The organism is Salmonella sp. NW38 (genome assembly GCF_051807745.1).
Lineage (GTDB): Bacteria > Pseudomonadota > Gammaproteobacteria > Enterobacterales > Enterobacteriaceae > Salmonella > Salmonella enterica.
Genome location: NZ_JAMMTO010000008.1, coordinates 113,986 through 171,656, shown reverse-complemented (window position 1 = coordinate 171,656; position 57,671 = coordinate 113,986). Strand labels below are relative to the sequence as shown.

The 57,671-nt window shown below is 52.9% G+C and carries 51 protein-coding genes, 2 pseudogenes and 1 riboswitch (2 of these 54 only partly in view); of the genes and pseudogenes, 30 read left to right on the top strand and 23 right to left on the bottom strand.

The features are described from left to right. A protein-coding gene (locus NA624_RS15410) for a LysR substrate-binding domain-containing protein (RefSeq protein WP_000024665.1) crosses the window boundary here: on the bottom strand, positions 1–715 show its 5' portion. 194 nt of this gene lie to the left of the window's left edge; only the first 715 of its 909 coding nucleotides appear in the window; its start codon is at positions 713–715; its stop codon lies beyond the left edge, outside the window. A 125-nt stretch (positions 716–840) separates the two neighbouring features. On the opposite strand from NA624_RS15410, the gene mhbT reads away from it, so the two are divergent. The 6 genes from mhbT to dusC all read left to right on the top strand — a co-directional run bounded on the left by mhbT (position 841) and on the right by dusC (position 6,874). Beyond that, positions 841–2,199: a 3-hydroxybenzoate transporter MhbT gene (gene mhbT / locus NA624_RS15405; RefSeq protein WP_000194216.1), complete on the top strand. Its 1,359-nt coding sequence runs from the start codon at positions 841–843 to the stop codon at positions 2,197–2,199. Positions 2,200–2,210: 11 nt separating this feature from the next. Further along, positions 2,211–3,248 carry a gentisate 1,2-dioxygenase gene (gtdA, locus tag NA624_RS15400; RefSeq protein WP_001289851.1) on the top strand — a complete coding sequence of 346 codons (1,038 nt, stop codon included), beginning with the start codon at positions 2,211–2,213 and terminating at the stop codon, positions 3,246–3,248. Between the two features lie 15 nt (positions 3,249–3,263). Next, positions 3,264–3,965, top strand: a complete 702-nt coding sequence (locus NA624_RS15395; RefSeq protein WP_000170621.1) for a fumarylacetoacetate hydrolase family protein — start codon at positions 3,264–3,266, stop codon at positions 3,963–3,965. Positions 3,966–3,973: 8 nt separating this feature from the next. Then, the gene (gene maiA, locus NA624_RS15390) at positions 3,974–4,618 is read left to right on the top strand and encodes a maleylacetoacetate isomerase (RefSeq protein WP_000781183.1); all 645 of its coding nucleotides are present in this window, start codon (positions 3,974–3,976) and stop codon (positions 4,616–4,618) included. Positions 4,619–4,632: 14 nt separating this feature from the next. Further along, positions 4,633–5,826 (top strand): 3-hydroxybenzoate 6-monooxygenase, encoded by a 1,194-nt coding sequence (locus NA624_RS15385; RefSeq protein WP_000150099.1) that lies wholly within the window; start codon positions 4,633–4,635, stop codon positions 5,824–5,826. A 109-nt stretch (positions 5,827–5,935) separates the two neighbouring features. After that, entirely contained in the window at positions 5,936–6,874 is a 939-nt protein-coding gene (dusC, locus tag NA624_RS15380) for a tRNA dihydrouridine(16) synthase DusC (RefSeq protein ID WP_001264833.1), read from the top strand. 57 nt (positions 6,875–6,931) lie between these two features. On the opposite strand, the gene yohP is transcribed toward dusC, so the two are convergent. Next, positions 6,932–7,015 (bottom strand): small membrane protein YohP, encoded by an 84-nt coding sequence (yohP, locus tag NA624_RS15375; protein WP_000698460.1) that lies wholly within the window; start codon positions 7,013–7,015, stop codon positions 6,932–6,934. Between the two features lie 317 nt (positions 7,016–7,332). Between yohP and mdtQ the strand changes: the two genes are divergently transcribed. Then, entirely contained in the window at positions 7,333–8,769 is a 1,437-nt protein-coding gene (mdtQ, locus tag NA624_RS15370) for a multidrug resistance outer membrane protein MdtQ (protein WP_001081464.1), read from the top strand. 65 nt (positions 8,770–8,834) lie between these two features. Then, a complete protein-coding gene (locus NA624_RS15365) occupies positions 8,835–9,596 on the top strand; it encodes an SDR family oxidoreductase (RefSeq protein WP_000169608.1) in 762 nt (253 codons plus the stop codon). A 48-nt stretch (positions 9,597–9,644) separates the two neighbouring features. Here NA624_RS15365 and NA624_RS15360 read toward each other — a convergent pair whose 3' ends face one another. Further along, positions 9,645–10,214 carry a DedA family protein gene (locus NA624_RS15360; protein ID WP_001550002.1) on the bottom strand — a complete coding sequence of 190 codons (570 nt, stop codon included), beginning with the start codon at positions 10,212–10,214 and terminating at the stop codon, positions 9,645–9,647. Between the two features lie 158 nt (positions 10,215–10,372). On the opposite strand from NA624_RS15360, the gene NA624_RS15355 reads away from it, so the two are divergent. Together NA624_RS15355 and pbpG are read left to right on the top strand one after the other, a co-directional pair. Continuing rightward, a complete protein-coding gene (locus NA624_RS15355) occupies positions 10,373–10,960 on the top strand; it encodes a Yip1 family protein (protein ID WP_001017057.1) in 588 nt (195 codons plus the stop codon). A gap of 165 nt (positions 10,961–11,125) precedes the next feature. Further along, positions 11,126–12,073, top strand: a complete 948-nt coding sequence (pbpG, locus tag NA624_RS15350; RefSeq protein WP_000911555.1) for a D-alanyl-D-alanine endopeptidase — start codon at positions 11,126–11,128, stop codon at positions 12,071–12,073. A 58-nt stretch (positions 12,074–12,131) separates the two neighbouring features. On the opposite strand, the gene dld is transcribed toward pbpG, so the two are convergent. Next, a complete protein-coding gene (dld, locus tag NA624_RS15345; RefSeq protein ID WP_000095234.1) occupies positions 12,132–13,862 on the bottom strand; it encodes a D-lactate dehydrogenase in 1,731 nt (576 codons plus the stop codon). 266 nt (positions 13,863–14,128) lie between these two features. Here dld and bglX point away from each other — a divergent pair, with 266 nt between their 5' ends. From bglX to NA624_RS15320, 5 genes are all read left to right on the top strand, one after another. Continuing rightward, positions 14,129–16,426 (top strand): beta-glucosidase BglX, encoded by a 2,298-nt coding sequence (gene bglX, locus NA624_RS15340; RefSeq protein ID WP_000871554.1) that lies wholly within the window; start codon positions 14,129–14,131, stop codon positions 16,424–16,426. A gap of 180 nt (positions 16,427–16,606) precedes the next feature. Then, positions 16,607–17,524: a glycine betaine ABC transporter substrate-binding protein OsmF gene (osmF, locus tag NA624_RS15335; protein WP_000155876.1), complete on the top strand. Its 918-nt coding sequence runs from the start codon at positions 16,607–16,609 to the stop codon at positions 17,522–17,524. A gap of 3 nt (positions 17,525–17,527) precedes the next feature. Next, positions 17,528–18,697 (top strand): ABC transporter permease, encoded by a 1,170-nt coding sequence (locus tag NA624_RS15330; protein WP_001278110.1) that lies wholly within the window; start codon positions 17,528–17,530, stop codon positions 18,695–18,697. Continuing rightward, positions 18,690–19,637: an ABC transporter ATP-binding protein gene (locus tag NA624_RS15325; protein WP_000569166.1), complete on the top strand. Its 948-nt coding sequence runs from the start codon at positions 18,690–18,692 to the stop codon at positions 19,635–19,637. Before NA624_RS15330 ends, NA624_RS15325 begins: the two co-directional genes overlap by 8 nt. Continuing rightward, entirely contained in the window at positions 19,621–20,352 is a 732-nt protein-coding gene (locus NA624_RS15320) for an ABC transporter permease (RefSeq protein ID WP_000824854.1), read from the top strand. Before NA624_RS15325 ends, NA624_RS15320 begins: the two co-directional genes overlap by 17 nt. Here NA624_RS15320 and NA624_RS15315 read toward each other — a convergent pair. Continuing rightward, positions 20,333–20,440: a protein YohO gene (locus NA624_RS15315; protein WP_001261696.1), complete on the bottom strand. Its 108-nt coding sequence runs from the start codon at positions 20,438–20,440 to the stop codon at positions 20,333–20,335. The genes NA624_RS15320 and NA624_RS15315 overlap by 20 nt on opposite strands. A gap of 59 nt (positions 20,441–20,499) precedes the next feature. Further along, complete coding sequence (gene mlrA / locus NA624_RS15310; RefSeq protein ID WP_001240418.1) at positions 20,500–21,231, bottom strand: HTH-type transcriptional regulator MlrA; 732 nt, start codon at positions 21,229–21,231, stop codon at positions 20,500–20,502. A gap of 225 nt (positions 21,232–21,456) precedes the next feature. Between mlrA and NA624_RS15305 the strand changes: the two genes are divergently transcribed. From NA624_RS15305 to NA624_RS15295, 3 genes are read left to right on the top strand one after another with little or no spacing between them, the layout of a single operon-like run. Beyond that, entirely contained in the window at positions 21,457–23,142 is a 1,686-nt protein-coding gene (locus NA624_RS15305) for a sensor histidine kinase (RefSeq protein WP_000272849.1), read from the top strand. Further along, positions 23,139–23,858, top strand: a complete 720-nt coding sequence (gene btsR, locus NA624_RS15300; protein WP_000598637.1) for a two-component system response regulator BtsR — start codon at positions 23,139–23,141, stop codon at positions 23,856–23,858. Before NA624_RS15305 ends, btsR begins: the two co-directional genes overlap by 4 nt. Before the next feature lie 46 nt (positions 23,859–23,904). Beyond that, the gene (locus NA624_RS15295) at positions 23,905–24,372 is read left to right on the top strand and encodes a DUF1456 family protein (protein ID WP_000950413.1); all 468 of its coding nucleotides are present in this window, start codon (positions 23,905–23,907) and stop codon (positions 24,370–24,372) included. A 56-nt stretch (positions 24,373–24,428) separates the two neighbouring features. Here NA624_RS15295 and NA624_RS15290 read toward each other — a convergent pair whose 3' ends face one another. The 3 genes from NA624_RS15290 to metG form a co-directional block, all read right to left on the bottom strand. Continuing rightward, positions 24,429–24,959, bottom strand: a complete 531-nt coding sequence (locus NA624_RS15290; RefSeq protein WP_001221797.1) for a YehR family lipoprotein — start codon at positions 24,957–24,959, stop codon at positions 24,429–24,431. A 171-nt stretch (positions 24,960–25,130) separates the two neighbouring features. Next, positions 25,131–25,589: a YehR family lipoprotein gene (locus tag NA624_RS15285; RefSeq protein WP_000703136.1), complete on the bottom strand. Its 459-nt coding sequence runs from the start codon at positions 25,587–25,589 to the stop codon at positions 25,131–25,133. Positions 25,590–25,829: 240 nt separating this feature from the next. Next, positions 25,830–27,863: a methionine--tRNA ligase gene (metG, locus tag NA624_RS15280; RefSeq protein ID WP_000195325.1), complete on the bottom strand. Its 2,034-nt coding sequence runs from the start codon at positions 27,861–27,863 to the stop codon at positions 25,830–25,832. A 164-nt stretch (positions 27,864–28,027) separates the two neighbouring features. On the opposite strand from metG, the gene apbC reads away from it, so the two are divergent. The 6 genes and pseudogenes from apbC (at position 28,028) to NA624_RS15250 (ending at position 34,804) form a co-directional block, all read left to right on the top strand. Further along, a complete protein-coding gene (apbC, locus tag NA624_RS15275; protein ID WP_001005427.1) occupies positions 28,028–29,137 on the top strand; it encodes an iron-sulfur cluster carrier protein ApbC in 1,110 nt (369 codons plus the stop codon). A 277-nt stretch (positions 29,138–29,414) separates the two neighbouring features. Beyond that, positions 29,415–29,696: a YehE family protein gene (locus NA624_RS15270; protein WP_000760404.1), complete on the top strand. Its 282-nt coding sequence runs from the start codon at positions 29,415–29,417 to the stop codon at positions 29,694–29,696. 280 nt (positions 29,697–29,976) lie between these two features. Further along, positions 29,977–30,510 (top strand): fimbrial protein YehD, encoded by a 534-nt coding sequence (yehD, locus tag NA624_RS15265; protein WP_000830680.1) that lies wholly within the window; start codon positions 29,977–29,979, stop codon positions 30,508–30,510. 61 nt (positions 30,511–30,571) lie between these two features. Beyond that, complete coding sequence (locus NA624_RS15260) at positions 30,572–31,252, top strand: fimbrial assembly chaperone (RefSeq protein ID WP_000827110.1); 681 nt, start codon at positions 30,572–30,574, stop codon at positions 31,250–31,252. Between the two features lie 28 nt (positions 31,253–31,280). Next, a pseudogene (locus NA624_RS15255) lies at positions 31,281–33,766 on the top strand (fimbrial biogenesis outer membrane usher protein). Between the two features lie 15 nt (positions 33,767–33,781). Next, positions 33,782–34,804, top strand: coding sequence for a fimbrial protein (locus NA624_RS15250; RefSeq protein ID WP_000825907.1), 1,023 nt, complete (start codon positions 33,782–33,784; stop codon positions 34,802–34,804). Between the two features lie 43 nt (positions 34,805–34,847). On the opposite strand, the gene rcnB is transcribed toward NA624_RS15250, so the two are convergent. Further along, complete coding sequence (gene rcnB / locus NA624_RS15245) at positions 34,848–35,162, bottom strand: Ni(II)/Co(II) efflux transporter accessory subunit RcnB (protein WP_000837532.1); 315 nt, start codon at positions 35,160–35,162, stop codon at positions 34,848–34,850. A gap of 281 nt (positions 35,163–35,443) precedes the next feature. Beyond that, positions 35,444–35,540: riboswitch (TPP riboswitch) on the top strand. A gap of 31 nt (positions 35,541–35,571) precedes the next feature. On the opposite strand from rcnB, the gene thiM reads away from it, so the two are divergent. Genes thiM through NA624_RS15230 form a run of 3 tightly spaced genes read left to right on the top strand, consistent with a single transcriptional unit; the run spans position 35,572 to position 37,938 of the window. Then, positions 35,572–36,369 carry a hydroxyethylthiazole kinase gene (gene thiM, locus NA624_RS15240; RefSeq protein WP_001182171.1) on the top strand — a complete coding sequence of 266 codons (798 nt, stop codon included), beginning with the start codon at positions 35,572–35,574 and terminating at the stop codon, positions 36,367–36,369. Further along, positions 36,356–37,156, top strand: a complete 801-nt coding sequence (gene thiD / locus NA624_RS15235) for a bifunctional hydroxymethylpyrimidine kinase/phosphomethylpyrimidine kinase (RefSeq protein ID WP_000822248.1) — start codon at positions 36,356–36,358, stop codon at positions 37,154–37,156. The genes thiM and thiD overlap by 14 nt, the downstream gene beginning before the upstream one ends. A gap of 35 nt (positions 37,157–37,191) precedes the next feature. Beyond that, positions 37,192–37,938 carry a GntR family transcriptional regulator gene (locus NA624_RS15230; RefSeq protein WP_000434062.1) on the top strand — a complete coding sequence of 249 codons (747 nt, stop codon included), beginning with the start codon at positions 37,192–37,194 and terminating at the stop codon, positions 37,936–37,938. Here NA624_RS15230 and NA624_RS15225 read toward each other — a convergent pair. Genes NA624_RS15225 through NA624_RS15215 form a run of 3 tightly spaced genes read right to left on the bottom strand, consistent with a single transcriptional unit; the run spans position 37,912 to position 41,146 of the window. Then, positions 37,912–38,877 carry a PfkB family carbohydrate kinase gene (locus tag NA624_RS15225; RefSeq protein WP_001012661.1) on the bottom strand — a complete coding sequence of 322 codons (966 nt, stop codon included), beginning with the start codon at positions 38,875–38,877 and terminating at the stop codon, positions 37,912–37,914. The genes NA624_RS15230 and NA624_RS15225 overlap by 27 nt on opposite strands. Continuing rightward, complete coding sequence (locus tag NA624_RS15220; protein WP_000642803.1) at positions 38,874–39,878, bottom strand: ADP-ribosylglycohydrolase family protein; 1,005 nt, start codon at positions 39,876–39,878, stop codon at positions 38,874–38,876. The genes NA624_RS15225 and NA624_RS15220 overlap by 4 nt, the downstream gene beginning before the upstream one ends. After that, the gene (locus NA624_RS15215) at positions 39,875–41,146 is read right to left on the bottom strand and encodes a nucleoside permease (RefSeq protein WP_000858692.1); all 1,272 of its coding nucleotides are present in this window, start codon (positions 41,144–41,146) and stop codon (positions 39,875–39,877) included. Before NA624_RS15215 ends, NA624_RS15220 begins: the two co-directional genes overlap by 4 nt. Before the next feature lie 253 nt (positions 41,147–41,399). On the opposite strand from NA624_RS15215, the gene fbaB reads away from it, so the two are divergent. After that, on the top strand, positions 41,400–42,452 hold the full coding sequence (gene fbaB / locus NA624_RS15210; protein ID WP_000129586.1) for a class I fructose-bisphosphate aldolase: 1,053 nt from the start codon (positions 41,400–41,402) through the stop codon (positions 42,450–42,452). Between the two features lie 52 nt (positions 42,453–42,504). Here the strand turns inward: fbaB and yegS are convergent, their stop codons facing one another. Then, the gene (yegS, locus tag NA624_RS15205; RefSeq protein ID WP_001273393.1) at positions 42,505–43,404 is read right to left on the bottom strand and encodes a lipid kinase YegS; all 900 of its coding nucleotides are present in this window, start codon (positions 43,402–43,404) and stop codon (positions 42,505–42,507) included. A gap of 558 nt (positions 43,405–43,962) precedes the next feature. On the opposite strand from yegS, the gene steD reads away from it, so the two are divergent. Continuing rightward, complete coding sequence (gene steD / locus NA624_RS15200; RefSeq protein WP_001612048.1) at positions 43,963–44,298, top strand: type III secretion system effector SteD; 336 nt, start codon at positions 43,963–43,965, stop codon at positions 44,296–44,298. A gap of 121 nt (positions 44,299–44,419) precedes the next feature. After that, positions 44,420–44,836 carry a CesT family type III secretion system chaperone gene (locus tag NA624_RS15195; protein WP_001543023.1) on the top strand — a complete coding sequence of 139 codons (417 nt, stop codon included), beginning with the start codon at positions 44,420–44,422 and terminating at the stop codon, positions 44,834–44,836. Between the two features lie 9 nt (positions 44,837–44,845). Here the strand turns inward: NA624_RS15195 and NA624_RS15190 are convergent. The 9 genes and pseudogenes from NA624_RS15190 to mdtC all read right to left on the bottom strand — a co-directional run. After that, positions 44,846–45,025: pseudogene (locus NA624_RS15190) on the bottom strand (non-LEE encoded effector protein NleB); the annotation flags it as partial. 451 nt (positions 45,026–45,476) lie between these two features. Next, complete coding sequence (trhP, locus tag NA624_RS15185; RefSeq protein ID WP_001517981.1) at positions 45,477–46,838, bottom strand: prephenate-dependent tRNA uridine(34) hydroxylase TrhP; 1,362 nt, start codon at positions 46,836–46,838, stop codon at positions 45,477–45,479. A gap of 115 nt (positions 46,839–46,953) precedes the next feature. Further along, entirely contained in the window at positions 46,954–49,065 is a 2,112-nt protein-coding gene (locus NA624_RS15180; RefSeq protein WP_000434235.1) for a DUF4034 domain-containing protein, read from the bottom strand. Positions 49,066–49,075: 10 nt separating this feature from the next. Beyond that, positions 49,076–49,792: a DUF1266 domain-containing protein gene (locus NA624_RS15175; protein WP_000498582.1), complete on the bottom strand. Its 717-nt coding sequence runs from the start codon at positions 49,790–49,792 to the stop codon at positions 49,076–49,078. After that, complete coding sequence (locus tag NA624_RS15170) at positions 49,792–50,994, bottom strand: hypothetical protein (RefSeq protein WP_000141063.1); 1,203 nt, start codon at positions 50,992–50,994, stop codon at positions 49,792–49,794. The genes NA624_RS15175 and NA624_RS15170 overlap by 1 nt, the downstream gene beginning before the upstream one ends. Positions 50,995–51,262: 268 nt before the next feature. Then, complete coding sequence (gene baeR / locus NA624_RS15165; RefSeq protein WP_000137854.1) at positions 51,263–51,985, bottom strand: two-component system response regulator BaeR; 723 nt, start codon at positions 51,983–51,985, stop codon at positions 51,263–51,265. Further along, on the bottom strand, positions 51,982–53,385 hold the full coding sequence (gene baeS / locus NA624_RS15160) for a two-component system sensor histidine kinase BaeS (protein WP_000870083.1): 1,404 nt from the start codon (positions 53,383–53,385) through the stop codon (positions 51,982–51,984). The genes baeR and baeS overlap by 4 nt, the downstream gene beginning before the upstream one ends. Then, positions 53,385–54,797: an MFS transporter gene (locus NA624_RS15155; protein WP_000137821.1), complete on the bottom strand. Its 1,413-nt coding sequence runs from the start codon at positions 54,795–54,797 to the stop codon at positions 53,385–53,387. The genes baeS and NA624_RS15155 overlap by 1 nt, the downstream gene beginning before the upstream one ends. Next, on the bottom strand, positions 54,794–57,671 hold the 3' portion of the coding sequence (gene mdtC, locus NA624_RS15150) for a multidrug efflux RND transporter permease subunit MdtC (protein ID WP_001210091.1). It continues 203 nt past the right edge of the window; the window shows 2,878 of its 3,081 coding nt (coding positions 204–3,081); its start codon lies off the right edge, out of view — the gene reads right to left on this strand; the stop codon is at positions 54,794–54,796. Before mdtC ends, NA624_RS15155 begins: the two co-directional genes overlap by 4 nt.

Here is a 57,671-nt window from a genome sequence, read left to right as displayed (position 1 = left end):
TGGTGCTGACGTTCATTGACGCCGATTCAATGGTGTTTTCCGGGAGCATGACGCCGTTATCGACGAGGGCGTTATCAATACTGATGCGAATAGGGGTGCCGGTTGGCCAGACTATCCACCGCCAGTGCGCCAGATCGCTCCAGGAGATCTGCGCTCGCGCGGCCAGCGGATGGTGCGGACGCGCCACAAAGCAGACCGGTTCGGTATAAAGTACCTGATAATTAAGCGGCAGTTGCAGGGCGCGGCCGCCGACACGCCCTACCACCACATCCACCTGACCGGCAAGCAAATCGTGCAGCAGCGGCGTCATTACCTTCTCTTCAATATTCAGATGCAGCGTCGGCATTTCGTTAAGCAGGCTCAGAGTCGCCTGTGATACGCAGTCAGTCGCCACGGGCGAACAGCCGATCTTCAGGCTGCCAACCAGGCCGCCCTGCTTGAAACGGGCGATTTCATACTGTGAACGCTCCAGATCGTTAATTAGGCGCTGGGCGTGCTGGAGCAGTAATTTACCGCCTTCCGAGGGCCGTAGCCCTTTACTGTGGCGCTCAAAAAGCGTGATGCCTATCTCATCTTCGAGTTGAGATAACCACTTCGATAGCGCCGGCTGGGAGATATTCATCATCCGGGCGACGTGCGTCAGGTTGCCCTGTTCGCCCAGCGCAACCAGCGTTTGCAGGTGATGTAATTTCAATTTCTGCGCCCAGTTCGCCATTCGCTATAACCTCCAGGTTATGTCTCTGCCTGAAAAGCCATTGTACATTTTATCGCTCACTCTACAAACTCGTAACATAGCAAACATAAAAACAACATCTATCTCCCTGCACTGAGGCATTAGCTATGACTCAACGACGTGATCTACAAGCCCTTATTGATGCCGCGCCCGTCGGCAAAATGCAGTGGCGCGTTATCATCTGCTGTTTTCTGGTGGTTATGCTCGACGGTTTCGACACCGCCGCGATTGGCTTCATCGCCCCGGATATTCGTACTCACTGGCAGCTAAGCGCCAGCGAACTTGCGCCGCTGTTTGGCGCAGGGCTGCTGGGGCTTACAGCCGGCGCGCTGCTATGCGGGCCGCTGGCGGATCGCTTTGGCCGCAAGCGGGTCATTGAGCTTTGCGTGGCGCTATTCGGCGCATTGAGCCTGCTTTCCGCTTTCTCGCCGGATATAGAAACCCTGGTGTTGCTGCGCTTCTTAACCGGTCTGGGACTGGGTGGAGCGATGCCGAATACCATCACCATGACGTCGGAATACCTTCCCGCTCGTCGACGCGGAGCGCTGGTCACGCTGATGTTCTGCGGTTTTACCCTGGGGTCGGCGATGGGTGGGATTGTGAGCGCGCAACTGGTGCCGCTGATTGGCTGGCACGGAATTCTGGCGCTAGGCGGCATCTTGCCTTTGATGCTGTTTTTCGGCCTGCTGTTCGCGCTGCCGGAATCTCCCCGCTGGCAGGTACGTCGCCAACTACCGCAAGCCGTTGTCGCCCAGACGGTCAGCGCCATTACCGGCGAACGCTATCACGATACGCACTTCTTTCTGCATGAGACGGCAGCCGTCGCCAAAGGCAGTATTCGCCAGCTTTTTGCCGGGCGACAGCTTGTCATTACCCTGATGTTATGGGTGGTGTTCTTTATGAGCCTGCTCATTATCTATCTGCTTTCCAGCTGGATGCCGACGTTACTTAACCATCGCGGTATTGATCTGCAACAGGCGTCGTGGGTGACTGCCGCATTCCAGGTTGGCGGCACGCTTGGCGCGCTGTTACTCGGCGTGTTGATGGACCGGCTTAACCCGTTCCGGGTACTGGCGGTGAGCTATGCGCTGGGCGCGGTTTGCATTGTCATGATAGGCCTGAGCGAAAACGGCCTTTGGCTGATGGCGCTGGCGATTTTTGGTACTGGCATCGGTATTAGCGGTTCCCAGGTAGGGCTGAATGCTCTGACGGCGACGCTGTACCCCACCCAAAGCCGGGCGACGGGCGTGAGCTGGTCGAACGCCATTGGACGCTGCGGGGCGATTGTCGGTTCGCTCTCCGGCGGCATGATGATGGCCCTCAATTTCTCTTTCGATACGTTGTTTTTTGTCATTGCTATTCCGGCGGCTATCAGCGCGGTAATGCTTACCCTGCTGACGGTGGTTGTCCGCCTTTCGATTTCTGTACCTGACGACCTGCCGCGTGCCAGCGTCGTAAACGAATAAGGAGAATCTCCATGTCTGAAATAAATCAGAACGTAAAAGATAGCCGTCAGCAGTATTACCAGCATATTTCCGGGCAGAATCTGACGCCGCTGTGGGAATCGTTACATCACTTGGTACCGCAGACGCCAAACGCCAACTGCGCGCCGGCCTACTGGAATTATCAGGAAATTCGTCCGCTACTGATGGAAAGCGGCAATGTCATTGGCGCGAAAGAGGCGATCCGCCGGGTGCTGGTGCTGGAAAATCCGGCATTGCGCGGTCAGTCGTCGATCACGGCGACCTTATATGCTGGTTTACAGCTGATCCTGCCCGGCGAAGTCGCGCCGAGTCATCGCCATAACCAGTCGGCGCTGCGTTTTATCGTCGAAGGTAAAGGCGCATTTACCGCGGTGGACGGCGAGCGCACGCCAATGCATACCGGCGATTTTATCCTGACGCCGCAGTGGCGCTGGCACGATCATGGTAATCCGGGGTCAGAGCCGGTGGTATGGCTGGATGGTCTGGATCTGCCGTTAGTCAACCTCCTGGGCTGTGGGTTTGCGGAAGACTATCCCGAAGATCAGCAGCCGGTGACGCGAAAAGAGGGCGATTATCTGCCGCGCTATGCAGCGAATATGCTGCCGCTGCGCCACCAGCGCGGGAACTCGTCGCCGATTTTCAACTATCGTTACGACCGCAGCCGCGAGGCGCTGCACGATCTGACCCGTATGGGCGATCCGGATGAGTGGGAAGGTTACAAGCTGCGTTACGTTAATCCCGTCACCGGCGGTTATCCGATGCCGTCAATGGGCGCGTTCCTGCAATTGCTGCCAAAAGACTTTGCCTCGCGTGTGGCGCGGAGCACCGACAGCACTATCTACCACGTCGTTGAAGGGGCAGGGCAGGTCACTATCGGCAACGAAACTTTTCATTTTTCCGCAAAAGACATTTTTGTGGCGCCGACCTGGCATGAGGTGTCGTTTCGCAGCAGTGAAGACACGGTGTTATTCAGCTTTTCGGACAAGCCGGTTCAGGAAGCCCTGGGGCTGTTCCGCGAAGCACGTTATTAATTAGGGAGAGAGAACATGACCAAATATGTATTCCAGCCGCAGGCCCCGGTAACAGTACCAGTGGCGGGCAGTGATGAGCAGTTTCCGGTACGTCGCGTTTACTGCGTGGGTCGCAACTATGCCGCCCATGCCCGTGAAATGGGCTTTGATCCTGATCGCGAACCGCCGTTCTTCTTTTGTAAACCAGCGGACGCTGTCGTCCCGGTAGCGGCGGGGGATACCCTGGAACTGCCGTATCCGGCGCAGACCGATAACTACCATTATGAAATTGAGCTGGTGGTGGCGATTGGTAAAAAGGGGAGCGATATCCCGCTGGAAAAAGCCCATGAATATGTCTGGGGATACGCCACCGGTCTGGACATGACGCGTCGCGATCGTCAGATGGAAATGCGTCAGATGGGACGCCCGTGGGAAATCGGCAAAGCGTTCGATCTCTCCGCGCCCATTGCGCCATTACACAAAGCCGCTGAAACGCATAATGTGGATAACGCCCCTATTTGGCTACAGGTTAACGGCGAAGACCATCAGCGCAGCGATATTCGTCATCTGATTTGGTCGGTAAATGAAACCATCAGCTATTTGTCCGGCTTCTTTGAATTGCAGCCAGGCGATTTGATTTTCACCGGTACGCCAGAGGGGGTGGGCGCCGTGGTGAAAGGGGATGTCATCACCGGGAACGTAGAAGGTCTGACGCCGATTGCTGTGAAAATTGTCTGAGGTGAACGATGAAGCTGTACAGTTTCTTTAATAGTTCGGCGTCTTATCGTGTACGTATTGCGCTGGCGTTAAAGGGGATTGATTACCAGACGGTGGGCGTCAATATTCGTATCGGCCAGCAGAATGCGCTGGCCTACCGACGGATGAATCCGGTAGGCCTGGTGCCGACGCTGGTCACTGATGACGGCGAATCGTTGGGGCAATCGCTGGCCATCGTCGACTGGCTGGACCGACATTTTCCGCAAACGCCGCTGCTGCCGACGAGCGACCCGGCGCGCAGCCAGGCGCTGGAAATTGTTTACGCTATCGCCTGCGATATACACCCAATCAATAACATGCGCGTGTTGCGCTACCTGACCGATGAGCTGAAGGTTAGCGAAGAGGATAAAAAACGCTGGTACGCCCACTGGATACAGCAAGGGTTAAGCGCGGTAGAGCAGCTATTGCGTAAAAGTCAGTCCGGACGATTCTGCGTGGGCGACGCGCCAGGACTTGCGGACTGCTGCCTGATTCCTCAGTGGGCGAATGCGCTCAGGATGGGCTGCGATTTATCAGGCTATCCGCGCTGTAAAGCCGTTTATGACGCCTGCGTACAGCTACCGGCGTTTATTGCCGCCGCGCCGGAAAATCAACAGGATAAAATCCCGGCCTGAAAAGGAGAATGACCATGACTCACGTGACAAGCGCAATTATTGTAGGTGGCGGAATCGGCGGCGCGGCGACCGCGCTGTCGCTGGCGCGCCAGGGAATAAAAGTCATGCTGCTGGAAAAAGCGCACGAAATTGGCGAGATTGGCGCGGGTATTCAGCTTGGGCCGAACGCTTTTTCGGCGCTGGATAGTCTCGGGGTGGGCGATGTTGCCCGCCAGCGTGCGGTGTTTACCGATCACATTACCATGATGGATGCCGTGAATGCCGAAGAAGTGGTATGCATTGAAACCGGACAGGCGTTCCGCGACCATTTTGGCGGGCCGTATGCGGTAATTCACCGGGTAGATATTCATGCAACGGTATGGGAAGCGGCGCTGACGCACCCTGGCGTGGAGTATCGTACCTCGACCCATATTGTCGATATCCGCCAGACGCCGGATGACGTTACGGTGTTTGATGAGCAGGGAAATAGCTGGACGGCGGATATTCTCGTGGGCTGCGACGGCGTTAAATCGGTCGTGCGGCAAAGTTTACTCGGCGATGCGCCGCGCGTAACGGGGCATGTAGTTTATCGGGCGGTGATTGATTGCGACGATATGCCGGACGATTTACGTATTAACGCACCGGTGCTGTGGGCAGGCCCGCATTGTCACCTAGTCCATTATCCGCTCCGTGGAGGCCAACAGTACAATCTGGTGGTGACATTCCACAGCCGCCAGCAAGAAGAGTGGGGCGTGAAAGACGGCAGTAAAGAAGAGGTGCTCTCTTATTTTGCCGGTATTCATCCCCGCCCGCGTCAGATGTTGGATAAGCCGACCTCCTGGCGCCGCTGGTCGACCGCCGATCGCGAGCCGGTCGCGAAATGGGGAACCGAGCGTATCACTCTGGTGGGCGACGCCGCGCATCCGGTGGCGCAATATATGGCCCAGGGCGCCTGTATGGCGCTGGAAGACGCCGTCACGCTGGGCAAAGCGCTGGAACGCTGCGACGGCGACGCGCAGCAGGCATTTGCGCTGTATGAGTCGGTGCGTATTCCCCGCACGGCGCGTATCGTCTGGTCTACCCGCGAGATGGGGCGTCTCTATCACGCCGCCGGGGTGGAGCGTCAGGTGCGTAATCTGTTGTGGAAAGGGAAATCGCAGGAGGCGTTTTATCGCGGTATCGAATGGCTGTACGGCTGGAAAGAAGATAACTGTCTTGAGCCGCGTTGAGCGCTTTACGTGACGTAGCGTGGCGTTTGCGCCGCCACCCGGCAAAAAGTTTTGCTCATCGCAGAGAGGCGTTATGATAGCGCCTCTTTTTTTTGCTGTGGATACCGATATGCGTGTTTTACTGGCGCCGATGGAAGGCGTGCTCGACGCGTTAGTGCGCGAGCTGCTGACCGAAGTGAATGATTACGATCTCTGCATCACTGAATTTGTGCGCGTGGTGGATCAGCTGCTGCCGGTAAAAGTGTTTCATCGCATCTGCCCGGAGTTGCATCACGCCAGCCGCACGCCGTCCGGCACGCCGGTGCGTATTCAGCTTCTGGGCCAGCATCCGCAGTGGCTGGCGGAAAACGCCGCGCGGGCGACGGCGTTGGGATCGTATGGCGTGGACCTGAACTGCGGCTGTCCGTCAAAAGTGGTGAACGGCAGCGGCGGCGGCGCGACATTGCTCAAAGATCCCGAACTCATCTATCAGGGCGCGAAAGCGATGCGGGCCGCGGTACCGTCGCATCTGCCGGTGACGGTAAAAGTGCGTCTCGGCTGGGATAGCGGCGATAGAAAATTTGAAATCGCCGATGCGGTGCAGCAGGCCGGCGCCAGTGAACTGGTGGTGCATGGCCGTACTAAAGCGCAGGGCTACCGCGCCGAGCATATCGACTGGCAGGCGATCGGCGAAATACGCCAGCGTCTGACTATTCCGGTTATCGCGAATGGCGAAATCTGGGACTGGCAGAGCGCGCAGGCATGTATGGCGGCCAGCGGCTGCGATGCGGTGATGATTGGCCGTGGGGCGTTAAATATTCCTAACCTGAGCCGGGTGGTGAAGTATAACGATCCGCGTATGCCGTGGCCGGAAGTGGTTGCATTATTACAAAAATATACCCGACTGGAAAAGCAGGGCGATACCGGTTTATACCATGTCGCGCGTATTAAACAGTGGTTGGGATATTTACGTAAGGAATATATTGAGGCGACGGAGCTCTTTCAGTCGATTCGGGCGTTAAACCGTTCGTCCGAGATTGCGCGGGCGATTCAGGCTATTAAAATCTAATCTCTATAGCGTCCAGAACGTGTGCCGGACAGATACTATCGCTGCCCGGCGCAGGAATCAGAAAATCATCTTAAACACGCCCGTTACCACCAACAGCCCAATCAGAAAAATAATTAAGATTGCCCATAGAAGAATTTTCATTGTTTGTCCCTTTATTGGTAAATACAAACAAAGTATAGGAAAGTATTAAGCCATCTGCTGCCTTGTTGGGCGCGGCGACGTTTAACTCATGAAGGCTGCTGGCGGGTATTGCAGCAAAATTGTTCATTTATTAACGAGTTAGTGGGGCTTTATACTGAAATATCACATCAAAAAATGTATTGCATGAAATTATTTGCTAATCATATAAATTTCAAAATATGTCTTTTGTTGTCTGATGATGTATTGCCACGCGTAACTAAAAAATAGATCGCCGTAAGACGTACTCTCTGCGCACCTTTTTTTATCAGAACACCTCCATGAATCGTAATTCTTTCCTTGCCGCGACAGCGAGCTTACCGCTTTTTATTTTGCTGGCGGGCTGCGCCCCCATGCACGATACCCGCCAGTCGCTGACCCAGCAGACGCCCTCTTCTCATGTTGATTCCAGCCTGCCGGCGGCATTGAAAAACGGTTGGCCGGATAGCCAGTGGTGGAAGGCGTATCACGATACGCAGCTTGACGCGCTGATTGATAATGCCATACAGCATTCGCCGGATATGCAGGTGGCTGAACAGCGTATTCAACTGGCGGAAGCGCAGGCGAAAGCGGTTGAGGCGCAGGACGGCCCGCAGCTCGACTTTTCTGCCGACATTGAGCGCCAGCGAATGTCCGCGGAAGGACTGATGGGGCCATTCGCGATTACCGACCCCGCGGCGGGAACGACCGGGCCGTGGTATACCAACGGTACATTCGGCCTGACGGCGGGCTGGGATCTGGATTTATGGGGGAAAAACCGCGCTGAAGTTACCGCGCGGATCGGGGCGGTCAAAGCGCGCGAAGCGGAGCAGGAGCAGACCCGACAATTGCTGGCAAGCGGCGTGGCGCGACTCTACTGGGAGTGGCAAACACAGGCAGCGCTGAAAAATGTGCTGATGCAAATCGAGCATGAGCAGCAAAACGTGGTGACGGTAAACCGGGAGCTGTATCAACACGGCATTACTTCTTCTGTTGAAGGGGTCGAGACCGATATCGACGCCAGCAAAACCCAGCAGCAGCTGAATGACGTTAACGGTAAAATGAAGGTGATTGAAGCGCGGCTCAGCGCGTTAACCAATACGCAATCGGCGGCGCTCAAGCTGCGTCAGGTGAGTCTCCCCGCCGTTGAAAGCCAGTTACCGTCGCAACTGGGGTATTCGTTGCTGGCGCGCCGGGCGGATCTACAGGCCGCGCACTGGTACATTGAATCCTCGTTGAGCAGCATTGACGCCGCGAAGGCCGCGTTTTATCCCGATATCAATCTGATGGCTTTTTTACAGCAGGATGCGTTACATCTGAGCGATCTGTTCCGCCATTCCGCACAGCAATATGGCATTACCGGCGGGCTGACGCTGCCGATTTTCGACAGCGGCAGGCTGAATGCCAACCTCGATATCGCCAAAGCGCAAAGCAACCTTTCTATCGCCAACTACAACAAAGCGGTGGTAGATGCGGTTAATGATGTGGCGCGCGCCGCCAGTCAGGTAGAGACGCTGGCGCAGAAAAACCAGCATCAGCAGCAGATTGAGCATGATGCGCAGCGTGTGGTCGGTCTGGCGCAAGCGCGCTTTAATGCCGGCATTATTGCGGGTTCCCGCGTGAGCGAGGCCAAAATCCCGGCACTGCGCGAGCAGTGTAACGGCTTGCTGTTGCAGGGCCAGTGGCTGGATGCCTCTATTCAGCTTACCAGCGCGCTGGGCGGCGGTTATCATTCCTGATTTTTCCGAATGATTCAGACAGGGTTCCTATACTTAGGCTGTGTATGAATCATCCGGAGAGGAATATGACCAAAGTCGCAATTGTAACGGCATCAGATTCGGGAATTGGCAAAGCGTGTGCGTTGTTATTAGCACAAAACGGTTTTGATATTGGTATCACCTGGCATTCCGATGAACGCGGCGCGCAGGAGACGGCGAAAAAAGCGGCGCAGTTTGGTGTGCGGGCAGAGACCATTCATCTTGACCTGAGCCAGTTACCCGAGGGCGCGCAGGCCATTGAACATCTTATCCAGCGCCTGGGGCGCGTTGACGTGCTGGTCAATAATGCCGGGGCGATGACCAAATCCGCGTTTATTGATATGCCGTTTACGCAGTGGCGGCAAATTTTTACCGTGGACGTCGATGGCGCGTTTCTCTGCGCGCAGATCGCCGCCCGGCATATGATTAAACAAGGAGAGGGAGGGCGCATTATCAACATCACCTCCGTCCATGAGCATACGCCGCTTCCGCAAGCCAGCGCCTATACCGCGGCGAAACATGCGCTGGGCGGATTGACTAAATCCATGGCGCTGGAACTGATTGAACATCATATTTTGGTCAACGCCGTCGCGCCAGGCGCTATCGCCACGCCGATGAATGATATGGATGACAGCGACATTGAGCCGGGATCGGAACCCTCGATCCCTATTGCCCGACCGGGTTCTACGCATGAAATAGCCAGCCTCGTCGCCTGGCTGTGTTCGGAAGGAGCAAGCTATACCACCGGTCAGTCGCTGATTGTCGACGGCGGGTTTATGCTGGCAAATCCGCAATTCAACGCAAAATAAACGCCGGGTGCCGGATGGCGGCGTTATGCCATCCGGATACCATCGGGTTTAACGGGCCTCCGCTTTGCCGCGTCTTTTCAGCCACCAGCGCACGCCCACCACCAGGACGATGGCCAGAATCAGCCAGACCCCGTGCCTGAGATGCTGATCGAGGTCGTGCAGCCATGGCGCGATCACCTCGCCGCCAAGATATCCCAGCGTGGTAAACAGCAGCGCCCAGACCAGCGCGCCTATAATATTCAGCGGCAGAAAAATTTTAGGCGGCAGGCGGCTGGCGCCAATCAGCAACGGGCCAACCACCCGGAAGCCATACATAAAACGCGTGCCGATCACAAACAGATACGGATGGCGTTGGATCATTTTCTGCGCGCGACGAATCTTCGTATGATAACGCGGGAAACGACGCAGGATCTTCCCGCCATAGCATCGTCCTAACAGGTAAAGTAGCTGATCGCCCATCATCCCTCCCAGCGCGACGGCCGCCGCCACCAGCGGAAACTTGAGTAATCCCTGATGCGCCGCGACGCCCCCCAACAGGGTAACGGTTTCACCTTCGGCCATACTGCCGATAACCAGCGCCGCATAGCCATAATGCGTAATAAGCGTGTTGATATCCATGCGTAAACCACCTCCGGCATTAAGCATACACCCTGGCAAGAGGCGTGCGTGGCAAAGCCGACGTTTTGCCGGAGACTATTTCACTGTTGTTCATAAAACAACCAGAAACTGAATTATACTTGAACATACTGGCATCTGAGGCAGCAGAAGGGGGCAGTATGAACCATGTATGGGGGCTTTTTTCCCATCCCGATCGGGAAATGCAGGTGATCAAAAGCGAAAACGAAACCGTTTCGCATCACTATACGCACCATGTTTTGCTGATGGCGGCGATTCCCGTCGTCTGCGCCTTTATCGGCACGACGCAAATCGGCTGGAATTTTGGCGACGGCAACGTGTTACAACTCTCGCTGTTTACCGCTTTTGCGCTGGCGGTCTTGTTCTACGGCGTGATGCTGGCGGGCGTCGCGGTGATGGGACGCGTCATCTGGTGGATGGCGCGAAACTATCCGCAACGGCCATCGCTTGCGCGCTGTATGGTTTTTGCCGGCTATGTCGCGACGCCGCTGTTTTTAAGTGGTCTGGTGGCGCTCTATCCCCTGGTATGGCTATGCGCACTGGTCGGCGCTGTCGCGCTCTTTTACACCGGCTATTTGCTGTATTTGGGTATTCCGACTTTCCTTAACATTAATAGAGAGGAAGGATTAAGCTTCTCCAGTTCGACGCTCGCTATCGGCGTGCTGGTCCTGGAGGTGCTACTGGCGATCACCGTGATCCTGTGGGGATACGGCTACCGCCTGTTCTGATGCGAAAAAGGGCTGGCGCAAAAGCCAGCAATGCAGCATTTGCTGACGATTCTTCTGTAGCGGCAACGCTGGCGTGCCGCTATGATGCCACTGCTAGCTTGAGTATAATCTTAGCTCAGGCGGTGTGCGTTACGACGCGCGTGAATCATTATCAGAAATCTCATCATGCTGAAATTCCGAGCTTCATTCCTGAGCCTTGCTCTGATGTTGGCCGTACCTTTTGCCCCGCAGGCCGTGGCGAAAACGGCAGCGACAACCGCGGCGTCTCAACCTGAGATTGCCTCCGGTAGCGCAATGATTGTTGATCTCAACACCAATAAAGTGATCTATTCGAACCACCCGGATCTGGTGCGTCCGATTGCTTCAATAACCAAATTAATGACGGCGATGGTCGTGCTCGACGCGCGATTGCCGCTGGATGAAATACTGAAGGTCGATATCAGCCAGACGCCGGAAATGAAAGGGGTTTACTCCCGCGTGCGCCTGAACAGCGAAATTAGTCGCAAAAATATGTTGCTGCTGGCGTTGATGTCATCCGAAAACCGTGCGGCGGCAAGCCTGGCGCACTATTATCCTGGCGGTTATAACGCGTTTATTAAAGCGATGAATGCGAAGGCGAAAGCGCTGGGCATGACGCATACCCGTTTCGTTGAGCCGACGGGGCTGTCGATTCATAACGTCTCGACCGCGCGGGATTTAACAAAACTGCTGATTGCCACGAAGCAATACCCGCTGATTGGCCAGCTAAGCACCACGCGCGAAGACATGGCGACATTCTCGCATCCGGCGTATACGCTGCCGTTTCGCAATACCAACCATTTGGTCTACCGTGATAACTGGAATATCCAGTTAACGAAAACCGGTTTTACCAATGCGGCGGGGCATTGCCTGGTGATGCGTACCGTGATCAATAACAAACCGGTCGCGCTGGTGGTCATGGATGCGTTCGGCAAATATACCCACTTTGCGGACGCCAGTCGCCTGCGTACATGGATTGAAACCGGTAAAGTCATGCCCGTTCCGGCTGCCGCGCTGAGCTATAAAAAGCAAAAAGCCGCGCAAATGGCGGCAGCCAGCGCCAGTGCCGGAGCGCAAACCGCACAGAACGATTAAGTCGCCGCAGGCCCGGCAGGCATCGCGCCGCCGGGCATTCACGGTAAACCGCACGGTGTTAATGCGTTTCGTCGGGCGTATTTTCCTGCCAGAATTTCCGCTTACTCGTTTTGCCGATACCGGGGTTCATACTGTTGGTCGGGTCATTTTGCCGATAAAAACGCGTCAGGGTTTCCGGCGCTTTATACAGATGTCCAACGTTGTGCTCCGCCGGGTATTGCGCCCCGCGCGCCTGCAACAGCTCCAGCATTTGCGCTTTCAGCGCATGGACGTCGACGCCTTTCTTCACGATATAGTCCTGATGAAAAACGTGGCACATAAAGTGACCGTAATAGAGTTTATGTACCAGTTGGCTGTCGATTTCCGGCGGCAGATGCTCGAACCAGTCGGTATCGTTGCGGCGCAGAGCGATATCCAGCGCCAGGATATCTTCCACTTCATCAGCGTGTACGGCCTGATAACGAATCGCTGCGCCAGCAGCGGCGAAGCGGTGCAGGAAGGCTTTGCTGCCTTCTTCCGGCGTACAGGTGAAGAAACCGCCCTCAGCGGATTTAAAAAATTCATTCAGCCAGCGTTGCGCTTCTGCGACGCCGTCTCCCGCCATTTTTAACAGCAGATGATGCTCATATTTATCGCGCCAGTTTTTCATTCGCGGCGGCAGATGGCTGGGAAACAGGTGGCCGAATTTCTGCATCGCGCGGTCGGTGAAATGCGGTCGGAAAAATTTTACTTTTTCCAGCATCGCATCGGTTCGGCCTTTTAGCGTGAAAAAGAATGGCATCTTGTCGGTGCCGAGTTTATCGATCATCAGAAAGGTATCTTTACCGTACTGCTCCGCAATATCGTAGATATCGCGATGCATATATTCTCCCGCCACTGGCAGATTGTCGAAGTTCGCCAGAATATGCCGACGGATTTCAGTCAGTACCGCGGGCTGATTGGTGCCGATATAAAAAACCTGCTGATTTTTTTCCGCTGCAAAGGTATCAAGGCGAACGGCAAAAACCGCCAGTTTTCCGGCGCAGCCGGAAGATTCAAACAAACGGTCCGGGTCGGCGTTATAGCGGGCGGGCGTATCGGCGTTGATATCTCGTACCCGCGTCACATAGTCGTGATCGTGCGCATGACGACCATCGTGACGCACATCCTCATCTTTAATCCGTTCGTCATCCAGCTTGCTCAGGATCTGCTCCGGCGTATGCCCAAGATCGATACCCAGATGATTGACCAGTTGCAGTTTGCCTTGCTCGTCAATACGGGCAAAGAGCGACATCTCGGTATAGGCCGGGCCGCGCTGCACCAGCGAGCCGCCGGAGTTATTACAGATGCCGCCGATGACCGACGCGCCGATACACGACGAACCAATCACCGAGTGCGGTTCACGGCCCAGCGGTTTAAGCGCTTTTTCCAGCGCATAGAGCGTCGTACCGGGCCAGGCCAGAACCTGTTGGCCGTTATCCAGTAAGTGCAGCTTATCCAGCCGCTGGGTGCTGATAATCACAATATCGCGATCGTAGTCGTTGCCGTTCGGCGTGGAGCCTTCCGTCAGACCGGTGTTGGCGGCCTGCATCAGAATAATTTTGTCAGCGTTAACGCAGGCGTTGAGCACACGCCACAGTTCCAGTAATGAACCCGGGAAAACAACGGCCAGCGCGTCGCCCTGACCGGAACGGAAACCCTTGCGATAGCGGGCGGTTTTGGCGGGGTCTGTCAGCAGGTGAGAATGGCCTACCAGGCGGGCCAGCTCATTCAGGAACGTTTTATTATCAGTCATTGTTATGGAAGACATTCTCCACTCCTTGTGGTGGGACAAAATATCAGCGTTAAGCATAGCGCTTTGTATGACAATACGCTTTCTCATTCAAGTTGTCTCTGTGTTGGTAGTATTCATTTGCCGCCTTGATACCATTTGCTGGCGGTTGCGTATTCGACTGTGCGGAAAATTAGGAGAATAACCTTCGCTTTCTTCTCCTCTCGCGTTTAGGCTTATGGCAAACTGCGGTTTTTATTCTGTTTTTACCGCCTCGTCGGGATAAAGATAAAGAGAGACTCAACATGAAATGGTTATGTTCAGTAGGTGTTGCTGTGAGTCTGGCGATGCAGCCAGCATTGGCGGAAAACCTGTTTGGCAATCACCCGCTGACGCCCGAAGCGCGCGACGCGTTCGTCACAGATTTACTCAAGAAAATGACTGTCGATGAAAAAATTGGTCAGTTACGTCTGATTAGCGTCGGCCCTGATAACCCGAAAGAAGCGATTCGCGAGATGATCAAAGACGGGCAGGTAGGGGCGATTTTCAATACCGTCACCCGCCAGGATATTCGTCAAATGCAGGATCAGGTGATGGCGTTGAGCCGCCTGAAAATTCCTCTCTTTTTTGCCTATGACGTGGTACACGGCCAGCGAACCGTCTTCCCAATAAGCCTCGGTCTGGCTTCTTCTTTTAATCTGGATGCGGTAAGAACCGTAGGACGCGTATCGGCGTATGAAGCGGCGGACGATGGTCTGAATATGACCTGGGCGCCGATGGTGGATGTCTCCCGCGATCCGCGTTGGGGGCGCGCCTCCGAAGGCTTTGGCGAAGATACATATTTAACCTCCATCATGGGCGAAACCATGGTGAAAGCGATGCAGGGCAAAAGTCCGGCGGATCGCTATTCGGTGATGACCAGCGTGAAACATTTTGCCGCCTATGGCGCCGTTGAAGGCGGTAAAGAATACAACACCGTGGATATGAGTTCCCAGCGTCTGTTTAATGACTATATGCCGCCTTACAAAGCGGGGCTGGATGCGGGGAGCGGCGCGGTGATGGTGGCGCTGAACTCGCTGAACGGCACGCCTGCGACGTCAGATTCCTGGCTATTGAAAGATGTCCTGCGCGATGAGTGGGGCTTTAAGGGAATTACCGTTTCCGACCACGGCGCTATTAAAGAACTGATTAAACACGGCACCGCGGCCGACCCGGAAGATGCGGTGCGCGTGGCGCTAAAGGCAGGGGTGGATATGAGCATGGCGGATGAGTATTACAGCAAATATCTGCCGGGTCTGATTAAGTCGGGCAAAGTGACGATGGCGGAACTGGACGACGCGACGCGCCATGTGCTCAACGTAAAATATGACATGGGATTGTTTAACGACCCCTATAGCCATCTGGGGCCGAAAGAGAGCGACCCGGTGGACACCAATGCCGAAAGCCGCCTGCATCGTAAAGAAGCACGGGAAGTGGCGCGGGAAAGTGTGGTACTGCTGAAAAACCGGCTGGAAACGCTGCCGCTGAAAAAATCGGGCACCATTGCCGTTGTTGGGCCACTGGCCGACAGTCAACGTGATGTCATGGGGAGCTGGTCTGCTGCTGGGGTCGCGAATCAGTCGGTGACGGTGCTGGCGGGTATTCAAAATGCCGTCGGCGACGGGGCGAAGATCCTCTATGCCAAAGGGGCGAATATCACTAACGATAAAGACATCGTCGATTTCTTAAACCTGTATGAAGAGGCGGTGAAAATCGATCCGCGCTCACCGCAGGCGATGATTGATGAGGCGGTGCAGGCGGCGAAACAGGCCGATGTGGTGGTCGCAGTGGTAGGCGAGTCGCAGGGGATGGCGCATGAAGCCTCCAGCCGTACCAATATCACCATTCCGCAGAGTCAGCGCGACTTAATCACCGCTCTGAAAGCCACCGGTAAGCCGCTCGTACTGGTATTAATGAACGGCAGACCGCTGGCGCTGGTAAAAGAAGATCAACAGGCCGATGCGATTCTGGAGACCTGGTTTGCCGGGACGGAAGGCGGCAACGCCATTGCCGATGTGCTGTTTGGCGATTACAACCCGTCAGGGAAACTGCCGATCTCCTTCCCGCGTTCGGTGGGACAAATTCCGGTCTATTACAGCCATCTCAATACGGGACGCCCGTATAATCCTGAAAAGCCAAACAAATACACCTCACGCTATTTTGACGAAGCGAATGGCCCGCTCTATCCGTTTGGTTACGGTCTGAGCTACACCACATTTACGGTGTCTGACGTCACGCTCTCCTCACCGACAATGCAACGCGACGGCAAAGTCACGGCCAGCGTAGAGGTCACGAACACCGGTAAACGCGAAGGGGCAACGGTCATCCAGATGTACTTACAGGATGTCACGGCGTCAATGAGCCGCCCGGTGAAGCAATTAAAAGGTTTTGAAAAAATCACCCTCAAGCCTGGCGAACGTAAAACCGTGAGTTTCCCGATTGACATCGAGGCGTTGAAGTTCTGGAACCAGCAGATGAAATATGACGCGGAACCCGGCAAGTTCAACGTCTTTATCGGCGTGGATTCCGCTCGCGTTAAACAAGGATCGTTCGAGCTACTGTAAGCCTGCCGTCAACAGGGCGTGATAGCTGCGCCCTGTCTGGCAATGACTTTTCCTGTCCCCCCTTTTATTACCAGTCACGTCACTTACACTGGCGGAAAATCCCAGGTTAAACGCAGACTTTTCAACTATGCTTTTTTCTCAAGTCTCTGAAAAAGGCCGTAAAAGGATGAGGAAAGCATCATGACGATCTCAAAGCTATGGGTAAGTTCGCTGGCGTTGCTGGCGACGGTGAGTTTACCTCTACAGGCGGCATCGCCCGTGACGGTCGGGTCAAAGATTGATACCGAAGGCGCGCTGCTCGGCAACATGATTTTGCAGGTACTGGAAAGCCACGGCGTTAAAACGGTCAATAAAATTCAGCTCGGGACCACGCCAGTCGTTCGTGGCGCGATTACCGCCGGAGAGCTGGATATCTATCCGGAATACACCGGTAACGGGGCGTTCTTTTTTAAAGATGAAAACGATCCGGCATGGAAGAATGCAAAGCAAGGCTTTGAGAAAGTCAAAAAACTGGATGCGGAGCAGAATAAGCTGGTCTGGTTGACGCCTGCGCCGGCAAATAACACCTGGACCATCGCGGTACGCCAGGACATCGCGGAAAAAAATAAACTCTCCTCGCTTGCCGATCTCAGCCGTTATCTGAAAGAGGGCGGCACTTTTAAACTGGCGGCGTCTGCGGAATTTATCGAACGGGCGGATGCGCTGCCGGCATTTGAAAAAGCCTATGATTTTACCTTGAATCAGAACCAGCTCTTGTCGCTGGCGGGCGGCGATACGGCGGTCACGATCAAAGCCGCCGCGCAACAAACATCCGGCGTTAACGCCGCGATGGCGTATGGTACCGACGGCCCGGTCGCCGCGCTGGGTCTGCAAACCCTGAGCGATCCGAAAGGCGTCCAGCCTATCTATGCCCCCGCGCCGGTAGTACGTGAATCGGTGTTACAGGCCTATCCTCAGATAGCCGACTGGCTGCAACCCGTTTTCGCCAGCCTTGATGAGAAAACGCTGCAACAGTTGAACGCCAGAATCGCCGTAGAAGGGCTGGATGCGAAAAAAGTCGCCGCAGATTACCTCCGACAAAAAGGGTGGGTGAAGTAATCTGTGAGTGATGCTGCCAAAAAAATCACGGTTAATCGTGTGCTGTTGCTGTTGGTTGTTCTGACCTTGCTTGCTGTCGCGCTGCCTTTCATTAATTACGCCCCGAATCGTCTGGTGAGCGGCGAGGGGCGCCAGTTATGGGAGATCTGGCCGGCGACCATCTGGATGCTGACTGGCGCGGGATGCGCGCTGTTTACGCTGTGCTTTGTACCCGGTAAACGCGGTAGCGTACTGACGCTGATGATGGCGCAGACGCTTTTTATTGTCATGCTGTGGGGAGTCGGCAGGGCGGCGACCCAGTTGGCGCAGGAGGGCAGTCCGCTGGCGCGTACCAGTCTGGGAAGTGGATTGTGGCTGGGCCTCGGTCTGATGCTGCTGGCCTGTAGCGATGCGATCCGCCGTATTACCACTGGGCCTCTGTGGCGCTGGTTGCTGCACGCGCAAATTGTCATTGTCCCGCTGGCGCTGCTGTTTTCAGGCACGTTCGACAACCTCTCGCTTCTAAAAGAGTATACCAATCGGCAGGATGTTTTCGATGCCGCGCTGGTGCAACATTTGATGTTACTGGCGGGCACGGTGCTGCCGGCGCTGGCGATCGGACTACCGTTGGGCGTCTGGTGTTATTTTTCCGCCTCACGCCAGGGGCCGGTGTTTACCGTGCTGAATGTGATCCAGACTATTCCTTCGGTCGCGCTGTTTGGCCTGCTGATTGCGCCGTTGGCCGGGCTGGTGAAACAGTTTCCGTGGCTTGCCGCATTCGGCGTCGCGGGAACCGGCATGACGCCTGCGCTGATAGCACTGGTGCTCTATGCGTTATTGCCGCTGGTGCGCGGCGTGGTCGCCGGGCTCAATCAGGTGCCGCGCGATGTGCTGGAGAGCGCAAGAGCAATGGGAATGAGTAGCGGCCAGCGCTTCAGGCATGTGCAACTGCCGCTGGCGCTGCCGGTCTTTTTACGTAGCCTGCGGGTAGTAATGGTCCAGACAGTGGGAATGGCCGTCGTCGCCGCGCTGATTGGCGCGGGAGGTTTCGGCGCGCTGGTGTTTCAGGGGCTATTGAGCAGCGCCATTGATTTAGTCCTGTTGGGCGTCATTCCGGTGATTGCGCTGGCGGTAGTGATCGACGCGCTGTTTGATTTATGGATCGCGTTTTTGAAGGGAGCAACCGATGATTGAATTTAACCATGTCAGTAAAACCTTCGGCGATCAACAGGCTGTTAGCGACCTCAATTTGCACTTTAGCGAAGGCAGCTTTTCGGTGTTAATTGGCACCTCCGGCTCGGGAAAATCGACCACTCTGAAGATGATTAACCGGCTGGTAGAGCATGATAGCGGAACGATCCGTTTTGCCGGGGAAGAGATCCGCAGCCTGCCGGTGCTTGAACTGCGCCGTCGCATGGGCTATGCCATTCAGTCTATCGGTCTTTTTCCCCACTGGACGGTGGCGCAAAATATCGCCACCGTACCGCAACTACAAAAGTGGTCGCGTGCGCGGATTAACGATCGTATTGACGAACTGATGGCATTATTGGGTCTGGAAAGCGCGCTGCGCGATCGCTATCCGCATCAGCTTTCCGGCGGGCAACAGCAGCGGGTCGGCGTTGCGCGGGCGCTGGCTGCCGATCCGCAGGTATTGCTGATGGACGAGCCTTTCGGCGCGCTTGATCCGGTAACGCGCGGCGCATTGCAGCAGGAGATGACCCGCATTCATCAGCTACTGGGACGCACCATCGTACTGGTGACGCACGACATCGACGAGGCGCTACGCCTCGCCGACCATCTGGTGCTGATGGACGGGGGCCACGTTATCCAACAGGGATCGCCGCTTTCTATGCTGACCTCGCCGGAAAATGATTTCGTGCAGGCGTTTTTTGGCCGCAGCGAGCTGGGCGTAAGGCTGCTTTCGTTACGTAGCGTAGGCGATTATGTACGCCGGCATGAACAGCTCAGCGGCGACGCGCTGGTGGAAGAGATGACGTTACGCGATGCGCTATCGATGTTTGTCGCCCGCCGGTGCGACGTCCTGCCGGTGGCGAATCAGCAGGGCGAGCCCTGCGGTACGCTCCATTTCCGCGATCTGCTTTCGGAGACGTCCCCCCGTGAAACGACTGTGTGATCCGCTTCTCTGGCTTATTGTTCTGTTCTTGCTTCTGCTGTTTGGATTGCCTTATAGCCAGCCGTTCTTCGCCGCGCTGTTTCCCGATTTACCGCGCCCGGTCTACCAACAGGAGAGTTTTGCCGCCCTCGCGCTCGCCCATTTCTGGTTGGTGGGCATCTCAAGTTTGTTTGCCGTCGTGGTGGGCGTCGGCGCAGGGATTGCGGTCACGCGAGAAAGTGGGAAGGAGTTTCGTCCCCTGGTGGAGACTATCGCCGCCGTCGGGCAGACCTTTCCGCCGGTCGCGGTACTGGCGATCGCGGTACCCGTCATGGGTTTTGGTCAGCAACCGGCCATTATCGCCTTGATCCTGTATGGGGTGTTGCCCATCCTGCAGGCGACCCTGGCCGGGCTGGGCGCGGTGCCTGCCAGCGTGATGAGCGTTGCCAGCGGTATGGGAATGAGCCGTCGCCAACAGTTGTATCAGGTTGAGCTGCCGCTGGCCGCGCCGGTGATTCTGGCGGGCATCCGAACCTCGGTGATTATTAATATTGGTACGGCGACCATCGCTTCAACGGTGGGGGCCAGTACGTTAGGCACGCCGATCATTATCGGGCTTAGCGGCTTTAATACGGCCTATGTTATCCAGGGGGCGCTGCTGGTGGCGCTGGCGGCGATCATTATCGATCGCCTGTTTGAAAGGCTGACGCGCGCGCTTACCCGGCACGCAAAATAAAACTGTAACCTGCCAGCATCACGCCGCCGATACCGCCAATAGCCATCAGCAGGAAAAGGGCGATCACCCCGATTTTCGCTACGCGCATTATGTACTCCTTATGTTAATAAAAGGAGTATACATTAAAGCTAATTTGTTAGCTGCTGTTTAAACGCCAAGGGGATGAATGTCGCGTCCCTGGGCGCGCCATGCCAGGAGTTGCTGCTGCTGCGCCAGCGTCTGGTTTTCTCCGCACCATACCAGTAACGTCTTGCCGTCAAACAGTTCCGGGCGGAACTGGCTAAGCGAGTGCGCCAGCACGTCGATTCGCCATCCCTGTTGGCTGGCGACCCAACCTTCCAGCCACAGGCGGGTGGTATCATGGATATTCCAGCCGATCACCAACGCATCTTTTCCCTGTTTCTTACGCGCAGACGCCAGGCAGAGCGCAATATAGTTGATCAGGATACCGTCAAGAATGCCGAGCAGCGCCTGAAGGGCGGGTTGTTGGCACTGTAATCGTCGCCGCAGGGGGACGAACAGGTTAGTGGTCAATGTCTGGGCTGGATAATCCTGACCGCGTTCTTTGACCCATAGCCGTAAACTGTGCAGATTACTGCTTTGCAGGTAGTGCAGCAGGATCTCCTGCTGTTCGCGCCAGCCGTTAGGTTGTTCGCTACTGTCGCTACTGAGCAGCACTTTGACTTTGCTGACCTGGACGCCGTTATCTATCCAGCGCTTGATTTCGCGGATTCTGTCGATATCGGCATCGTTAAACAGACGATGACCGCCATCCGTTCGCTGTGGTTTTAAAAGTCCATAACGTCTCTGCCACGCGCGCAACGTGACAGGATTGATATCACAAAGCAAAGCCACTTCACCAATTGTGTAAAGCGCCATCGTTTCACCCTTGCTCGCGAGGTCCCAGTTTAACTTTAGACGCTCTTTTACTAACCAGGAAGTTTTGCCTGTTTTTTATGCATTAAAACGCGAAGTAGCGGGTTGCGGCGCGGCGTTTTAAAAGTGATCGTATTCACGAATTCATATTTTTATGCAACAGTTCAAAGAAAGTTAATCGTACTCAATGTATGTTACGCGCTTTTAATTGAAGTGTGGTTTGCGGGTATGTACGAGTTTAATCTGGTGTTGCTGCTGCTTCAGCAGATGTGCGTGTTTCTGGTCATTGCGTGGCTAATGAGTAAAACGCGCCTGTTCATCCCGCTTATGCAGGTCACAGTTCGTCTGCCGCACAAGCTTCTGTGTTACGTCACGTTTTCTATCTTCTGCATTATGGGCACTTATTTTGGGCTGCATATCGAAGATTCGATTGCCAATACCCGCGCGATTGGCGCGGTGATGGGCGGCCTACTCGGCGGACCGGTCGTCGGCGGGCTGGTCGGTCTGACCGGTGGGTTACATCGGTATTCTATGGGCGGCATGACGGCGCTGAGCTGTATGATTTCCACCATCGTCGAAGGGCTGCTGGGCGGGTTGGTACACAGCGTTCTCATACGTCGCGGACGCCCGGACAAAGTGTTTAGCCCGCTGACGGCGGGAGCAATTACGTGTGTTGCCGAACTGGTGCAGATGCTGATCATTTTACTGATAGCCAGGCCGTTTGACGATGCCCTGCATCTGGTCAGTAATATTGCCGCGCCGATGATGGTGACGAATACCGTTGGCGCCGCGCTGTTCATGCGTATTTTGCTCGATAAGCGCGCCATGTTTGAAAAATATACCTCGGCATTTTCTGCTACCGCGCTGAAGGTCGCCGCGTCAACGGAGGGGATTCTGCGTCAGGGATTTAACGAAGTGAACAGTATGAAGGTGGCGCAGGTGTTATATCAGGAGCTGGATATCGGCGCCGTCGCCATCACCGATCGCGAAAAACTGTTGGCTTTTACCGGTATTGGCGACGATCACCATCTACCGGGCAAACCCATTTCATCAGGTTATACGCTGAAAGCGATTGAAACCGGAGAGGTGGTTTATGCCGATGGCAACGAAGTGCCGTATCGCTGTTCGCTACACCCGCAGTGTAAACTCGGCTCGACGCTGGTGATCCCGCTGCGTGGCGAAAATCAGCGAGTCATGGGCACCATTAAATTGTACGAAGCGAAAAACCGACTGTTCAGCTCAATTAACCGTACTCTGGGGGAGGGTATTGCGCAGCTTTTATCCGCGCAGATCCTGGCCGGGCAGTATGAACGGCAGAAGGCGTTGCTGACGCAGTCAGAGATCAAGCTGTTGCACGCGCAGGTGAATCCGCATTTTCTGTTTAACGCGCTCAATACCATTAAAGCGGTGATTCGCCGCGACAGCGAACAGGCCAGCCAACTGGTGCAGTACTTGTCGACCTTTTTTCGCAAAAATTTAAAACGCCCGTCGGAAATCGTCACGCTGGCGGATGAAATTGAACACGTGAACGCTTATCTGCAAATTGAAAAAGCGCGCTTTCAGTCGCGTCTGCAGGTACAGCTTGATGTTCCATCGACGCTTTCACGTCAGAAATTGCCCGCGTTTACGTTACAGCCGATTGTTGAGAACGCCATTAAACATGGCACGTCGCAACTGCTTGATATCGGCAACGTCGCTATTCGCGCCCGGCGCGAAGGGCAGCATTTGATGTTAGATATTGAAGATAATGCGGGACTGTATCAGTCTTCCGCCGGCAGTAGCGGGCTGGGGATGAGTCTGGTGGATAAACGTCTGCGCGAACACTTTGGCGATGATTATGGTATTAGCGTGGCCTGCGAGCCGGACTGTTTTACCCGAATTACATTACGACTTCCACTGGAGGAGGACGCATGATTAAAGTGCTGATTGTGGATGATGAGCCGTTAGCGCGGGAAAATCTGCGGATTTTGCTCCAGGGGCAGGATGACATTGAGATTGTGGGGGAATGCGCGAACGCGGTAGAAGCGATTGGCGCGGTACATAAGCTGCGACCTGATGTGCTGTTTCTGGATATTCAGATGCCGCGTATCAGTGGGCTGGAGATGGTAGGAATGCTTGACCCGGAACACCGCCCGTATATCGTTTTTTTGACCGCGTTTGACGAATACGCCATCAAAGCCTTTGAAGAACACGCTTTTGATTATCTGCTCAAGCCGATAGAGGAGAAACGGCTGGAAAAAACGTTACATCGTCTGCGTCAGGAGCGCAGTAAACAGGATGTTTCGTTGCTGCCGGAAAACCAGCAGGCGCTTAAATTCATTCCCTGTACCGGACACAGCCGGATCTATTTGTTGCAAATGGATGATGTCGCCTTTGTCAGTAGCCGTATGAGCGGCGTTTATGTGACCAGCAGTGAAGGTAAAGAGGGGTTTACCGAGCTGACGCTGCGCACGCTGGAAAGCCGGACGCCGCTACTGCGTTGTCATCGTCAGTTTCTGGTGAATATGGCCCATTTGCAAGAAATTCGGCTGGAGGATAATGGGCAGGCAGAGCTGATTTTACGCAACGGCCTGACGGTGCCGGTAAGCCGTCGCTATCTGAAAAGTTTAAAAGAGGCGATTGGCCTGTAAAAGACTGTTAGAATATCGTTTTGCCATAGAAACGACCGAAGGCCTCATGCTGAGTAACGATATTCTGCGTAGCGTGCGCTACATTTTAAAAGCTAATAATACCGATCTGGCGCGCATCCTGGCGCTGGGTAACGTTGATGCTACGCCGGAGCAGATTGCAATCTGGTTGCGCAAAGAAGAGGAAGAGGGGTTTCAGCGTTGCCCGGATATCGTGTTGTCCTCATTTCTCAATGGCCTCATTTATGAAAAACGCGGCAAAGATGAGGCGGCGCCTGCATTGACGGCGGAACGTCGTATCAACAACAATATTGTGCTGAAAAAGCTGCGTATTGCCTTTTCGCTAAAAACAGATGATATCCTGGCGATACTTACCGGTCAGTTGTTTCGTGTCTCAATGCCAGAGATCACCGCGATGATGCGCGCGCCGGATCATAAGAACTTCCGCGAATGCGGCGATCAGTTTATGCGTTATTTTCTGCGCGGTCTGGCGGCCCGTGAACACGCGGCGAAGTAATTCTGCGGTATTGTTCCCGGCAGCGTCCTGTCTGACCGGGAAAACGCATTATTATACTAATTGATTCTATGATACCCGCTCTCTTCCAACAGCTTCTGCGAGCGAATCATTGACAGATAGTGCGCGGAACAGTTGTCAATTGATGATCCTGGCAATTTACAGAGGTCGCTCATTTTTGCCTGGGTAAAATCAATATTCACATATTCCGTAGCATAGCTATCATAATAGTCGATTCGCTCAGTCAAACCCGGTATACCCTGATAAGAGTCGCTGACTTGACTTAGCATTTTTTGTGCTTCTTCTTTATTATTGGCTTTCAGGATCTTATAAAGTATTTTATTTTCAGATGCTTGACGTAAAACGATATCCCCTTTGTAGTAATAGGTTAACTTGATTTCAATACCGTTGAGATTACCTACATAGCGTTGTGTTTCCTCTGACTCTTTGTTAGCGGCTATCTTTTTGATAAACGCTGTCATGTTATTTTGCTTTCCCTGGAGAGTATCGTTTTTCTGATCGCAGCCAGTTATGCTAACCGATAGAGAGAGCGCGAATAGTGGCAGCGCCATAAGGCGTAGAATCCGCATAACAATTCCTTGTCGTTAAGTATTGGTGTAGCCAGGAATTCAGGGATTATAGGCTTTGGCGAGGGGACTTACAGCGAGGCTGTCTTTTTTCGGAATTCATAAAGAAAAGACGCTGCCGAAGCAGCGCCCTGAGCGACTTTATCAGTCGATGCAATACATTATGCCTGCCAGTTATTTCGCTTCTTTAAAACCAGCAGCTTCCAGCAGCGTCTGGGTTTGTTTCATGCTGATACCTTTGCTGGTATCGCCGGACACCATTGTCCCAGAGATTCCCTGTAACGCTTTAAAGTCCACTTTTTCCATATCCACAGAGACGTTTTCCTGGGCATAGGTATCTTCATAGGTTAATTTTTCTTCTACTCCGGCGATATTTTTATATTTCGCGCTCAGCGGATCGAGAATTTTGGCGGCATCTTCTTTCGTTTTAGCGCCTACAGTGGCATAGCTGATTTTACTTTCAGACGTCTGCTTAATGATTTTGTCACCTTTATAGGTGTAGGTAATTGAAATTTCTGTCCCCGCCAGGTTTGCGTTAAAGGTCTTTGATTCTTCTTTATCGCCACAGCCAGCAAGAGAGAACACCAGTACGGAAGCCAAAGCCGCGGACAATAACTTGCCAGAAATTTTCATCTAAAACTCCATTTTATATAATGATTGGGTTTTTAAAATAATTTCAATGAATTAATTTAACCCAGTAATAGCAATGTATCAGGGAGGGATAGAATATGACTTTTAGCCGTTATTTAGCAGTCCGGATATGGAGTCTTAGCGCTATTGCTTATTAAGGAAAAAGTTAAAACGCGCGGAGGGGGCGATATGCCAGTCAGGATTAAGCGGTTAAAAAAGCCGGAGCATGCTCCGGCTTGTTGCTTATTTCACCTGCTGGCCAGGCTTCGCGCCCTCATCAGGGCTTAACAGGAAGATATCTTTCCCGCCAGGGCCTGCGGCCATCACCATTCCCTCGGAAACGCCAAAGCGCATTTTGCGCGGCGCGAGGTTGGCGACCATTACCGTCTGGCGGCCAATCAGCGCCTGCGGGTCCGGGTAGGCGGAACGAATGCCGGAGAAGACGTTACGCTTCTCGCCGCCCAGATCCAGCGTCAGACGCAGCAATTTGTCAGAGCCTTCCACAAACTCGGCGTTTTCAATCAATGCTACGCGCAGGTCAATTTTGGCGAAATCGTCAAAGGTGATGGTTTCCTGAATCGGGAAGTCGGCTAACGGGCCGGTAACCGGCGCAGCTGCGGCTTTCACCTCTTCTTTAGACGCTTCAACCAGCGCTTCAACTTGCTTCATGTCGATGCGATTGTAGAGCGCCTTAAAGGTGTTGACCTTGTGACCGAGCAGCGGCTGTTCGATGGCATCCCAGTTCAGTTCGCTGTTCAGGAAGGCTTCAACGCGTTCAGAAAGCGTCGGCAGTACCGGTTTCAGATACGTCATCAGCACGCGGAACAGGTTGATGCCCATCGAGCAAATGGCCTGCAGGTCAGCGTCGCGGCCTTCCTGTTTAGCCACCACCCACGGCGCTTGCTCGTCAACATAACGGTTAGCGACGTCGGCCAGCGCCATAATCTCACGGATAGCTTTGCCGAATTCACGGCTTTCCCATGCTTCGCCAATCACCGCAGCGGCGTCAGTAAAGGTTTTATACAATTGCGGATCGGCCAGTTCAGCCGCCAGCACGCCGTCGAAACGCTTATTGATAAAACCGGCGTTACGCGAGGCCAGATTGACTACTTTATTGACGATATCGGCATTGACGCGCTGGACAAAGTCTTCCAGGTTCAGGTCGATGTCATCAATGCGTGAAGAAAGCTTCGCGGTGTAGTAGTAGCGCAGGCTGTCGGCGTCAAAGTGTTTCAGCCAGGTGCTGGCCTTAATAAAGGTGCCGCGCGACTTAGACATCTTCGCGCCGTTCACCGTCACGTAACCGTGAACGAACAGGTTGGTCGGCTTACGGAAGTGGCTGCCTTCCAGCATGGCAGGCCAGAACAGGCTGTGGAAATAGACGATGTCTTTGCCGATGAAGTGGTACAGCTCGGCGTCGGAGTCTTTTTTCCAGTACTCATCAAAACTGGTCGTGTCACCGCGCTTATCACACAGATTTTTGAAGGAGCCCATATAGCCAATCGGCGCGTCCAGCCAGACGTAGAAATATTTGCCCGGTGCGTTCGGGATTTCGAAACCAAAATACGGCGCGTCGCGGGAAATGTCCCACTGCTGCAGGCCGGATTCAAACCACTCCTGCATTTTATTCGCCACCTGCTCCTGCAGCGCGCCGCTGCGGGTCCACGCCTGCAGCATTTCGCTAAATGACGGCAGGTCAAAGAAAAAGTGCTCGGAGTCACGCATTACCGGCGTCGCGCCGGACACCACGGATTTCGGCTCGATAAGTTCGGTCGGGCTGTAAGTTGCGCCGCACACTTCACAGTTATCGCCGTACTGGTCCGCGGATTTACATTTCGGGCAGGTGCCTTTCACAAATCGGTCCGGCAGGAACATGCCTTTTTCCGGATCGTAGAGTTGAGAGATAGTGCGGTTCTTAATAAAACCGTTCTCTTTCAGGCGCGTATAAATCAGCTCGGACAGCTCGCGATTCTCGTCGCTGTGCGTTGAGTGGTAGTTGTCGTAGCTAATATTAAAACCGGCGAAATCGGTCTGGTGCTCCTGGCTCATTTCACCGATCATTTGCTCCGGCGTAATACCAAACTGCTGCGCTTTCAGCATGATCGGCGTGCCATGAGCGTCATCGGCACAGATGAAGTTAACCTCATGGCCGCGCATTCGCTGGTAACGGACCCAGACATCAGCCTGGATGTGCTCCAGCATATGGCCGAGGTGGATAGAGCCGTTGGCGTACGGCAGCGCGCACGTTACCAGAATTTTCTTCGCGACTTGAGTCATAGTGGGTATTACTTCTTCTGTTGTAAAAAAGGGCTTTGATAGTACCAAAATGGTAATTACTGCGCCAAGCGATAAGGGCATTTATCCGTAAATGAATAATTGTTACCGCTGGAGTAAACTACAAAGTTACAATCGTACTTTTCAGAACTACAAAAGGAGTCGGGATGAACGAACAATCCCAGGCCAAATCACCAGATACCCTGCGAGCGATGGTCGCCGGGACGCTGGCGAATTTTCAGCACCCAACCCTGAAGCATAACCTCACCACGCTTAAGGCGTTGCACCACGTCGCCTGGATGGATGATACGCTGCACGTTGAGGTGGTCATGCCGTTCGTCTGGAACAGCGCGTTTGAGGTCTTAAAAGAGCAATGCAGCGCCGATCTGTTACGTATTACAGGCGCAAAAGCGATCGACTGGAAACTGTCGTACAACATTGCGACGCTGAAACGCGTCAAAAATCAGCCTGGCATTAATGGCGTGAAAAACATCATTGCCGTGAGCTCCGGTAAAGGCGGGGTGGGTAAATCGTCCACGGCGGTAAACCTGGCGCTGGCGTTAGCGGCTGAAGGCGCAAAGGTCGGGGTTCTCGATGCCGATATTTACGGCCCGTCGATCCCAACCATGCTTGGCGCAGAAGATCAGCGCCCGACATCGCCAGACGGTACGCATATGGCGCCGATTATGTCTCACGGCCTGGCGACCAACTCGATCGGTTATCTGGTGACTGACGATAACGCGATGGTATGGCGCGGCCCAATGGCCAGTAAGGCGCTGATGCAGATGTTGCAGGAGACGCTGTGGCCGGATCTGGATTATCTGGTACTGGATATGCCGCCGGGAACCGGGGATATTCAGCTAACGCTGGCGCAGAACATTCCTGTAACCGGCGCGGTGGTGGTGACTACGCCGCAGGATATCGCGCTAATCGACGCCAAAAAAGGTATCGTGATGTTCGAGAAGGTGGAAGTGCCGGTGCTCGGCATTGTGGAAAATATGAGTATGCATATTTGTAGCAATTGCGGCCATCACGAACCGATCTTCGGCACGGGCGGCGCGCAGAAGCTGGCGGAAAAATACCATACTCAGCTTCTGGGTCAGATGCCGCTGCATATTAGTCTGCGCGAAGATCTCGATCGCGGTACGCCGACGGTGGTTAGCCGTCCGGAGAGCGAATTTACCGCGATCTATCGCGAACTGGCCGATCGCGTTGCGGCACAGCTTTACTGGCAGGGTGAAGTGATTCCGGGAGAAATCGCCTTCCGCGCGGTGTAATCCTCCTGACGTATTCTAAAGAGAATATGGCATTCACTGTATTAATATATATTGATGCAGTGAATGTATTAATGAAATAATAGCCCCCGCATTGTTAATTCCTGCTTAAACAGACAGGCGTTTATCTGAAATAATCGGCAAAAACATTATTTGAATTGATCACACCTATCCTACTGATTTATTTTTTCAATTGGTTTTAAGGTATCGATACGTTCATACTGCACATCAGGACGGCCTGCATACTGTTTGACGTTCACCAGAGGAACAATTGCTCACTATGAAAAAATATTTGCTGATGGGAATTATAGTTTCGGCTTATGGGATAAGCGTACCCGTTTTTGCCTCCGACACCGCAACATTAACCATCAGTGGAAAAGTGACCGCGCCAACGTGCAGTACAGAAGTGGTAAACGCACAGTTGCAGCAGCGTTGCGGCAACACTATCCACGTTTCAACGCTGCAAACACCCGCCGCTACGCCGATGAGAGGTGTGACAACGCAGCTATACACGGTGCCTGGTGATAGCACCCGACAGATTGTTGTTAATCATTACGACTAATTTTTATTAATTCCGCAGGCCCATATCATTGATATCAATGATATGGGCTTTTTTTTATTTGTTGTGTTTATATTTAAGGGCAGTAAATTTCGGAAATTAATAAGTTTACAAAATAATGATAAGCAATGATTATTTGTTGCAATTATATTGCAATCTGTAAATTGTTTTAAATCAACAAAACATCGTGTTTACATTGCGATAACCTCCTGTCTATGAGAATTTTCTTTGCAAGGGTTAATAACTCTTAACAAATAGAAATTACTTCATTAAGGAAGAGATTATGAAACGTTCACTTATTGCTGCTTCTGTATTGTCTGCTGTATTTATGAGCGCTGGGGCTTTTGCTGCTGATGAAGATATGGGTGAATTAAAAATCAACGGAGAAGTGGTAGGAACATCCTGTACGTTCGAAGGCGCAAATAGCGCGACTATTGAATTATCCCAGGTAGGTGTTGATAGATTGACTGACTTAAACCCTGGCGATATATATACAGGATACACTAGTCCAGAAGCGATTTTAAAAGTAAAATGTTCGAATACAGCTAATCCACGAATTAGTTTTAACCGTTCTCAATTTGTGGATAATATGCAAATCACCAAAAATAATGCTACTAATAATGGCGCGGGCTTCGCTGTTTATCTTGATGGTATTCAGGTGAAACCTGATGAGTCGGGGAATTACACTCTGAATTCAAGTAAGTTTGAAAATGGTGTATATACCCTGAACTTTTCTGCCCGCTATGCCGCCGTTGAAAATACTGTAACACCAGGTTCTGTTGAATCTGTACTGACAATGACGGTATTAACTGATTAACAATCTTTTTTTGGCGGCTAAGCTTTTAGCCGCTTGTATCTCTTTTATAAGGTTATCGGCCATGAAACGGATGATTGCATTATGCCTGGCTTGTGCCGCTATGCCTGCGTGGAGCGGCATTTATATATATGGTACACGTATTATTTATCCGGCGCAGAAAAAAGATATTACCGTACAATTAATGAATGACGGTAAACGAAGCTCACTCATCCAGGCGTGGATTGATAACGGTGATACCAGCCTGCCGCCAGAAAAACTACAGGTTCCATTTATTATGACCCCACCTGTAATTAGAGTCGCGGCAAATTCAGGTCAGCAATTAAAAATAAAAAAACTCGCTAATAACTTGCCTGGCGATCGTGAAAGTCTTTTCTACCTCAATGTACTGGATATTCCACCAAATTCAGACGAGAACAAAGATAAAAACATCATTAAATTTGCGCTACAAAACCGGATAAAGTTGATCTATCGTCCACCGGGGGTACAGAAAGTCGATAAAGCAACATTTTCCCGCTTGCAGTTGCTTCGTGCGCCAGGGAGTATTAGCGTGAAAAATAATTCCGCAAACTGGATCACTATTTCAGAAGTTAAAGCAAAAAGTAAAGTAAATAAAGAAACCTTATTGCTGGCTCCATGGTCATCGCAGAGTATCACCACAACGGCAGTTGTAAATAGTTATACCGTGACGCTAATTGATGATTCTGGGAATTATTTAAACGAGACTATCAAAATAGAAAATTAAAAGCGGGGAATTAACCTAAGGATAGATAATGGAAAAGTTAAACGCCATCACGCTGTCACTTTTTGCAGCGTTGCTTACTTCACCCGCCTGGGCTGAAGAAGAAACATTCGATACTAACTTTATGTTCGGTGGGTTGAAAGGTGAAAAGGTGTCCCGTTATCAGATTGATAGCACCAAACCCATGGCTGGCGTTTATGAGATGGACGTTTATGTCAATAAAGAATGGCGTGGAACTTATGAGGTTAATATTCAGGATGACCCCGATAGTACCTGTATTTCTCCGGATCTGATCGCCAGCCTGGGAATTAAATTTACCCCGCAGAGTACAACAGTAGAAAATGAATGTATTGCGCTGAAAACGGTGGTTCATGGAGGTAGTGTTTCTTATGACACTGCCGCTTTTAACCTTTATCTGAGCGTCCCTCAGGCTTATGTGTTGGAATATGAAGCGGGCTATGCGTCTCCAGAGACATGGGACCGTGGAATTAACGCTTTTTATACATCGTATTATGCCAGCGAATATTACAGCCATTATAAAAGCGGCGGTAGTGAGAAAAATACTTACGCAAATTTTGTCAGCGGATTGAATCTGCTTGGATGGCAATTACATTCTAACGCTAATTTTTCCAAAAGTGACAATTCAGCTGGCAAATGGCAGAGCAATACTCTGTATCTGGAACGTGATTTCCCGGCGGTACTGGGGACAATGCGTCTGGGGGAACAGTACACTAGCGGGGATATGTTTGATACGGTGCGCTTTCGCGGGGTGCGCTTCTGGCGTGATATGCAAATGCTGCCGCACTCTAAGCAAAATTTCGCTCCGGTTGTGCGTGGCGTGGCGCAAAGTAACGCCCTGGTGACGGTTGAACAGAATGGCTTCATTGTTTATCAAAAAGAAGTTCCGCCTGGCCCCTTTGTATTTGAAGATCTTCAGCTGGCAGGGGGGGAGCCGATCTGGACGTGAGCGTTAAAGAGGCTGACGGTACTGTTTCACGGTTTATTGTTCCGTATTCTTCCGTTCCCAATATGGTGCAGCCCGGCGTAGCAAAATATGATTTCGCCGCCGGACGAAGCAGAATTGAAGGAGCCTCTCAGCAAACTGATTTTCTCCAGGGAACCTATCAGTACGGGGTCAATAACCTGCTAACGTTGTATGGCGGAACGATGTTAGCCAGCGATTATCGCTCATTTACCCTTGGCACCGGGTGGAACACGCTGATTGGCGCGGTATCTGTCGACGGTACGTTGTCTCATAGCAAGCAGGATAATGGCGATGTTTTTGATGGGGAAAGCTACCAGATTGCCTGGAATAAATATCTCCCGCAATCAGCCACCCATTTTTCTCTGGCAGCATATCGCTACTCATCACGTGATTATCGCACTTTTAACGATCATGTCTGGGCTAATAACCGGGACAACTATCGTCGCGATGATGACGATATTTATGATATTGCAGATTATTATGAGAATGACTTTGGGCGTAAAAATACTTTCACTCTCAATATTAATCAGACGCTACCCGATGGGTGGGGATATTTTACTGCCAGCGCCCTGTGGCGCGACTATTGGGGGCGTAGCGGTACAGGCAAGGATTATCAGTTAAGCTACAGTAATACCTGGCAGCGGCTCAGTTTTACGCTATCGGCAACCCAGACTTATGACAGCGATAACCGTGAAGATAAGCGCTTTAATATCTATTTATCGATTCCCTTAACATGGGGAGTAAAGGAGAATGGGGGGAATCGTGATATCCATTTATCGAATTCCACCACCTTTGACGATCAAGGTTATGAGGCGAATAACACCAGCCTTAGCGGCACGTTCGGTAATCGCGATCAGTTTAATTATACGACTAACCTCAGCCAGCAGCGACAGGAACACCAAACGACATTCGGGGGATCAGTAACCTGGAACGCCCCGCTGGCGACGGTCGGCGGCAGTTACAGCCAATCCAATCAATATCATCAGGTGGGCGGAAATATTCAGGGAGGGCTGGTTGCATGGGCCGATGGCGTGCATTTAGCCTCTCGCCTTAATGATACTATCGCGATTATTAACGCGCCGTACCTGGAAGGCGCGGCGGTGCAGGGGCGTCCCTATTTACGTACCAATGCAAAAGGTTATGCCGTATTTGAAGCATTGACGCCATACCGGCAAAATTTTATCTCTCTTGATGTCTCCGAGAGTGAAAGTGATGTCGCTCTGCTGGGAAACCGTAAAGTTACAGTGCCTTATCGCGGAGCCGTAGTGGTGGTTGATTTTGAAACAGAGACCAGTAAACCTTTTTATTTCCTGGCGCGGCGCGCAGATGGCGAGCCTTTAACGTTTGGTTATGAAGTGGAAGATGACGAGGGAAATAATGTAGGACTGGTAGGTCAGGGGAGCCGGGTATTTATTCGTACTGAAAAGATTCCCGTTTCGGTAAAAGTCGCAACAGATAAACAACAGGGTCTTTTCTGTAAGATCACTTTTGATAAACAGATTGATGAAAATAACGTTTATATTTGTCGGTAATCTTTAGGTGACGCCATGAAAAGACTACTATTTTTATTAATAATGATGCAGTTTACGCAGTTGGGTTACGCGGCGTGTAATGCGACCTTAACCAACACGAAGGATTATACGATTCAATCCGATAGCTTAATGCTGGGGGGGGAGGAGTCAGCCATTATTACAAATGGTTTCACTGATGCCAATTGTTCTAATAGTGATGTTGTGACTAAATTAGAGACATCCGATCATATTATTGGTATGGGGCCGAATGATAGTGTTAAGTTAAAATTAAAAGTTGAATGGCAAAGCAGTAGTGCGATAAATATGCGTAACCAAAACGGTGTAATTGAAGCCCCCTATAAGATAACGATTTCAGAAATAAACTCACTGGAGGCGGTGACTGTGTCTGCCAGGGGGGGATACTCGGTTACGATAGATAATATAACGGTGATGTCGGGTGCAAAGAATCAATGGAGCGGTAGCGATTGGGTGGTATTTATTTTAAAATATATTGGCTGTTGGGGGAATAGAGAGTGTGTTGCGAACGTTATCACTGATCTGAATGGGAAAGGCGTTTATAAAGCCAATTTAACGATAAATTACAACCGTAAAGAAACTACCTGCGCCCCCCAGAATCTCACCATCACGCTGGACCCAGTGCCTATAACTAAACTCCGCACTAAAGGAGAGGTTAGTGAATTTTCTAAGCAGGGTGATATTATTCTGGATTGCAAAAATCAGGTACGGAATGCGATGCTGACATCACGGCAAATAGCGGTGAATCTACGTAGTGATTTAGTCTGGGATGAGAATGAAGCAGTCCTGAAACCGGATAACGATAATGGCGTTGGGTTTATCTTAAGAGATTCAAATCGGAGCCTGCTTAAAATAAACAAAGGAGCAGCGATAAACAGTATTTTCAAAACCTATGCCAAAGGCAGTGCAGTGAATTCGGTGGAAGCTATTCCTGTCTTTGCCACATATTATGTTCTTGATCCTGCAAAAGTTAAAGCGGGGCCATTACAATCGAAAGCATTAATCGTGGTATCTTATAATTAATTTTATGCTGTACGCACTCTTTATACAAAGAGTGCGTATATCATTATCGATGATAAAAAATCTCGCCATCATAGGCTTTGATGATTTTTCCATCGGTATCGTTAATCAGTACATACGCGCCGCCCATATAGGTCCAGTGAGTACCGGCAGCTGGCGCGGGCAGATTACGTAATTTCCACTGTTTAATATTATACTCATCGGTGCGGTACATCTGCGGAACGGTATCGCCGGGCTTGAAGTGGGTGAAGTCGGCGATAAAACTTTTTAACTCATATTGATCAATGCCCGTTGTCGCGGGGGCGGCCCATGCAAAACTGGTTGCAAGCAACAGCGCGCAAGGCAGCAACTTACTTTTCATACTTTTACCCTCCACATATGCGGGTCAGTTAACATCGTGTGTATCATTTCTGCTGGTGGCGTATCTGACAAGCGCTATTTTGTTATCTCACGCCCCTTTTCGTAAAAAGTGTAAACGAAAGCGTCGTGCAGCAACATATCCGCCAGCAAGTTTGCCAGAACCGAATAGGTTTTGAGAACTATCTGATAACGCTGAAATTATCGTCCGCCGTTGGCTGTAAATTTACATTGTCTGGCGCAGACAGTATGCTTAATAGCGAAACCCCGCTTAACACGGTGGGGCTTGACGACTCGGGGTGCCCTTCTTTGTGAAGGCTGAGAAATACCCGTACCACCTGATCTGGATAATGCCAGCGTAGGGAAGTCTGACACTGCTCGTGTCCCTTCTTCACGCGGGCAGGAGCTGAACCATGCAGCCTGACCTGCACTGCCGCACGCTTGCGGCGCATACGTTAAAACACTTTCGCGCGCTCTCCCCGCTTACGCACTGTATGACGAATGACGTCGTACAAACGTTTACCGCCAATACGTTGCTGGCGCTGGGCGCTTCACCCGCCATGGTGATTGATCCTGTCGAGGCCAGACCGTTTGCCGCCATCGCCAACGCCTTGCTGGTTAATGTCGGAACATTAACCGCCTCACGCGCTGAAGCGATGCGTGCGGCGGTAGAAAGCGCTTATGATGCCAAAACGCCGTGGACGCTTGATCCTGTCGCAGTAGGCGCGCTGGAATTTCGTCGGCGATTTTGCCTGGATCTCTTGTCCCTGCGCCCGGCGGCAATACGCGGCAACGCCTCGGAAATCCTGGCGTTATCCGGCATGGCGCTGGGCGGACGCGGCGTAGATACCACCGAGGCGGCGTTGGCCGCACTGCCTGCGGCGCAGGCGCTGGCGCGTCAGATAGACTGCATCGTGGTGGTCACCGGCGAGGTAGATTACGTCACTAACGGTCAGCGCACGCTGAGCATTCCCGGCGGCGATCCGTTAATGACTCGCATTGTAGGCACCGGCTGCGCGTTGTCGGCGGTCGTCGCCGCCAGTTGCGCGTTACCGGGCGCCGCGCTGGACAATGTCGCGTCGGCCTGCTGCTGGATGAAACTGGCTGGACAGACCGCGGCAGAGCGTAGCGAAGGACCGGGCAGCTTCATCCCGGCTTTTCTTGATGCGCTCTATCATCTGGATGTAGAGGCGGCCAATGAAGAGAATTAACGCGCTGACGATTGCCGGTACCGATCCCAGCGGCGGGGCCGGTATCCAGGCGGATCTCAAGACCTTTTCCGCGCTGGGCGCATATGGCTGTTCGGTCATCACCGCGCTGGTGGCGCAAAATACCTGTGGCGTACAGTCGGTGTACCGGATAGAGCCGGACTTTGTCGCCGCTCAACTTGATTCCGTGCTCAGCGATGTGCGCATTGATACCACGAAAATCGGGATGCTGGCGGAAACCGATATTGTCGAGGCCGTGGCGGAACGACTACAGCGCCATCATGTACGTAATGTGGTGCTGGATACGGTGATGCTAGCGAAAAGCGGCGATCCGTTGCTCTCGCCCTCTGCGATAGAAACATTACGCGTCCGGCTGTTGCCGCAGGTATCGCTGATTACGCCTAATTTGCCGGAAGCCGCAGCGTTGCTGGATGCGCCCCATGCGCGTACGGAACAGGAGATGCTGGCGCAGGGGCGGGCGTTACTGGCGATGGGGTGTGAAGCGGTATTGATGAAAGGCGGGCATTTAGAGGATGCGCAAAGCCCGGACTGGCTCTTTACCCGTGAGGGCGAGCAGCGTTTTAGCGCGCCGCGTGTGAACACCAAAAATACGCATGGGACGGGCTGTACGTTGTCGGCGGCGCTGGCGGCGTTACGGCCCCGGCATCGCTGTTGGGGAGAGACGGTAAACGAGGCGAAGGCATGGCTTTCGGCGGCGCTGGCGCAGGCGGACACGCTGGAAGTGGGGAAGGGCATTGGTCCGGTACATCATTTCCACGCGTGGTGGTAGTATACTGCCTACAGACCCGTCGTCAGGAAAGATAAATGGAACAAGCGCATACCCGGCTCATCGCGCAACTGAATGAACGAATTTCAGCGGCGGATAATACGCCGCTATACATGAAATTCGCCCAGACGGTAAAGGATGCCGTGCGCAGCGGTATTCTTGAGCACGGTAATATTTTGCCTGGCGAACGCGATCTCAGCCAGCTTACTGGCGTCTCGCGCATCACGGTACGAAAAGCGATGCAGGCGCTGGAAGAAGAGGGTGTCGTCACGCGCGCCCGCGGCTACGGTACGCAAATCAATAATATCTTTGAATATTCCCTGAAAGAGGCGCGGGGATTTTCTCAGCAGGTTGTCTTGCGCGGCAAAAAACCGGATACGCTATGGGTTAACAAACGCGTGGTAAGTTGTCCGGATGAGGTCGCGCAGCACCTGGCGATCCCCGCAGGCAGCGACGTCTTTTTACTCAAACGCATTCGTTATGTTGATGAGGACGCGGTATCGATTGAAGAGTCCTGGGTGCCCGCGCATCTGATTCATGATGTCGACGCGATTGGCATTTCGCTGTATGACTATTTTCGTCGCCAGCACATTTACCCTCAGCGTACCCGATCTCGCGTCAGCGCCCGGATGCCGGATGATGAGTTTCAGTCGCATATTCAAATGGATGGTAAAGTGCCGGTGCTGGTGATTAAGCAGGTGGCGCTCGATCAGCAGCAGCGGCCTATTGAATACAGCATCAGTTATTGTCGTAGCGACCTATACGTTTTTGTGTGCGAGGAGTAGCGCCTCGCGCGTGGGCGCGCAGTCGCCGCCGCGATGCCCGACCACCCAGCTTGCCACCGCATTTCCCAGCAGTACGGCATCCGCGAGCGGCCAGCCTGACGCCAGTCCTGCCAGCACGCCGCCAGCATGGCTGTCGCCTGCGCCGATGGTATCCACCACGGTTGTCGGAAACGCTGGCACAACGCCGGAAGATTGCGCGCTAAAATACCACGCTCCGTCTTTATCGTGGCGCACCACCAGCGGCGCGGAAAAGCGTTTTACCCATGCTTCGCCGAAAGTGCGCGTATCGGTCGCAAGCCCGGTGCGTTCCGCAGCGATGATGGCTTCCTGGCGGTTGAGGGAGACGATGGGCCGGCAGGCCATAATGCGCGCCATTGTATCGTCTGTAATATCACCGATTCGTGGGCCAAAATCGATAAAAGGCGTGACATCGTCGACGGTTTCCAGCCACTGGATCAGTGGTTCGCCACAGGACGAGGCCAGTTGATAGCCGGACAGGTAGACAAGACTGCCCCGCGGTGTCCTGAGCTGCGACAGCCAGTCCGCATTCCACTGGTTTTCCACGCCGCTAAAAGACATAAACGTGCGTTCGCCATCCGGTTCGACTAACGCCAGACACCAGCCGTTATCCCCTTCAACCGCGTCAATCACGCTGGATAATCCCTCTTTTGCCAGACGGCGGCGAATCCTCTCCGCCCACACGCCCTGGCCCAGCGGCAGCGCATTGCTGGCGTCAATCCCCAGTCGTTTCAACGCCACGGCAATATTCAGCGCACAGCCGCCGACATTGACGCTCTGTTGTTGCAGTTCAATATCGCCTCCGCGACGCGGCAACGTCCAGGCGTCGGCAATGATATCGATCACTGCCGCGCCGATAACGGTGAGCGGACGCCGGGTATGCAGGGTCGGTAATAATGTCAGCAACCGTGCGCCGTTCATAGTGCCTCCCGCCGTTGACGATAACTCGCCAGCGCAACGGCATAGCGCGCAAAATCCAGCTGATTAACCTCGTCCAGCGTTTGCTTTAACTGGGGGTTAATGGCGCTTACCCCGTGCAACGCGCCGCAAATGGCGGTAGCCATCGCGCCGATAGTGTCGGTATCGCCGCCGAGGTTAGCGCACAGCACGGCACAGCGGTTAGGATCGGTATTCGCCAGTTCCACCATGGCGATAGCGCAGGGAACCGATTCAATGGTGCTGGTTCCCGCGCCGATGATCTGATAGAGCTGTTCGCTGGCAGATTCGACGCCGTCGGCGCGGCGGACAATGTTTAGCGCCAGTTCCAGACGTGACGATAGCGAGGCGCTAAACGTGGTAATACGCGCTGTCTGCGCCTGATGGGCGACGGCGGGGAGCGAGTCGGCAATACTTTGCCACGTGTCGCCGTTAACCGCTCGCGAGACGGCCCAGGCGACAACCACGGCGCCAGCCACCGCCAGATCGGATTTATGCGTCGGGCTGGAGGCTAACGCTACTTCTGCTATAAAGGCTGTCAGGTTAGTTGGCGGCAACAGGCAGCCCAACGGCGAAACGCGCATGGCCGCGCCGTTAGTCACGCCGTTATTTTCCAGCGCCGCGATGGGTTTGCCGTCGCGAATCGCATTCAGCGCAATTTTTGACGTCGGGCCGAGTACATTTTTATTGAACGCATCAAAGCGTTCCGCCCAGGCGAGGATGTTACGTCCAATAATCTCGGGATCAATACTGCCTTCGCATTCGAGTAGCGCGTCGGCCAGGCAGAGCGCCATTGCGGTATCGTCCGTAAACTCCGCGCGGTTAAAATAGCAGGCGGCATTATTCTCTTTTGGGCCGGGCAGAAAGCGGTCAATCCAGCCGAAATGCGCTTTGACGCGCGTTCTCGGCCACAGCTCAGAGGGCATTCCCATCGCATCCCCTAACGCTTGCCCGTAAAGAGCACCGAGAATACGTTCTGCTTTCATTTTACTTCCCCTTGTGTCAACGCAATATCGCGATCGTCAATAGCAGTGATCTCTTTGTCCGATTCGCGAAAGAAAATCATAAACAGTAGCGCGATGACGGCAATCATCACTGCGCCAAACGTCCACATGCCCGCCCAGTTGAATGTCAGCCCGTTAACCGGTTGCGGATAAGCAAACATTTTTTCCATCATCACACCGCCGAGGCGATAGCCCAGCAGGCTGCCGAATCCCTGACAGCAGAGGGTGATAAGCCCTTGCGCAGCGGTACGCATATGAACCGGCGCTTTTTTATCGACATAAATGTAGGCGGTGACGTAGTAGAAATCGTAACTTACGCCGTGCAGCAAAATACCGAGGAACAGCAGGGCGTAAGTGAAGTACGTCTCCGCGCCGCCATAGACAAAAAAGCCGTAGCGGATCGCGGCGGTAATAAGACCAAGCAATAATACCTTTTTAATACCAAAGCGCTTAGTGAAAAAGGGCAGCGCCAGCATAAAGAAGATTTCAGAGAACTGGCCGAGCGTCATCCAGCCGGTGGCGTTCTTCATTCCCACTTCCGTCAGATAGCCGTTAGCGAAGATGTAGTAGAAGGCCAGCGGCATCGCAAACAGGAAGGAACAGAAGAAGAAAACGAGAAAGTTTTTATCGCGCAGCAGGACCAGCGCATCCAGCCCCAGCATCACTTTAATATCCATCTTGCCGGTGCTTTTTGGCGGCGTGTCTGGCAGACAGAACGCAAATACGCCCAGCAACGCTGAACTTGCGGCGGTTATGAGCAGTGGAATGTTGGTGGGGGAAATATCGTTATAGCCTAACATTTGCGGCAGGAATCCACAGGCGAGGCCGGAGGCAATCCACCCAATGGTTCCCATAACGCGAATGCGTGGAAAATCGCGTTCAACGTCCGGTACGTTAGCGAAGGCAATGCTGTTTGTCAGCGCGATGGTCGGCATATAGGTCAATGAATAGGCCAGAAGCAGCGGAAAGAATCCGGCAAAGGTGGTTTGCTGCGCCGCGAAATACATCAGCACGGCGCCTGCAAACATCAGTACCGCCAGGACTTTTTGCGCCGAGAAAAAACGGTCGGTAACGGAGCCGACCAGAATCGGCGACAGGATCGCCGCAATGGCGGTACAGGCATAAGACCAGCCTATTTCACCGGCGGAAAACCCGCTTTTATTTAGCCATAGCCACAGGGGGACGAACCAGGCGCCCCAGATAAACCACTCCACGAACATCATGAACGACAGTTTAAAGGTCGTTTTCATTTTTGAATCCTTCATGACAGGTAAGGTACGCCACGACAATACCATTTAATAATACCTTTTAAATACCATTAAGCATTAATTTTGACCGATCTAACACTTTTTCGAACGTGAATCGAGTCAGCAGATAGCGCCGAAAAAATGCGCTAAAGTTGGCAAAAATGGTCGGTCAGTACCAGGCTTATTGCGACCCGCAATCTGCGGGGCAGGACTATTCACCTTCCGATACCTTATCGGAACTTACGGGAGCATAGCTATGACTGATATTGCGCAGTTGCTTGGCAAAGACGCCGACAGCCTTTTACAGCATCGTTGTATGACCATTCCTTCCGATCAGCTTTATCTACCCGGCAAGGATTACGTTGACCGGGTGATGATTGACAATAATCGTCTACCAGCCGTTCTGCGTAATATGCAGACGCTCTATAATACTGGTCGCCTGGCGGGAACAGGATACCTTTCGATACTGCCCGTCGATCAGGGAGTGGAGCACTCCGCCGGCGCTTCTTTTGCGGCCAACCCGCGCTACTTTGATCCAAAAAACATTGTTGAATTGGCGATTGAGGCCGGCTGTAACTGCGTGGCCTCTACCTACGGCGTACTGGCCTCGGTTTCACGGCGTTATGCGCACCGTATTCCGTTTTTGGTCAAACTGAATCACAACGAAACATTGAGCTATCCGACAGAGTACGATCAGACCCTGTACGCCAGCGTTGAGCAGGCGTTTAATATGGGCGCCGTGGCGGTAGGCGCGACGATCTATTTCGGTTCGGAACAGTCTCGTCGCCAGATTGAAGAGATCTCCGCCGCTTTTGAGCGTGCGCATGAGCTGGGTATGGTGACCGTATTGTGGGCTTACCTGCGTAATTCTTCCTTTAAAAAAGACGGCGTCGATTACCATGTATCCGCTGACCTGACGGGGCAAGCCAACCATCTGGCCGCTACGATTGGTGCGGATATTGTGAAACAGAAAATGGCCGAGAATAATGGCGGTTATAAAGCGGTCAACTTCGGCTATACCGACGATCGCGTGTACAGCAAACTGACCAGCGATAACCCGATTGATTTGGTTCGTTACCAGTTGGCGAACTGCTATATGGGACGCGCCGGGCTTATCAACTCCGGCGGCGCGGACGGCGGCGATACTGATCTCGGCGACGCGGTTCGTACCGCGGTGATCAACAAACGAGCCGGTGGAATGGGGCTAATTCTGGGACGTAAAGCCTTTAAGAAATCGATGGCTGATGGCGTGAAGTTGATTAACGCCGTACAGGATGTCTATCTGGATAGCAAAGTCACCATCGCCTGAGTTCAACGAAGAAAAGCCGGATGTGAGCGCATCCGGCCAGCGACAGGTGTTATTAACGTAGCAACGGGCAGTCTGGCGGCAGCCGACAGCGTAATGCGCCAGGTAGCACCTCAATATGAAATTCTTGTCCGCTGAGTGGTTCGCCATCCAGATTAAACGTGATTTCATGCGGTGCATGAATATCAAACCACGCCGAGGCGCCGTCAATAATATTCGGATTGTCATCTGACTGCGTGAGTGTGGAAAACAGCGCCGGCAGCAGCTCTTCGCCGGTAAAAATCCGTAGCTGTAACAGCCCGTCGTTAATCAGCGCGGTGGGACATAATTGCTGCCCGCCGCCGGCCTGACGACCGTTGCCGATGCCGATCACCAGCGCATCTCCCTGCCAGTGAAAGTTTTCGCCACGTATTTCGCAGCGGTCAGGGGTCAGCGTATCCATTCTCATCAGACCGTGGATAAGATAGGAGACGCCGCCCAACGCGGCTTTGAGTTTTTCCGGCGTCTCAGTGGTAATGCGGGTGCCAAAACCGCCCGTCGCCATATTGATAAAACAGGTTTTATCATTGACCCTGGCCATATCAATTTCCATCGCGTTTCCGGCAATCGCCAGTTTCAGCGCTTTGTCCAGCGCTTCAGGAATACCGGCGCTGGTGGCAAAATCGTTGGCAGTGCCGAGCGGCAAAAGGCCCAGTGCAGGGGCTACGCCGTCGCGGATCTGGATGAGCGCGGTCGACACTTCATTAATGGTACCGTCTCCGCCGCCGGCAATCACCGTTTCAACGCCCAGTCTACGGGCTTCATCAACGTAACGCTGCGCGTCGCCTTTTTCCCAGGTTACCCGAACGTGAATCTGTATGCCTTCGTCGCGAAGGAGAGTAATGGCCTCACGTAGCGGCTGGTTATCAGCGCTTTTGCCATTGAGTATCAGTAAGCTGGCGGGAAAGTTAGCCATCCGTTATGCCTTAATAGGTTGAACAACAATCTCCAGAAAGTGTATAGCAGAAATGAAAAAGCGAGGTCAGAACAGGATGAAAATTGAAATGTTGCGCACTTATTGCTTTACCGTTTTTCTTCCTGCTGTACGCAGCGGTAAGCGAAGCATGGTTTAAGACAAATGGCGACAAGAGAGATGCCGGTATGCGCATTGAGTAGCGCTTGTGAGAGTGCAGGGAAACCACAAGGGGGAGTCAGACGCTTTCCGATATAGCGCCTTTAATAACGAAACGGAGGATTAACAAGACGAACATACGTCAGTTATCAGTATTAATTTCAAACACCATAATATCAGATAAAAACCTGATATTTATTACCAAACATACTTTTTAATAGCATAAAATCGAAATGTTCTTTAGACTGCTTTGGCAGGAACAAGACGCACTATTAGCAGTACACTATTCTTGTTATCAAATAAAACCTATTTAGATGATGACTTAGCGCGGTGTCTTATAGTTGTGCCTGAGGTACCGCTTTTCTCATAAACATAAACAGGCATGTGTATGAAGAGGTTTATATGAATGTCACTTCAGGCGTGAATGCGCAAACGCCATTGCTCCCTCCTTCTGAACGGGGTAATGACGAAAAACCAGTAGCTGAAATCGTTGAGTTTAACGCTTACGGCAATAAACCCAGATGTTTAATGTGTCTGGGAACCTCGGCATTGTTTACAAGTGTTTTCAGTGGGGTATGCTCAGGGGCTGTCGCCAGTGTCAGTAGTGGTGCTGCATATACTACCGCTCTGACGGTTTTAGGCGCATCGCTTGGCATGGGGGGAATTGGTATGATGGGAATATGCGCCGGACTATACCTTAGCGCAAATGGCATCAGAACCCGGCCAGCCTGGCCATAAATGAGCAAACACAGCAAGTCATAGGGAAAAGATGAATTCCGACGATGACACGGGGTGTTAAGCGTCCAGACAAGAGGCTTATGACTTATATAGAAACTCTTTAAATAGAGTATGGGGTGTTATGTATTCAAGAGCCGATCGCTTATTAAGACAGTTTTCACTAAAATTAAATTCCGATTCAATTGCCTTTGACGAAAACAGATTATGCTCATTTATTATAGATAACCGTTACCGTATCTTACTAACAAGCACTAATAGCGAGTATATAATGATATACGGTTTTTGCGGAAGACCTCCGGATAATAATAATCTTGCTTTTGAATTTCTCAATGCTAATTTATGGTTTGCAGAGAATAATGGACCACATTTGTGTTATGATAATAACTCACAATCATTATTACTGGCTCTCAACTTCTCACTCAATGAAAGTTCTGTAGAGAAACTTGAATGTGAAATTGAGGTAGTTATTAGATCAATGGAGAATCTGTATCACATTTTACAGGATAAAGGAATAACTCTGGATACCGATTATACGTGACGGTGGGAAGGGTGTTTGGTGATCTGGTGGTAATAGAGGATAATCAACCCCGGCAAAACTTACATGGCCTGATGAAGGTGGACTGAGCGTAGGTGCGATGGTTTGAGTATTACTTTGACATGAAATCAAACCTCTAATCCGGGAAAACATTATTTTAATCCTTGTAAAAGCGGCATTAAAACGTGCCATAACTTTACACGCTTAAATTATCGGTTTTTAACCTTAATTTAATAACCTGGAAACTTTTTGTATAAGTTCGCACAAAGTAGTTCTTGATTTAATTCACTGATTTTAAACGTAAACGTCAGAATGCCAAGCCCTGAGTCTGACCGGATGCGGGGAGGATTGTGACTTGCTGGCTGGCAATGGATAGGGGAGGTCTCTAAACCAAAGCGCCCATTTGCGCTTTGGTTAGTGTGGTCAATTTTTGGATATGGCGGGAAGTACCACTTTTTTATTGATTATATGCAAAAAATAAGCCTGCGTAAGGGAGATTACGCAGGCCAAGGAGGTGGTTCCTGGTACAGCTAGCATTTATGGGTTATGTTTTTCAGCGCGTTGAATAATACCCGCATTGAGCGAAGCGGTATGTGATCAATTTCTAAGAATCTTCCCGCCATGAAAAAATAACCGCAATTAACTACTTGGCATGGGGGTTACGCGTTGATTCGCCTGAGAAATTACGCATCAATAGTGCGTAATCCAGCGTAACGTCCTGCGGGACGGGCATCCAGACGGTATAGCCATCGCCAGGCGCCACCGGCATAGCGTCGCCTTTGGCGTTCTCCATCTGTTCCAGGGTGAAATTGATATTTCCCTGCGGTGTCATCAGCTCCAGACTATCGCCAACGGAGAATTTATTTTTCACCGCCACGGCCGCCAGTTGGCCTTTACGCTCGCCGGTGAACTCGCCGACAAATTGCTGGCGTTCGGAAACGGAGTACCCGTACTCGTAATTCTGGTAATCGTCGTGCGTATGGCGACGCAGGAAACCTTCGGTATAGCCGCGATGAGCCAGACCTTCCAACGTTTCCAGCAGCGTAGGGTCGAAGGGTTTACCCGCGGCGGCGTCGTCGATGGCCTTACGGTAGACCTGCGCGGTACGGGCGCAGTAATAAAAGGATTTGGTGCGGCCTTCGATTTTCAGCGAGTGGACGCCCATTTTCGTCAGGCGCTCCACGTGGGCGATAGCGCGCAAATCTTTTGAGTTCATGATATAGGTGCCATGCTCGTCTTCGAACGCGGTCATGTATTCGCCCGGTCTTTGGGCCTCTTCTATCATAAACACTTTATCCGTCGGCGCGCCGATACCGAGCGTCGGCTCAACGTTCTGTACCGGAATCGGTTCGTGCTTATGCACGATGTTGCCGACAACGTCTTCTTTTCCTTCCTGCACGTTATATTCCCAACGGCAGGCATTGGTGCAGGTGCCCTGATTCGGATCGCGTTTATTGATGTAGCCGGAAAGCAGGCAGCGGCCGGAATAGGCCATGCATAGCGCGCCGTGGACGAAAATTTCTATTTCCATATCCGGCACCTGCTGGCGAATTTCCTCAATCTCTTCCAGCGACAGCTCGCGGGAGAGAATCACACGGGTCAGCCCCATCTGCTGCCAGAATTTTACCGTCGCCCAGTTTACGGCATTAGCCTGTACCGACAGGTGAATCGGCATTGCCGGGAAGTGCTCGCGTACCAGCATAATCAACCCTGGATCGGACATGATCAGCGCATCCGGGCCCATCTCGACGACGGGTTTCAGGTCACGGATAAAGGTTTTGAGCTTGGCATTATGCGGGGCGATGTTCACCACCACGTAGAATTTTTTTCCGAGCGCGTGGGCTTCGTTGATGCCAAGCTGCAAATTTTCGTGATTGAATTCGTTATTACGCACGCGTAAAGAGTAGCGCGGTTGGCCCGCATAGACGGCATCGGCACCGTAAGCGAAAGCGTAACGCATATTTTTCAGCGTTCCCGCCGGCGAAAGGAGTTCTGGTTTAAACATCATTTTCTCGTTCTGATGACAGGTCAGATCCGCCTCACCTGATGAGGCGGCTGGAGGAGAGTCCTCACTTTAAGGGCGGGCATTGTAGCGCCGTGGGAGAGGGGAGTAAACCACCTTACACCATTGAGTTGACCTGTCCCGGCAGCTCTGAATTCGGGATGCGGACGGTATACCAGGCGAAACGAAAGCGTTTCCAGAAAGAATCGAAATGCAGGTGGTCCAGACAGTCCATAACGATTTCATTATCCGGGTAAAGCGTGAAGGCAAAATGCGCCCAGCGTGCGCTTAGCTTCATATTAAACAGCGTTCGATCGTATTTATTACCGTGCAGGCGCGATAGGGTCACCATAGCATGTAGCGTGCCTTTGTTGGCCTCTTGTTGCACTAGTTCCAGATGCTTATGCGCCAGCGTAATATCCTTCACTTCAAAAATATTCAGCAGGAACAAGCCCCAGGCTTCTTTATGCCCGAACTGATGCGCCAGCCAGAGATTATCGAGCAGTTCTTTTTCATAAGCGGAACGTTTTTCGGTATCAAGTTCTTGTTTACTCAGACGCTGGTTGCAGATGCCAATGCTGAAATGAATATTTTTCAGGTCATTTTCATAGTCGGTATAGCCTCCGTTATCTATTAATTTGTACGGGGTGCTCTCGCGCAGCGCTAACTGCCGGTGCAAAATCTCCGCCGCGCGCTGAAAATACCCTAACGCGATGGCAGGATCGTAAGGTAGTAGGCCGTTGTTCTCTTTATTATTGTGTTCAAGGCCCAGCAGGTTTAGCGCGGCGGGTATATTTCTTTGCGCGCCCAGCTCTGCCAGCGGCACGAAATGTTCTGGGAGCCCGAACCAGTCGAAATTTTTAATCGCCGCCCGCCAGTTATGGTTATATTGAATGTCGGCGACGCTATCGAGCCAGGCGAGGCCTTGCGCCTCATCCTTTTCGAAACCCAATAGCCCGGCGTACTGAAAGTAGCCACGACGGATTTTCGGCACTGCGAATTCCGTTTGCTGCGCATTCTGACAGAGAAAATTATACATCCACCAGGTGTCAGGAAAATCGCGCAGGGCGAACTTTATCGTGTCATCAGAGAAGTAATTGTTGAGCTTAACTTTTTCCACGATCGAACGCTGAAGGGTTCGCCAGAGCGCGTCATTATCGTCCAGATCGCTATAGCAGACCCGCAGCCACTCCAGCGCGTTGTGGCGAGATTCCTGGATATGCGCTCGCAGGCTAATCTCTTCGGCTTTGGCGATAATACGTTCCTGTTCTGCCGGGGAGTCAACCTCTTTGATGCGCAGATCGCGGTGATCGTCCCACCAGATTAATAGCTCCAGATGTTCACGTTCTGCGGCAGAAAGGTGATCGCATACGCTTGATTCCAGAAATTCGCGGATCTCCTCGTGAGACCCTCTCCAGCGTGGCATACGAAACGGGATATATTCATCCAGCACGTAAAATGCCGTCGGGAAAATAGCCAGGCAGACGGCGAGCCAGTATTTTTGCCCGGCATCGTCATCGCACTCCGGCAATACGGACGGGCGCGGCAAATTTGGGCAAACCGCGTCGGCAAACGACAGCCCGGAATGGGCCATCAGCGCGTCCACCTCCTGCGGTGAATGGCGATGATATTCAGCCAGATCCTCCATTAATGGCTGCCCGGCAACATCCGCGCCCACGAGGAACTCAACCAGCCAGTCGGGCTGGCCGAAGACTTTTGAGTTGGTGCTGGTCAGGGCCGCCGCCATCCACTGGCGCGGTTCACAGTCGATAGCATTGAGCGCGGCGATGACCATCCGTTCGTTGCAGGCGGCAGCGCAGATCCACATCGCTCGGGTGGTTTCTCTCGCCCAGCCATAGCTGCGATACAGCCACGCACGGTGATTCCAGTATTGCGCCTCGGCAAGCCAGGCGTGAGTAGAGCGGGGGCGGGCGCGCTGCCAGTTTTTGATCAGCGCTAATCCTTGCGGCCCGGCCTCAACCAGCGTGTCCATATCGTAAAAAGGGTTGTCCATTTGATTCCAGGCGAAGAAATAGCGCTTTTCCGCTTCGCGGCTGGTAAAGCTCTCCGTCAGCGCCTGGTTGTAGCGTTCGTCCAGTTCGTCATAGCGTTCTTCGCGCAGCAGGCCGGGAATATCGGCGATATGCCATTCGCGTTGCCCGTCATTGAGGGGATTTTTGTGGTTGCACATCTCAAACATAGCGTTGAGCAGACGATCATCCTGTTCCATAAAGCGTCCTTTAAATCGGCTCGAAAATTTTGAATTCATTCCACGGCAGTTGTCGCCAGCGGCTGACAGGGTCTTGCAGATAATGGGTGGCTTCCTGTAAATCCCGTCCGGCAGGCGCTGTTGGCGTGTCACGTAGCGTGAGCCATACCCGGCGTGCGCGAACGTAGGCGGTGGCGTAATCCTCCCAGGAATCAAAACAGTCCTGAGCGCGCTGGGCGTTAAGTAACAACACCAGCCAGGCCTGATTTTCATCACACCAGCCGAGCCCGGCGATACAGCGGGTCAGGAAGGCGGTGCGCATGCAGTCGAATGCCAGCGCGTCGCGGACCTGTCCCTGGGCCGCCAGATAATGGTAAAACGTGCGCGGCGAGCTGCCGATGCCCGCAGGCCAGCGGCGTAAGATATCCTCAACCTTGTGGCGTAACGCTGCATCGTCGAGATTTTCGCTCAAGCCCAGCTCTTTTTTTACCTGCTGTGCCAGATAGCGGCGTTTGTCATCGTCAAGTTTGAAGACCAGCTCAACGCCTTTGATCGGTAGCCCGTTGCGCCGGGCGAGGATATCAGCTAGCGCCAGCGCCCATTGCCGCCGCCGGGTATCGCGACGCAGATCCTTCAGGCGATCTTTTTCTTTCTCCTCGGCGATACGGGCCGCAATCAGCGGTTTGTTTTTTTTGTAGTTGCGCCAGCTAAAAAATAGGGCGGCAATAATAAGAACAATCCAGAACATTAGCGCTCCTCCCTGGTTGCAGAAAGATAGCGCGTGGTTTGTAGCGTCAGGCTTTCAATTTCGAAAGGTTCACTACTGGTGTTTTTTCCGGCAAGCGTAGGGTGCCATTCATGCCGTGGAAACAGCATTTCCGCAGCCGTCGCCACGTTAGGATCAACAACCTGAAGATAGCGCAGCGCCTCCGGGGCGCTGTGCAGCAGCAGCCACTGTAAAGCCACCGGAGGCGTAGGGAAGTGCTCCATTAAATGAAAATTGTCATGCAGCACATTGAGCAGAAAATTGAGGTCATGAATATGAGTAATAAATTTCCAACCTGAATATTCCGGCGTTGCTTCATAAACTATTCCCATCTCTTCGCAATCGGCGTGGCGCTCAGGAAGTGGTTGCAGATGGCGTAACAGAGATAAAACATCGTTAGCATATTTCTTAATAGGATGGCGATTTTGCTTACCTTTAATCTGATCAATGCTCAGGCCGTTATTACCAACCACCAGGCTTATTGTGACGTGGGGAATATTATTGCCGTCGCGCAGGCTGAACAGGCGAAGTTTTTGTTGTTCAATTTGCCGGGCGTAGTAATCGCCGTAGCCGCCGGAAAGCGCGCCTTTATTATCAAAATCTCCGACGCAGTGTTGCATATGCCAGGATTCATACGCCATCTCACTGCGCAGGCCGGGGTTTGTTGCATCAAACTCAACCAGCACGCCGTTATTCACCGTCATCACCGGTTTTAGCGCCTCGCTGTTGGAGGGATACCAACCTTGTTCACGCAGGCGCTGCATTTTTTGATGCTCCGCTTCGCGCATTGCCAGCACGGTAAAGCAGTTGATGCGCTGCAGTTTAGTTTCCAGCCGCGTTCCTTCCTGACGTGAAAGAAATTCCACTAAATCTCTTTCCATTGCCACAAGTTGCGGGTGCTGAACATTAAGGTAGTAAAAGCGCTCATCGCCACCCAGCTTTGGCGCCAGCCAGGCGGGGATTTCTGCATCAGCGCTAAAATAAACGGCATAATCGGCGACGGATCGCACAGGATAAACATGGGGAAAGTCACCAATGATCCAACGATAAAAATGGTTGCTTAACCAGCGCTGGATATTTTCGCTGTCGCCGCGTTGTTGGCTCCGGGAAAAAATAGACGATTTTACATTTGGCGCATTTATTATATTGCGTGGTTTATAGCGGTGAGATGACGTTTCTGTCATAAAAATCCATGTATAATTAAGTTGGTATTATGTTTATTTATTTTTAGATTCACTTAATGAATTAATGCGCAATAAGTTTAAAAAACTACTCACAGTATATCGGTAAACTAAAAAGAGCGGCCAAATAATTTATTGTCCCCGATCGCGTTCGTCATGGTTTTCGGGATACCGCTTGGCCAAAGAAAAGAGGACAGTGTGTTAATTCCGCCAGAATAGCGTTGGCGGAAAATATCGTTTTACGACCTTGTTATTGTTATGCCAATAATCATTATACCAGGCGACACGCATCCGCTTCCCAGCGATATCCCACCCCGTAGACCGCGCGTATAAATGACTGTTCGGCATCCAGCGATTCCAGTTTACGGCGCAGGTTTTTAATGTGGCTGTCGATAGTACGATCGGTCACCACACGGTAGTCGTCGTAGAGGTGGTTTAACAACTGCTCGCGGGAAAAAACTTTACCCGGTTCAAGCGATAAGGTTTTTAGCAGGCGGAATTCAGCGGGGGTTAAATCCAGCGCTTTACCACACCAGGAGGCCTGAAAGCGGCTTTCATCAATCATTAACGGGCTTTCGGCATCCTGCTGCTGGAGTTCGCGCTGCGGTTTACAGCGGCGCAAAATGGTTTTCACGCGGGCCACGACTTCGCGCGGGCTGTAAGGCTTACAGATATAATCATCGGCGCCGATTTCCAGCCCAAGCAGCCGATCGATCTCTTCGATTTTGGCCGTGACCATCACAATGGGGATGTCGGAAAAACGGCGAATTTCCCGGCATAGCGTCAGACCATCGGTACCCGGCAGCATCAGATCCAGCAGAATCAGATCCGGCGGCGTTTGACGCACATACGGCAGTACCTTGTCGCCATGATTGATGAGCGTGGGGGCGTAACTCGCCGCGCGTAAGTAGTCAATAAGCAGCTGTCCCAGCTTGGGTTCATCTTCAACAATCAAAATGCGTGGCGTGTTTTCATCAATGGGTAATTCAGTCATACTTCTCTCTGTAAATCGCGATCCAGCGGTAACTCTACTGTAATGCTAACCCCGCCAAAAGGCGAATGAGCGGCGTGAAGATGACCGTTATGCGCGTGTACAATATTGACGCATATTGCCAGCCCCAGTCCAGAACCACCGCTGGCGCGGTTACGGGACACTTCCGTGCGGTAAAAACGGTCAAAAAGCTTTTGTAACTGTTCATCGCTGACGCCCGGTGCAGAATCGGCAAAGGTCAGGAATAATGATTTATCGCGTTGTTCGGCGGAAATATGCAGGCCGCCGCCGCTGTCGGTGTAGCGCAGACTGTTTTCCAGCAGATTATTAAACAGTTGCATCAGGCGATCCGGGTCGCCGAAGACGGTCATGCTATCCGGCAACGCGTAATGTAGCGTTAGCCCCCGGCTGGTAAAGCGTTCTCTGAACGCGCCGCCAGCGACTTCCAACAGGGGAACAAGATCGACGGTCGTTTTTTGGTAAGCCAGCGCGCCCTCGTCAGACAACGAAAGCTGATGCAGGTCGTCAACCAGTTTGGTAAGCGTACCGACTTCCGCCTGTAGGGAGGTAACCGATTCTGGCGTGAACTGGCGAACTCCATCCTGAATGGCTTCCAGTTCGCCGCGCAATACCGCCAGCGGCGTGCGCAGTTCGTGGGAAATATCCGCCATAAAGTCGCGGCGCATCTGCTGGTTTCTTTCCAGCGTGCTGGCAAGCTGGTTAAAGTCCTGCGCCAGTTTTCCCAGTTCATCAGCGCTGGTTGGGGTCACGCGCGTGGTAAAATCCCCCGCCGCCAGTCTGTGCGTACCCTCGACCAACCGTTTGACCGGGGCGAGCAGGCCACGCGCCAGCAAAAACGTCGCCAGCGCGGCCAGCAACGTTGATAACGCCACGATCATCCAGCTGGCGCGCCGCTGCTGCATATCAAAATTAATATCCGTATTGCGCGTCAGCCGCTCGACAGGCGAGGCGATAATCGCGCCGACTTCGACGCCATTGACCAGAATGGGGCGGCGAGTACCGTCATGCGGCACCGGACCGCGTGGGCCGACCAGCACCCGGCCATTTTGATCGACGACCCAGAATTGGGTGCGCCAACCGTGCGGCGGCATACCGGGGCCGGGTTTATCGCGGTCGTTGTCATGCTCAAATGAACGCAGAATCTGGAAAACAAAGCGATCGTTGTTGCGTAAAAAACGCCAGTTGCCGTGTTGCTGGTACTGGTCGCCCAGCGCATCGCCCAGCATTTGTAGCCGCTGCTCGTTGCCGTGTTTGATATAGTCAATAAATCCGCGTTCAAAACTGACGCGCACGGCCCAATGCATACTGATCAGCAGCACGATGCAGGTGGCGAAAATCGCCAGAAACAGCTTGCCGGTGATTCCGGGCCGCCAGACTTTCATTACAGGCTCCTTTTACGCCGTGAAATGACCATGTTTTGCTGTGTATCGTTCGGCACGCGGGCAAAAATTATCGCCGGTAGCGCGATAATAACCGCCATACATAACCAGGTGTACATAAAGACGTGATGTGTGGCGCTACTGTCTATCCCGATATGCTGTTGGCCAAACATACCCAGCAGCATTCCGGCAATAGTGACGCCAATACTCATCGAGAGCTGCATAATCATCGATAATAAGCTATTGCCGCTGCTGGCCAGCGTATCGGGAAGGTCTTTTAGCGTTAAGGTGTTCATGGAAGAAAAGCGCGCCGAGTTCACCATTCCCTGCAAAAGCAGTACCAGCGGCAGGAGATAATACCAGCCGAGCAGCGCGACCGACATAAACAACAGGCTAACCAATGCCAGTCCGAGCGTGGTCGCTACCAGAACCCGACGATAGCCAAAACGGTTAACTATCTGCACCACAATCCGCTTCATTCCCATGCTGCCCAGCACCATGGGGATCATCATCAAACCGGCATGAAACGGTGAAAAACCAAGACCAATTTGCAAAAAGACCGGCGTCATAAACGGCAGCATACCGCTGCCGATACGCCCGGCAAAACTGCCCAGCAACCCCAGTGAAAACGTGGGCGTGCGGAACAATCGCAGGCTGAATAACGCGCCTGAGTTTTTTTTGGCATGGAGGAGATAGAGCAGAATGGCTGCCGCGCCGCCCGCAGCAAGTCCGGCTAATGTCCAGGGCGAAATCCCCATGCTTTTACTACCGTCCAGCGCCAGCGTGAGTACCGCCATGCCGATAGCTAACAGCAGGAACCCCGGCAGATCAAAGCGCCGGGTCTCTATGGTGTAGTTTGGCATCAGCATAAAGGTCGCCATAGCGCCGACAATTCCCACCGGGATATTGATCAGAAAGATCCAGTGCCATGAAGCATATTCCACCAGCACCCCGCCCAGCGCGGGGCCGAGTAACGGCCCGATCTGTCCCGGTAGGGTGACGAAGGTCATCGCCGCCATATATTGCGCGCGCGGCACGATTTTCATGACCGTCAGGCGTCCGACTGGCACCATCATCGCGCCGCCTACGCCTTGTAAAACCCGCGCTAATACCAGTTGATTAAGCGTGCCGGAGAGGGCGCAAAACAGCGAACCCAGCGTGAACAGCACAATGGCGGCAAAGAAAATATTACGCACGCCGATTTTATCTGCCAGCCAGCCGCTGGCGGGGAGCATCACGGCGACGGTAAGAACATATGACACCACTACCATGTGCATATGCAGCGGGCTTTCCCCCAGGCTTTTCGCCATGGAGGGCAGCGCAGTGTTGACGATGGTGGTATCCAGCGACTGCATAAAAAAGCCGAATGCCACAATCCAGAGTTGCCAGCGGGTGTTGTCAGGAAGTTCTGTCATATCTCTACTACCGGTTTGCTATTTTTACGCGAAAAACGCAGCCGCAGACGATCGAAAAAGAGGTACACCACCGGCGTGGTATAGAGCGTCAGGAGCTGGCTCATGACCAAACCGCCGACAATGGTTATCCCCAACGGCTGCCGTAATTCCGAACCGTCTCCGCCAGATAACACCAATGGCAGTGCGCCGAACAGCGCCGCCAGCGTGGTCATCATTATTGGACGGAAGCGTAACAAGCAGGCCTGGAAAATGGCTTGTTCCGGCGTCAGGCCGCCGCTTCGTTGCGCTTCAAGCGCAAAATCGACCATCATAATGGCGTTTTTCTTCACAATGCCAATTAATAGCATGATCCCTATCAGGGCGATTAGGCTGAAAGGGGCATTGAAGAGCTCCAGCGCCAGAAGCGCCCCAACGCCCGCCGATGGCAGAGTAGAGAGAATGGTCAGCGGATGGACGTAGCTTTCGTACAGTATCCCCAGCACAATGTAGACGGTAGCGATCGCCGCCACTATCAAAATAAGCTGCGAATTCATGGTCTGCTGGAAGACTTGCGCCGTTCCGGAAAAACTGCCGCGTACCGTCGGGGGGACGCCAAGCTGCGTCATTGTGCGATTAATGGCCTCCGTCGCCTGCGATAACGATGTGCCGGTCGGCAGGTTAAAGGCAATCGTGGACGCCGCGGACAATCCCTGATGGTTCACCGACAGCGGCGCATTGGCGGGCCGCCATTGGGCGAAATAAGAGAGGGGAATCGCTTTTCCGTCACGGTTGATAACGAACATTTTCTCCAGCGCGCTGATATCCTGGCTATAGCGCGGATCGACTTCCATCACCACTTTATACTGGTTCATCGGCTGATAAATGGTGGAAATTTGCCGCTGGCCGAAAGCATTATTTAACAGACTGTTTGCGGCCTGAACATCAATACCCAGCCGTGACATGGTGTCGCGGTCGTAGATAAGGTTCATCTCCGCGCCATTATCCTGCTGGTCGGAGTTTACGTCCGCCAGTTGCGGCAGGGCCGAGAGCGCTTTGCGTATTTTCGGCTCCCACTCGCGCAGCGCCGCCAGGGAGTCAGACAGCAACGTATATTGGTAACTGGCGTTAGCCTGCCGCCCGCCGACGCGAATATCCTGTACCGCCATCAGAAACAGCCTGGCGCCGGGTTCTTTTGCCAGTTTGACCCGCAGTCGATCAATGATTTGCTGCGCCGTCTCTTTGCGTTCGCCGCGCGGCTTCAGCGTAATAAACATCATGCCGCTATTCACCCGCGAGCCGCCGGTAAAACCAGTGACATTATTCACCGCCGGATCGTCGCGAATAATTTTCATAAAATCCTGCAGCTTGCCGCGCATGGCCTGGAAAGAGATGCTCTGGTCAGCCTGAATACCGCCCATCAACACGCCGGTGTCCTGCTCCGGAAAGAATGTTTTAGGGATGGCGATATAAAGCCAGATGTTCAGCGCAATGGTGCCAAGAAAAACCACACCGACAAGACGCGTATGGTTAAGCACCCATTTTAACGACGTGCCGTAACCCTGTTGCAAGGCGACCAGCAAACGGCCAACGCCCCGTTTACGCGGTTGGGTGCGCGGTTTGCTTGATTTAAGCATCCAGCCGCACATCATCGGCGTCAGCGTGAGCGAGACCACCAGCGAAATGCCAATCGCCACCGAGAGGGTAACGGCGAATTCCCGTAATAATCGCCCTGGCAGACCGCCCATTAACAGCAGCGGCAGAAATACCGCCACCAGCGACAGACTCATGGAGATGACCGTAAACCCGACTTCCCGCGTACCCTGTAATGCCGCCTGCAAAGGTTTCATTCCCGCCTCCAGATGGCGGGCGATATTTTCCAGCACCACAATGGCATCATCAACGACAAATCCGGTTGCGATAGTCAGCGCCATCAGCGACAGATTGTTGAGGCTGAAGCCGCACAGATACATGGCGGCGAAGGTGCCGATGAGCGAAACGGGAACGGCGACGGCGGGGATTAGCGTGGCGCGCCCGGAACGCAGGAATAAAAACACCACCAGGATCACCAGCGCGACAGAGATAACCAGCGTCTCTTCTACCTCTTGCAGCGATGCGCGAATCGTCGGCGAACGATCCTGGGCGATTTGTAAATCGATAGCGGCGGGGATCATTGCCCGCAGTTCCGGCAGTTTTGCCCGGATGCCGTCGACCGTCTGAATAATGTTGGCCTCCGGCAGCTTGCGGATCATCAACAAAATAGCGGGTTTAGCGTTCGTCATCCCGGCGTTACGGACATCCTGCACCGAGTCGGTGACGCTGGCGACGTCGCCCAGGCGTACCGCCGCGCCGTTGTTATAGTGAATAATCAGCGGCTGGTATTCGGCGGCGGTTTTCAGTTCGTCGTTGGTCTGGATTTGCCAGCGGTGGACGCTATCTTCAATTGCGCCTTGCGGTCGGCGTACGTTGGCGCTGTCGATCGCTTCGCGGACCTCATCCAGCGAGACGCCCTGGTTAAAGAGCGCCTGCGGGTTTAAGCCTACACGTACTGCGGGCAGGGAGCTGCCGCCGACGTCAACATCGCCGACGCCGTCAATTTGCGCGATGGTTTGCGCCAGTTGGGTAGAGGCGAAATCATACAGTTTGCCCTGTGACCAGCTCTCCGAGGTGAGCGTTAAAATCATAATCGGCGCGTCGGATGGGTTGGCCTTGCGATAAGTCGGGCGGCTGGGCATTCCGCCTGGCAACAAGCTTTGCGCGGCGTTAATGGCGGCCTGCACGTCGCGCGCCGCGCCGTTAATATCACGATCGAAATTAAATTCGAGAATAATGCGCGTACTGCCGAGCGAGCTGCTGGAAGTCATTTCATTGACGCCTGCAATGCGTCCCAAAGAGCGT

Bases quoted from the DNA above. Each gene is read 5' to 3' on its own strand.
- mdtQ (WP_001081464.1), top strand. From the start codon at position 7,333: ATGAATCGTAATTCTTTCCTTGCCGCGACAGCGAGCTTACCGCTTTTT.
- NA624_RS15395 (WP_000170621.1), top strand. From the start codon at position 3,264: ATGACCAAATATGTATTCCAGCCGCAGGCCCCGGTAACAGTACCAGTG.
- NA624_RS15250 (WP_000825907.1), top strand. From the start codon at position 33,782: ATGAAAAGACTACTATTTTTATTAATAATGATGCAGTTTACGCAGTTG.
- NA624_RS15355 (WP_001017057.1), top strand. From the start codon at position 10,373: ATGAACCATGTATGGGGGCTTTTTTCCCATCCCGATCGGGAAATGCAG.
- NA624_RS15385 (WP_000150099.1), top strand. From the start codon at position 4,633: ATGACTCACGTGACAAGCGCAATTATTGTAGGTGGCGGAATCGGCGGC.
- dusC (WP_001264833.1), top strand. From the start codon at position 5,936: ATGCGTGTTTTACTGGCGCCGATGGAAGGCGTGCTCGACGCGTTAGTG.
- NA624_RS15215 (WP_000858692.1), bottom strand. From the start codon at position 41,146: ATGAAAACGACCTTTAAACTGTCGTTCATGATGTTCGTGGAGTGGTTT.
- trhP (WP_001517981.1), bottom strand. From the start codon at position 46,838: ATGTTTAAACCAGAACTCCTTTCGCCGGCGGGAACGCTGAAAAATATG.
- NA624_RS15225 (WP_001012661.1), bottom strand. From the start codon at position 38,877: ATGAACGGCGCACGGTTGCTGACATTATTACCGACCCTGCATACCCGG.
- baeR (WP_000137854.1), bottom strand. From the start codon at position 51,985: ATGACTGAATTACCCATTGATGAAAACACGCCACGCATTTTGATTGTT.
- apbC (WP_001005427.1), top strand. From the start codon at position 28,028: ATGAACGAACAATCCCAGGCCAAATCACCAGATACCCTGCGAGCGATG.
- NA624_RS15155 (WP_000137821.1), bottom strand. From the start codon at position 54,797: ATGACAGAACTTCCTGACAACACCCGCTGGCAACTCTGGATTGTGGCA.
- thiD (WP_000822248.1), top strand. From the start codon at position 36,356: ATGAAGAGAATTAACGCGCTGACGATTGCCGGTACCGATCCCAGCGGC.
- NA624_RS15220 (WP_000642803.1), bottom strand. From the start codon at position 39,878: ATGAAAGCAGAACGTATTCTCGGTGCTCTTTACGGGCAAGCGTTAGGG.
- yehD (WP_000830680.1), top strand. From the start codon at position 29,977: ATGAAACGTTCACTTATTGCTGCTTCTGTATTGTCTGCTGTATTTATG.
- rcnB (WP_000837532.1), bottom strand. From the start codon at position 35,162: ATGAAAAGTAAGTTGCTGCCTTGCGCGCTGTTGCTTGCAACCAGTTTT.
- NA624_RS15270 (WP_000760404.1), top strand. From the start codon at position 29,415: ATGAAAAAATATTTGCTGATGGGAATTATAGTTTCGGCTTATGGGATA.
- NA624_RS15325 (WP_000569166.1), top strand. From the start codon at position 18,690: ATGATTGAATTTAACCATGTCAGTAAAACCTTCGGCGATCAACAGGCT.
- NA624_RS15360 (WP_001550002.1), bottom strand. From the start codon at position 10,214: ATGGATATCAACACGCTTATTACGCATTATGGCTATGCGGCGCTGGTT.
- mhbT (WP_000194216.1), top strand. From the start codon at position 841: ATGACTCAACGACGTGATCTACAAGCCCTTATTGATGCCGCGCCCGTC.
- NA624_RS15365 (WP_000169608.1), top strand. From the start codon at position 8,835: ATGACCAAAGTCGCAATTGTAACGGCATCAGATTCGGGAATTGGCAAA.
- maiA (WP_000781183.1), top strand. From the start codon at position 3,974: ATGAAGCTGTACAGTTTCTTTAATAGTTCGGCGTCTTATCGTGTACGT.
- NA624_RS15230 (WP_000434062.1), top strand. From the start codon at position 37,192: ATGGAACAAGCGCATACCCGGCTCATCGCGCAACTGAATGAACGAATT.
- dld (WP_000095234.1), bottom strand. From the start codon at position 13,862: ATGTCTTCCATAACAATGACTGATAATAAAACGTTCCTGAATGAGCTG.
- NA624_RS15260 (WP_000827110.1), top strand. From the start codon at position 30,572: ATGAAACGGATGATTGCATTATGCCTGGCTTGTGCCGCTATGCCTGCG.
- steD (WP_001612048.1), top strand. From the start codon at position 43,963: ATGAATGTCACTTCAGGCGTGAATGCGCAAACGCCATTGCTCCCTCCT.
- metG (WP_000195325.1), bottom strand. From the start codon at position 27,863: ATGACTCAAGTCGCGAAGAAAATTCTGGTAACGTGCGCGCTGCCGTAC.
- NA624_RS15290 (WP_001221797.1), bottom strand. From the start codon at position 24,959: ATGCGGATTCTACGCCTTATGGCGCTGCCACTATTCGCGCTCTCTCTA.
- gtdA (WP_001289851.1), top strand. From the start codon at position 2,211: ATGTCTGAAATAAATCAGAACGTAAAAGATAGCCGTCAGCAGTATTAC.
- bglX (WP_000871554.1), top strand. From the start codon at position 14,129: ATGAAATGGTTATGTTCAGTAGGTGTTGCTGTGAGTCTGGCGATGCAG.
- btsR (WP_000598637.1), top strand. From the start codon at position 23,139: ATGATTAAAGTGCTGATTGTGGATGATGAGCCGTTAGCGCGGGAAAAT.
- osmF (WP_000155876.1), top strand. From the start codon at position 16,607: ATGACGATCTCAAAGCTATGGGTAAGTTCGCTGGCGTTGCTGGCGACG.
- mlrA (WP_001240418.1), bottom strand. From the start codon at position 21,231: ATGGCGCTTTACACAATTGGTGAAGTGGCTTTGCTTTGTGATATCAAT.
- yohP (WP_000698460.1), bottom strand. From the start codon at position 7,015: ATGAAAATTCTTCTATGGGCAATCTTAATTATTTTTCTGATTGGGCTG.
- NA624_RS15315 (WP_001261696.1), bottom strand. From the start codon at position 20,440: ATGCGCGTAGCGAAAATCGGGGTGATCGCCCTTTTCCTGCTGATGGCT.
- NA624_RS15295 (WP_000950413.1), top strand. From the start codon at position 23,905: ATGCTGAGTAACGATATTCTGCGTAGCGTGCGCTACATTTTAAAAGCT.
- baeS (WP_000870083.1), bottom strand. From the start codon at position 53,385: ATGAAAGTCTGGCGGCCCGGAATCACCGGCAAGCTGTTTCTGGCGATT.
- NA624_RS15175 (WP_000498582.1), bottom strand. From the start codon at position 49,792: ATGTTCTGGATTGTTCTTATTATTGCCGCCCTATTTTTTAGCTGGCGC.
- yegS (WP_001273393.1), bottom strand. From the start codon at position 43,404: ATGGCTAACTTTCCCGCCAGCTTACTGATACTCAATGGCAAAAGCGCT.
- thiM (WP_001182171.1), top strand. From the start codon at position 35,572: ATGCAGCCTGACCTGCACTGCCGCACGCTTGCGGCGCATACGTTAAAA.
- NA624_RS15195 (WP_001543023.1), top strand. From the start codon at position 44,420: ATGTATTCAAGAGCCGATCGCTTATTAAGACAGTTTTCACTAAAATTA.
- fbaB (WP_000129586.1), top strand. From the start codon at position 41,400: ATGACTGATATTGCGCAGTTGCTTGGCAAAGACGCCGACAGCCTTTTA.
- NA624_RS15305 (WP_000272849.1), top strand. From the start codon at position 21,457: ATGTACGAGTTTAATCTGGTGTTGCTGCTGCTTCAGCAGATGTGCGTG.
- NA624_RS15285 (WP_000703136.1), bottom strand. From the start codon at position 25,589: ATGAAAATTTCTGGCAAGTTATTGTCCGCGGCTTTGGCTTCCGTACTG.
- NA624_RS15180 (WP_000434235.1), bottom strand. From the start codon at position 49,065: ATGGAACAGGATGATCGTCTGCTCAACGCTATGTTTGAGATGTGCAAC.
- pbpG (WP_000911555.1), top strand. From the start codon at position 11,126: ATGCTGAAATTCCGAGCTTCATTCCTGAGCCTTGCTCTGATGTTGGCC.
- NA624_RS15170 (WP_000141063.1), bottom strand. From the start codon at position 50,994: ATGACAGAAACGTCATCTCACCGCTATAAACCACGCAATATAATAAAT.